54 protein-coding genes (2 of these 54 running past the window's edge) are annotated in these 57,342 nt (G+C 64.1%); 15 read left to right on the top strand and 39 right to left on the bottom strand.

Going from position 1 to position 57,342, the window contains the following annotated elements; translation table 11 throughout:
- Positions 1-851, bottom strand: the 5' portion of a protein-coding gene (locus L1277_RS09710; RefSeq protein ID WP_253376178.1) for an MFS transporter. Its footprint begins 358 nt before the window's first position; only the first 851 of its 1,209 coding nucleotides appear in the window; the start codon lies at positions 849-851; the stop codon falls past the left edge of the window.
- A gap of 76 nt (positions 852-927) precedes the next feature.
- Here L1277_RS09710 and L1277_RS09705 point away from each other — a divergent pair, with 76 nt between their 5' ends.
- Complete coding sequence (locus L1277_RS09705; RefSeq protein WP_253376177.1) at positions 928-1,605, top strand: maleylpyruvate isomerase family mycothiol-dependent enzyme; 678 nt, start codon at positions 928-930, stop codon at positions 1,603-1,605.
- A gap of 35 nt (positions 1,606-1,640) precedes the next feature.
- Here the strand turns inward: L1277_RS09705 and L1277_RS09700 are convergent, their stop codons facing one another.
- Genes L1277_RS09700 through truB form a run of 4 tightly spaced genes read right to left on the bottom strand, consistent with a single transcriptional unit; the run spans position 1,641 to position 4,408 of the window.
- Positions 1,641-2,570: a bifunctional riboflavin kinase/FAD synthetase gene (locus tag L1277_RS09700; protein WP_374110200.1), complete on the bottom strand. Its 930-nt coding sequence runs from the start codon at positions 2,568-2,570 to the stop codon at positions 1,641-1,643.
- A complete protein-coding gene (locus tag L1277_RS09695) occupies positions 2,567-3,049 on the bottom strand; it encodes a hypothetical protein (RefSeq protein ID WP_253376175.1) in 483 nt (160 codons plus the stop codon). Before L1277_RS09695 ends, L1277_RS09700 begins: the two co-directional genes overlap by 4 nt.
- A 43-nt stretch (positions 3,050-3,092) precedes the next feature.
- A complete protein-coding gene (locus L1277_RS09690) occupies positions 3,093-3,461 on the bottom strand; it encodes a hypothetical protein (protein ID WP_253376174.1) in 369 nt (122 codons plus the stop codon).
- A complete protein-coding gene (gene truB / locus L1277_RS09685; protein ID WP_253376173.1) occupies positions 3,458-4,408 on the bottom strand; it encodes a tRNA pseudouridine(55) synthase TruB in 951 nt (316 codons plus the stop codon). Before truB ends, L1277_RS09690 begins: the two co-directional genes overlap by 4 nt.
- A 31-nt stretch (positions 4,409-4,439) precedes the next feature.
- On the opposite strand from truB, the gene L1277_RS09680 reads away from it, so the two are divergent.
- Positions 4,440-5,465 carry a ketopantoate reductase family protein gene (locus L1277_RS09680; protein WP_253376172.1) on the top strand — a complete coding sequence of 342 codons (1,026 nt, stop codon included), beginning with the start codon at positions 4,440-4,442 and terminating at the stop codon, positions 5,463-5,465.
- Positions 5,466-5,484: 19 nt separating this feature from the next.
- Here the strand turns inward: L1277_RS09680 and L1277_RS09675 are convergent, their stop codons facing one another.
- Positions 5,485-6,159, bottom strand: a complete 675-nt coding sequence (locus L1277_RS09675) for a uridine kinase (RefSeq protein ID WP_253376171.1) — start codon at positions 6,157-6,159, stop codon at positions 5,485-5,487.
- 43 nt (positions 6,160-6,202) lie between these two features.
- Between L1277_RS09675 and L1277_RS09670 the strand changes: the two genes are divergently transcribed.
- Positions 6,203-7,075 carry an A/G-specific adenine glycosylase gene (locus L1277_RS09670; protein WP_253376170.1) on the top strand — a complete coding sequence of 291 codons (873 nt, stop codon included), beginning with the start codon at positions 6,203-6,205 and terminating at the stop codon, positions 7,073-7,075.
- A gap of 33 nt (positions 7,076-7,108) precedes the next feature.
- On the opposite strand, the gene rbfA is transcribed toward L1277_RS09670, so the two are convergent.
- From rbfA to nusA, 4 genes are all read right to left on the bottom strand, one after another.
- Entirely contained in the window at positions 7,109-7,549 is a 441-nt protein-coding gene (rbfA, locus tag L1277_RS09665) for a 30S ribosome-binding factor RbfA (protein ID WP_253376169.1), read from the bottom strand.
- A 102-nt stretch (positions 7,550-7,651) separates the two neighbouring features.
- A complete protein-coding gene (gene infB / locus L1277_RS09660) occupies positions 7,652-10,402 on the bottom strand; it encodes a translation initiation factor IF-2 (protein ID WP_253376168.1) in 2,751 nt (916 codons plus the stop codon).
- An 83-nt stretch (positions 10,403-10,485) separates the two neighbouring features.
- Positions 10,486-10,746 (bottom strand): YlxR family protein, encoded by a 261-nt coding sequence (locus L1277_RS09655; RefSeq protein ID WP_253376167.1) that lies wholly within the window; start codon positions 10,744-10,746, stop codon positions 10,486-10,488.
- A 41-nt stretch (positions 10,747-10,787) separates the two neighbouring features.
- Positions 10,788-11,774, bottom strand: a complete 987-nt coding sequence (nusA, locus tag L1277_RS09650; protein ID WP_253376166.1) for a transcription termination factor NusA — start codon at positions 11,772-11,774, stop codon at positions 10,788-10,790.
- A 184-nt stretch (positions 11,775-11,958) separates the two neighbouring features.
- Between nusA and L1277_RS09645 the strand changes: the two genes are divergently transcribed.
- Positions 11,959-13,434 carry a sodium:alanine symporter family protein gene (locus L1277_RS09645; protein ID WP_253376165.1) on the top strand — a complete coding sequence of 492 codons (1,476 nt, stop codon included), beginning with the start codon at positions 11,959-11,961 and terminating at the stop codon, positions 13,432-13,434.
- A gap of 89 nt (positions 13,435-13,523) precedes the next feature.
- Here the strand turns inward: L1277_RS09645 and L1277_RS09640 are convergent, their stop codons facing one another.
- The 4 genes from L1277_RS09640 to L1277_RS09625 all read right to left on the bottom strand — a co-directional run bounded on the left by L1277_RS09640 (position 13,524) and on the right by L1277_RS09625 (position 17,980).
- Positions 13,524-15,290, bottom strand: coding sequence for a proline--tRNA ligase (locus tag L1277_RS09640; RefSeq protein WP_253376164.1), 1,767 nt, complete (start codon positions 15,288-15,290; stop codon positions 13,524-13,526).
- Positions 15,291-15,333: 43 nt separating this feature from the next.
- Positions 15,334-16,488, bottom strand: coding sequence for a flavodoxin-dependent (E)-4-hydroxy-3-methylbut-2-enyl-diphosphate synthase (ispG, locus tag L1277_RS09635; RefSeq protein ID WP_253376163.1), 1,155 nt, complete (start codon positions 16,486-16,488; stop codon positions 15,334-15,336).
- A gap of 67 nt (positions 16,489-16,555) precedes the next feature.
- On the bottom strand, positions 16,556-17,197 hold the full coding sequence (locus L1277_RS09630; protein ID WP_253376162.1) for a CoA transferase subunit B: 642 nt from the start codon (positions 17,195-17,197) through the stop codon (positions 16,556-16,558).
- Positions 17,198-17,200: 3 nt separating this feature from the next.
- Positions 17,201-17,980: a CoA transferase subunit A gene (locus L1277_RS09625; RefSeq protein ID WP_253376161.1), complete on the bottom strand. Its 780-nt coding sequence runs from the start codon at positions 17,978-17,980 to the stop codon at positions 17,201-17,203.
- Between the two features lie 213 nt (positions 17,981-18,193).
- Here L1277_RS09625 and L1277_RS09620 point away from each other — a divergent pair, with 213 nt between their 5' ends.
- Positions 18,194-19,378, top strand: a complete 1,185-nt coding sequence (locus L1277_RS09620; RefSeq protein ID WP_253376160.1) for an acetyl-CoA C-acetyltransferase — start codon at positions 18,194-18,196, stop codon at positions 19,376-19,378.
- A 233-nt stretch (positions 19,379-19,611) separates the two neighbouring features.
- On the opposite strand, the gene L1277_RS09615 is transcribed toward L1277_RS09620, so the two are convergent.
- The 3 genes from L1277_RS09615 to L1277_RS09605 all read right to left on the bottom strand — a co-directional run bounded on the left by L1277_RS09615 (position 19,612) and on the right by L1277_RS09605 (position 24,580).
- Positions 19,612-21,414 (bottom strand): HNH endonuclease signature motif containing protein, encoded by a 1,803-nt coding sequence (locus L1277_RS09615; RefSeq protein WP_253376159.1) that lies wholly within the window; start codon positions 21,412-21,414, stop codon positions 19,612-19,614.
- Between the two features lie 461 nt (positions 21,415-21,875).
- Positions 21,876-22,445 (bottom strand): hypothetical protein, encoded by a 570-nt coding sequence (locus L1277_RS09610; protein WP_253376158.1) that lies wholly within the window; start codon positions 22,443-22,445, stop codon positions 21,876-21,878.
- An 89-nt stretch (positions 22,446-22,534) separates the two neighbouring features.
- Positions 22,535-24,580 (bottom strand): prolyl oligopeptidase family protein, encoded by a 2,046-nt coding sequence (locus L1277_RS09605; RefSeq protein WP_253376157.1) that lies wholly within the window; start codon positions 24,578-24,580, stop codon positions 22,535-22,537.
- A gap of 75 nt (positions 24,581-24,655) precedes the next feature.
- On the opposite strand from L1277_RS09605, the gene L1277_RS09600 reads away from it, so the two are divergent.
- The 4 genes from L1277_RS09600 to L1277_RS09585 all read left to right on the top strand — a co-directional run bounded on the left by L1277_RS09600 (position 24,656) and on the right by L1277_RS09585 (position 27,358).
- Positions 24,656-26,047, top strand: coding sequence for an aspartate aminotransferase family protein (locus L1277_RS09600; RefSeq protein ID WP_253376156.1), 1,392 nt, complete (start codon positions 24,656-24,658; stop codon positions 26,045-26,047).
- Between the two features lie 36 nt (positions 26,048-26,083).
- Positions 26,084-26,551, top strand: coding sequence for an NUDIX domain-containing protein (locus L1277_RS09595; protein ID WP_253376155.1), 468 nt, complete (start codon positions 26,084-26,086; stop codon positions 26,549-26,551).
- An 81-nt stretch (positions 26,552-26,632) separates the two neighbouring features.
- Positions 26,633-27,076 (top strand): VOC family protein, encoded by a 444-nt coding sequence (locus L1277_RS09590; RefSeq protein WP_253376154.1) that lies wholly within the window; start codon positions 26,633-26,635, stop codon positions 27,074-27,076.
- 9 nt (positions 27,077-27,085) lie between these two features.
- Complete coding sequence (locus L1277_RS09585; protein ID WP_253376153.1) at positions 27,086-27,358, top strand: DUF2277 domain-containing protein; 273 nt, start codon at positions 27,086-27,088, stop codon at positions 27,356-27,358.
- Between the two features lie 62 nt (positions 27,359-27,420).
- Here the strand turns inward: L1277_RS09585 and L1277_RS09580 are convergent, their stop codons facing one another.
- The 4 genes from L1277_RS09580 to L1277_RS09565 all read right to left on the bottom strand — a co-directional run bounded on the left by L1277_RS09580 (position 27,421) and on the right by L1277_RS09565 (position 31,223).
- The gene (locus L1277_RS09580; RefSeq protein ID WP_253376152.1) at positions 27,421-27,729 is read right to left on the bottom strand and encodes an SHOCT domain-containing protein; all 309 of its coding nucleotides are present in this window, start codon (positions 27,727-27,729) and stop codon (positions 27,421-27,423) included.
- Between the two features lie 131 nt (positions 27,730-27,860).
- Entirely contained in the window at positions 27,861-28,529 is a 669-nt protein-coding gene (locus L1277_RS09575; protein WP_253376151.1) for a response regulator transcription factor, read from the bottom strand.
- The gene (locus L1277_RS09570; protein WP_253376150.1) at positions 28,526-29,800 is read right to left on the bottom strand and encodes a sensor histidine kinase; all 1,275 of its coding nucleotides are present in this window, start codon (positions 29,798-29,800) and stop codon (positions 28,526-28,528) included. Before L1277_RS09570 ends, L1277_RS09575 begins: the two co-directional genes overlap by 4 nt.
- Positions 29,801-29,894: 94 nt before the next feature.
- Complete coding sequence (locus tag L1277_RS09565; protein ID WP_253376149.1) at positions 29,895-31,223, bottom strand: site-2 protease family protein; 1,329 nt, start codon at positions 31,221-31,223, stop codon at positions 29,895-29,897.
- Positions 31,224-31,328: 105 nt separating this feature from the next.
- Here L1277_RS09565 and L1277_RS09560 point away from each other — a divergent pair, with 105 nt between their 5' ends.
- Entirely contained in the window at positions 31,329-32,852 is a 1,524-nt protein-coding gene (locus L1277_RS09560; RefSeq protein ID WP_253376148.1) for a Mur ligase family protein, read from the top strand.
- Between the two features lie 59 nt (positions 32,853-32,911).
- Here the strand turns inward: L1277_RS09560 and dxr are convergent, their stop codons facing one another.
- Entirely contained in the window at positions 32,912-33,997 is a 1,086-nt protein-coding gene (gene dxr / locus L1277_RS09555; protein WP_253376147.1) for a 1-deoxy-D-xylulose-5-phosphate reductoisomerase, read from the bottom strand.
- Between the two features lie 47 nt (positions 33,998-34,044).
- Positions 34,045-35,031, bottom strand: a complete 987-nt coding sequence (locus L1277_RS09550; RefSeq protein WP_253376146.1) for an FKBP-type peptidyl-prolyl cis-trans isomerase — start codon at positions 35,029-35,031, stop codon at positions 34,045-34,047.
- Positions 35,032-35,223: 192 nt separating this feature from the next.
- Here L1277_RS09550 and L1277_RS09545 point away from each other — a divergent pair, with 192 nt between their 5' ends.
- Positions 35,224-35,934, top strand: coding sequence for a 1-acyl-sn-glycerol-3-phosphate acyltransferase (locus tag L1277_RS09545; protein ID WP_253376302.1), 711 nt, complete (start codon positions 35,224-35,226; stop codon positions 35,932-35,934).
- Positions 35,935-35,950: 16 nt separating this feature from the next.
- On the opposite strand, the gene L1277_RS09540 is transcribed toward L1277_RS09545, so the two are convergent.
- Positions 35,951-36,421: an OsmC family protein gene (locus L1277_RS09540; RefSeq protein WP_253376145.1), complete on the bottom strand. Its 471-nt coding sequence runs from the start codon at positions 36,419-36,421 to the stop codon at positions 35,951-35,953.
- A 37-nt stretch (positions 36,422-36,458) separates the two neighbouring features.
- Here L1277_RS09540 and L1277_RS09535 point away from each other — a divergent pair, with 37 nt between their 5' ends.
- Positions 36,459-37,472 (top strand): asparaginase, encoded by a 1,014-nt coding sequence (locus L1277_RS09535; RefSeq protein ID WP_253376144.1) that lies wholly within the window; start codon positions 36,459-36,461, stop codon positions 37,470-37,472.
- A 133-nt stretch (positions 37,473-37,605) separates the two neighbouring features.
- Positions 37,606-38,727, top strand: a complete 1,122-nt coding sequence (gene ald / locus L1277_RS09530) for an alanine dehydrogenase (protein ID WP_253376143.1) — start codon at positions 37,606-37,608, stop codon at positions 38,725-38,727.
- Positions 38,728-38,740: 13 nt separating this feature from the next.
- On the opposite strand, the gene L1277_RS09525 is transcribed toward ald, so the two are convergent.
- The 6 genes from L1277_RS09525 to L1277_RS09500 form a co-directional block, all read right to left on the bottom strand.
- Entirely contained in the window at positions 38,741-41,752 is a 3,012-nt protein-coding gene (locus tag L1277_RS09525) for an FtsK/SpoIIIE domain-containing protein (protein WP_253376142.1), read from the bottom strand.
- 90 nt (positions 41,753-41,842) lie between these two features.
- Positions 41,843-42,640, bottom strand: coding sequence for a PP2C family serine/threonine-protein phosphatase (locus L1277_RS09520; RefSeq protein WP_253376141.1), 798 nt, complete (start codon positions 42,638-42,640; stop codon positions 41,843-41,845).
- Between the two features lie 88 nt (positions 42,641-42,728).
- Positions 42,729-43,880 carry a DUF4192 domain-containing protein gene (locus L1277_RS09515; protein WP_253376140.1) on the bottom strand — a complete coding sequence of 384 codons (1,152 nt, stop codon included), beginning with the start codon at positions 43,878-43,880 and terminating at the stop codon, positions 42,729-42,731.
- Between the two features lie 91 nt (positions 43,881-43,971).
- Entirely contained in the window at positions 43,972-45,954 is a 1,983-nt protein-coding gene (locus tag L1277_RS09510) for an ABC transporter ATP-binding protein (protein WP_305884290.1), read from the bottom strand.
- The gene (locus L1277_RS09505; protein ID WP_253376139.1) at positions 45,951-47,684 is read right to left on the bottom strand and encodes an ABC transporter ATP-binding protein; all 1,734 of its coding nucleotides are present in this window, start codon (positions 47,682-47,684) and stop codon (positions 45,951-45,953) included. The genes L1277_RS09510 and L1277_RS09505 overlap by 4 nt, the downstream gene beginning before the upstream one ends.
- An 89-nt stretch (positions 47,685-47,773) precedes the next feature.
- Positions 47,774-48,757, bottom strand: a complete 984-nt coding sequence (locus L1277_RS09500; RefSeq protein ID WP_253376138.1) for an aldo/keto reductase — start codon at positions 48,755-48,757, stop codon at positions 47,774-47,776.
- Positions 48,758-48,868: 111 nt separating this feature from the next.
- On the opposite strand from L1277_RS09500, the gene L1277_RS09495 reads away from it, so the two are divergent.
- Both L1277_RS09495 and L1277_RS09490 read left to right on the top strand, forming a co-directional pair.
- Positions 48,869-49,441 carry a methylated-DNA--[protein]-cysteine S-methyltransferase gene (locus tag L1277_RS09495; protein WP_253376137.1) on the top strand — a complete coding sequence of 191 codons (573 nt, stop codon included), beginning with the start codon at positions 48,869-48,871 and terminating at the stop codon, positions 49,439-49,441.
- 62 nt (positions 49,442-49,503) lie between these two features.
- Complete coding sequence (locus tag L1277_RS09490) at positions 49,504-50,082, top strand: DNA-3-methyladenine glycosylase I (protein WP_253376136.1); 579 nt, start codon at positions 49,504-49,506, stop codon at positions 50,080-50,082.
- Positions 50,083-50,105: 23 nt separating this feature from the next.
- Here the strand turns inward: L1277_RS09490 and L1277_RS09485 are convergent, their stop codons facing one another.
- The 9 genes in view from L1277_RS09485 to atpB are tightly spaced (at most 51 nt apart) and all read right to left on the bottom strand, a layout consistent with a single transcriptional unit that may run on beyond the window.
- Positions 50,106-50,861, bottom strand: coding sequence for a YaaA family protein (locus L1277_RS09485; protein ID WP_253376135.1), 756 nt, complete (start codon positions 50,859-50,861; stop codon positions 50,106-50,108).
- 30 nt (positions 50,862-50,891) lie between these two features.
- Positions 50,892-51,155, bottom strand: coding sequence for a F0F1 ATP synthase subunit epsilon (locus L1277_RS09480; RefSeq protein WP_253376134.1), 264 nt, complete (start codon positions 51,153-51,155; stop codon positions 50,892-50,894).
- Between the two features lie 2 nt (positions 51,156-51,157).
- Positions 51,158-52,621, bottom strand: a complete 1,464-nt coding sequence (gene atpD / locus L1277_RS09475) for a F0F1 ATP synthase subunit beta (protein WP_253376133.1) — start codon at positions 52,619-52,621, stop codon at positions 51,158-51,160.
- A 27-nt stretch (positions 52,622-52,648) separates the two neighbouring features.
- Positions 52,649-53,548 carry a F0F1 ATP synthase subunit gamma gene (locus L1277_RS09470; RefSeq protein WP_253376132.1) on the bottom strand — a complete coding sequence of 300 codons (900 nt, stop codon included), beginning with the start codon at positions 53,546-53,548 and terminating at the stop codon, positions 52,649-52,651.
- Between the two features lie 3 nt (positions 53,549-53,551).
- Positions 53,552-55,189, bottom strand: coding sequence for a F0F1 ATP synthase subunit alpha (gene atpA / locus L1277_RS09465; RefSeq protein ID WP_253376131.1), 1,638 nt, complete (start codon positions 55,187-55,189; stop codon positions 53,552-53,554).
- 51 nt (positions 55,190-55,240) lie between these two features.
- Entirely contained in the window at positions 55,241-56,035 is a 795-nt protein-coding gene (locus L1277_RS09460; RefSeq protein ID WP_253376130.1) for a F0F1 ATP synthase subunit delta, read from the bottom strand.
- Positions 56,035-56,586, bottom strand: a complete 552-nt coding sequence (locus L1277_RS09455; protein ID WP_253376129.1) for a F0F1 ATP synthase subunit B — start codon at positions 56,584-56,586, stop codon at positions 56,035-56,037. The genes L1277_RS09460 and L1277_RS09455 overlap by 1 nt, the downstream gene beginning before the upstream one ends.
- 29 nt (positions 56,587-56,615) lie before the next feature.
- Positions 56,616-56,849, bottom strand: a complete 234-nt coding sequence (gene atpE, locus L1277_RS09450; RefSeq protein ID WP_022888426.1) for an ATP synthase F0 subunit C — start codon at positions 56,847-56,849, stop codon at positions 56,616-56,618.
- Between the two features lie 44 nt (positions 56,850-56,893).
- Positions 56,894-57,342 carry the 3' portion of a F0F1 ATP synthase subunit A gene (atpB, locus tag L1277_RS09445; protein ID WP_253376128.1) on the bottom strand. It continues 340 nt past the right edge of the window, so only the last 449 of its 789 coding nucleotides appear in the window; its start codon lies beyond the right edge, outside the window — the gene reads right to left on this strand; its stop codon occupies positions 56,894-56,896.

The following is a 57,342-nucleotide window of genomic DNA, read 5'->3' as shown; positions in this document are numbered from 1 at the left end:
AGCGCGACGTTCTTCATGCGGGCGGCGAGGATCGGGATGATGAGGCCGGCCGGGAAGCCCATGAATGCGTAGATCGAGAGCCACGCGCCGGCGGTGGCGTCGCTGACCCCGACGATGTCCTGGACGAGGCTGGGTAACCAGGCAAACATGGCGTAGGCGTTGAGCGAGGAGAGCCCGAACACGACGGCAAGCGACCACGCGAGCGGAGAGCGCCAGAGCCGACCGACGACATCGGATTTGGCGGCCTCAAGCGCGGGAGCGGCAGGTGCCCTGCGGTCAGTGGCCAGCAGTGTCAGCCAGGGAACCAGCGCGATGACGCTCACCCCGGCCCACATGGCCAGCGAGACGCGCCAGCTCGCGGCGTCGGCAACCGGCACGGCAACGAGTGGCGGCACGAGCGTCGAGACCGAGAGCATGGTGACGTAGATCGTCGTGATGAGCGCAATGCGATCGGGGAAGTACTTCTTGACGATCGGCGGCAGGAGCACATTGCCGAGGCCGAGCCCCGCGAAGGTCACCGCGCTGCCAAGGACGAGGACGAGGACATCGCCGGCGATGCCGCGGATGAGGTGCCCGAGCAGAATGGCTCCCAGTGCAGCGATGAGCACGACCTCAAGCTTGGTGCGGCGCACGAGCGCAGGCGTGAGGATGCCGAAGATGGCGAAGCACACCGGGGGCATCGAGCCGAGCAAACCCACGACCACGGGATCGAGCGGAAGGTCGGCGGAGATCCGGCCGAGGATCGGCGACAGCGCACCGACGGCGGTACGGAGGTTCGCGGCAACGAGGATGATTCCGACGAAGGCGAGCACCCGGCCCGACATCAGCGGGCGGGGAGCGTTCGGGGTCACCGCTTCAGTTTAGGGGTGCTTCACGGCGGGCCAGCGCCGCTCGACCGGCCGTAGGAACGGCGCGTAGGGTGTACTCATGTTCGCCTCCCGAAAGCGTCAGTCCGAGCCGTCCCCGACGCGCGGACAGCAGATCGCAGACGCACTGAACCTTGTGGGCGACGGTCTCGACACCCTGTCCGCCGTCCAGTGGGCAAGCCCGAGCCTCTGCGAAGGCTGGAGTGTGAAGGACACCATTGCCCATCTGGTCTGGCGCATCGGCACTCCATCGGTGCGGCTGGCCAGCGACGTGGTTCGAGCGTCGATCGCCGGTCGGCACGCCAACCCGATGGGGTCGTTCGACGACATTGCCCGCGGCATTGCCGACTCCGGCGGGACCGACGAGCTGCGTCGCGAGTTACGTGCCATCGCGGCTGAGAAGGCCGATGGGCGCGGCCGCACGAGCACAGGCGAGCTCGTCGAAGCGATCGTGCACGGCTACGACGCCCTGCACCCGCTCGGCGTCCGGCTGCCATTCGATCCCGAGACCACCCACGCGGTCGCCCTCGCGAGCACACTCACCGCGTCGCGCGAGGTGCGGGCGCTGCTGCGTCACCGCACGCTGGTCGCCGTCGACGCCGGATGGCGCATCGGGCACGGGTCGGAAATCGTCGCAGACGCGGCGAGTGTCATTCTTTACCTGCACGGCCGGAAAGCCATGCAGCCGCCGAGCCGGGAACGGTTACTCGCTCCGGCACCGACCCCCGGCCTCGCCTGACGCGGCACCAGAGAACACTCGCCACAAGCTGCCGGTCAGCTGAGCAGCTGGCGAACCCGCTCGACGTCGTCCGCCATCTGCACGATGAGCGGCTCGATGCCCGTGAACGCGACCATGCCACGAATGCGTTCCACGAACTGCACTTCCACAATCTGGTCGTAGAGGTCAATCTCCCTGTCGAGCACGAACGCTTCGACTTGCTTCTGCGGCACACCGTCGAAGGTGGGGTTATTACCCACCGAGATCGCGGACGGCAGCCGCTCAGACCCGACACGAAGCCAGCCCGCGTACACACCGTCGGCGGGAATCAGGCCGTCCGAGTCCGGGGAGAGGTTCGCTGTGGGGTAGCCGAGTTCACGCCCCCGCTTCGCACCGTGCACCACGAGTCCGCGCACGGCGGGGTCGTGCCCGAGCAGCTGGGCCGCATCCGACACCCGCCCCTGGGCGAGCAGTTCCCGAATCCAGGTCGATGAGACGCGTCGACCGTCCACCGGTGCGACATCCGGAATCGTCTCGACGTCGAAACCGAACCGTCCACCGAGCTCGCGCAGCAGGGCAACATCGCCCGCTCCGCGATGACCGAACCGAAAGTCGTTTCCGACAAGCACGAGCTTCGCGCGGAGTGCACCGGTGAGCACAGTGGTGACAAAATTCTCTGGCGAGAGTTGCGCCAGCTCGCGATCGAACGGCAGCAGCAGGGCGGCGTCAATGCCGGTCTCGGCAAGCAGATCGAGCTTTTGCTCGTTTCCCACCAGCACCTGCGGGCATTTTTCGGGAGCGAGAAGGGCGAGCGGATGCCTGTCAAACGTCACAACAACGGAATTCAGCCCGCGGTCTTCCGCGGCCTGGCGAAGTCGGGCGATGACGGCACGGTGGCCGGCATGCACTCCGTCGAATTTGCCGATGGTCACGGCCGTTTCGCCGAAACCCTCCGGAACGTCAGTCACCCGGCGGAAGGTGATCACCGGGCGTCGCCCGTCGCTCCGGCCGCGACGCCGCGGTTCGGCCGGTGGCGTGCAAGCCACCACATGCCGAGTGGTGGGAGCACGAGCGGGATGAAGAGGTATCCGGCGCCGTAGTACGACCACACCGTTGCGGCCGGGAACAGCTCAGGGTCAACGATGCTCAGGGTGCCGATCGTGAGCACACCGAGGAACTCGAAAGCGATAGTGATCCAGGCGATCCGGTACCAGCCCGATCCGCTCCTGATGAGGGCGACAGTTGCGACGATGTAGACGACGGCGGCCAGCGCAGACAGCGTGTACGCGACGGGCGCCTCGTCGAACCGCTCAGCGATCTGCACAAACGAACGGCCCGTCGCTCCGAGAGCCAGGATTCCGTAGACGACGACGAGGACGCGTCCGATACCGGAAATACCGCGCTTCGGTGAAGCGCTCGAGGGGGAAACAGGCTTGGCCTGCAGGCGCTCGTTGGGTGATGTCATTTGAAAACCAGTGTATTCGCGTTTTTGAGGTGGTTTCGCCCGGTTACTGCGGCAGCGTCGTCCAGATTTGCTGCATGCGGTAGACCATCACGGCGATCGCCAGCGCCGCAACGCCGAGGATGACCGTGCTCCACTTGCTGCGGTCCACCAGCGCCCAGAATCCGGCCGCGATCGGCAGCAGCAGCGCCGAGATCAGATAGGTGTAGAACTCCAGGACACTGCCAACGGCGGTGTTGCCCGTGAACGGAGCAACGATTGCCACGACGAGTTGGATGACGAGGAGCAGCTCGACGACCGCAACGGCCCCGAGCGTGAGATCGCTGGGTTTTCGCCCGGAGAACCCGACGATCAGGCACAGCAACCCGGCGAGAACGGCGACGGCCACCTGAATCCAGGTGAACGGTTCGATCATGAGTCTTGCCCGTCTGCCGGGAAGTTGACCGCACTCTTTGCGATGTCTCCGGCGATCTTCACGAGGCCAACGAGACGACCGTCGGGCGCGACACCGGCCACGAGGCCGTCGTCGCCGAGCGCCCCAGACACGGAGAGATCGCCGGCGGGCACTTTTTTCCCGTGGCCCAGGTCAATTGCCTGCTGCTCGGTTAACGAGAGAGTGGGAAAGAGAGCAGACGCCGCGTCGGCGGGACCGATCAGCTCGGTGGCAACGTCGAGAGCGTCGAGCGTTGACGCCGCGTCGACGGAAAAGGGTCCGATCCTCGTGCGGCGAAGTCTCGTCAGGTGTCCACCAATGCCGAGCGCCGCGCCCAGATCTCGGGCCAGCGCCCGGATGTAGGTTCCGGAGGAGCACTCGACGCGCACGTCCAGGTCGAGGAATCCGTCGACTTGTCGTCGCTCGAGCACGTCGAAGCGTGCGACCGTGACGGGGCGTGACTTCAGTTCGACGGTCTCCCCCGCCCGGACCAGCGCGTACGCCCGTTTGCCGTCGACCTTGATGGCGCTCACGCTCGACGGCACCTGAGAGATATCTCCGGTGAGGTTCGCCACGGCGGCGACGAGAGCGGCCTCGGAGACGTTCCGAACGGCATCCGCCTCTGCCTGAATCAGTGCTTCGCCCTCAGCATCGTCCGTCGACGTTGTCAGGCCGAGCCGAATGGTGGCGAGGTACTCCTTGTCCTGGCCGACCACGTAGGTCAACAGCCGGGTGGAGGAGTTGACGCCGAGAATGAGGAGCCCGGTCGCCATCGGGTCGAGAGTGCCCGCGTGGCCGACCCTGCGGGTGCCGGCGAGCTTGCGGGTGCGCGCGACGACGTCGTGGCTGGTGAGTGAGTGTGGCTTGTCGACGAGGAGGATGCCGGAGTGCACAGATGATCCTTTCGTGCCGAACTGGCGACGAACCATTCTCCCACACGCCGCGCCCTAGGCTGGGAGCATGCGCGTTGCCGTCATTGGAGCTGGAGCCCTCGGTTCGACCTTCGCCGCACTGCTCGACCGCGCAGGCCACGACGTCGTGCTCGTGGCGCGAGGCGCCCAGCTGGCGGCCGTTCGAGAGCATGGACTCCGCCTCAGTGGCGGGTTCGGCGACTGGCACACCACCCGGCTGGTCGCGGTGGATCGCCTGGATCAGGGCGTCACCGGAGCCGTCGATGTGGTGCTCTTCGCCGTCAAGGCGCAAGACACGTCCGCAGCGCTGGATGAGCACGGGAGCTCGATCGCGGGTGCCCGGGTCCTGGTGATCCAGAACGGCCTCGACGGAGTGGATGCGGTGTCCGGGGCACTTCCAGACTCCTCATGCATCGGGGCGCTGTCGATTGTGGCCGCGTCGTACCTCGAGCCCGGCTCGGTCACGGTCACGACGCCAGCAACGACGTACATCGGGCGTGGGACCGGTGCGCCGGACGCCGATGTGCGCCGCCTCGAAGCGGAACTCGGAACCGTGCTTCGGCTCGCGGCGATCGGCAACTTCGTGGGTGCGCAGTGGACGAAGCTGCTCGTCAACCAGCTCAACGCCCTGCCGGCCATCACCGGGCTCAGCGTCCAAACCGTCATCGCAGATCGAGCGTTACGCCGGATTATGACGAGGAGCATGCGTGAAACCGTGCGTGCGGGAATGGCCGCAGGCATCCGTTTTGGATCATTGCAGGGCCTGGGCAACCGTCGATTGCGGTTCTTCGCGGCGTTGCCGGTGGGACTCGGGCAGGCGTTGCCGCTGCTGTTCGCCGCGAGAATGGGCGCTGTGCCGAACCCGGGCTCGACCTTGCAGTCCATCCGGCGGGGCCAGCGCACCGAGATCGACTTTCTCAACGGGGCTGTCGTGCGTCAGGCGCGAGCGGTCGGGCGGAGAGCACCGGTGAACGAAATACTGACCGAGCTCGTGCACCGGGTTGAGGAGTCGGGCAATTTTCTGACGCCGGACGACGTGGTGCGTGAGGTTCGCGCCGGGACCGGATCCCGCTGAGTCTCAGCGGGCTGGAGCGTCAGCAGCTGTCGAGGAACACCCGCATCGGGTGGGCGACATCTTCGTTGTTAATCACAGCCGACGCTCGCGTGCGCGGGCGTGAGTCGCGCTGGTAGAGCTGTTGACCGCCGACATACCGGGCGTTGGACGGCGCGGTCGGGTCCGGGTCCACGCCGATCGACGAACTCAGCCGGGCGTATGCCTCGGCGAACGGTACGTCCAGCCAAATCGAGTAGTGCCAGAGTCCGCGCAGCTCGGGGCGGTGCAGGAACACGCCGTCGACGATGAGCGTGGCGTCCTTGGGCCCGGTGACCCAACGCAGCTCTTCACCGGTGTCGCGCTTCTCGTCGAAGCCGACGAGCTGGAACCCGGTGCTCCCGGCCATCCGGTACGGCTCGATGAGTGCGCGGCGAAACAACGAGTAGTCGAACGAGTCGGAGTAGTACCCCTCTGCGGAGTCCTTCCCCCGCTGATACCGCTCGTGGCGTGGCCGGTGGAAGTCGTCGATGGAGGCCCGAAAAACCGTGCGGTCCTCCTCGCGGAACACCTCGGCCAGGTCGTCAGCGAATTCAGCCGTTCCCGAGCCGCTGATCCCGTCGACCGCGACAATGGTGCGGCCGACACCGTAGTTGTGGGTGATCTCGCTTCGCAGGTCGCGCATCACTTCGACCCGAGGCGTCGTGACTAGTCTCATGTGTCGAGAATACCCGCGAGTGAGCGCATACGCTGGGGGTGGTATGTCTTCTGCACAGCTTTCTCCCCGCATCCTCGACTGGTTCGCCGCGAACCGGCGCGACCTGCCGTGGCGTGAACCGGGCTTCCCGGCGTGGGGCACCCTGGTCTCCGAATTCATGTTGCAACAGACCCCGGTCGCCCGGGTGATTCCTCGGCTCGCCGAGTGGCTCGAGCGCTGGCCGACGCCTGCTGACCTTGCGAGTGTTCCGCCCGGTGAGGCTGTTCGCGCTTGGGCGAACCTGGGCTACCCGCGCCGCGCGCTTTGGCTGCATGCGGCCGCCGTAGAGATCACCGAGCGGCACGGCGGAGTGGTTCCGCACGACGTCGACGCCCTTCTCGCCCTCACCGGCGTCGGTGACTACACCGCTCGGGCCGTCGCCGCATTCGCTTATGGCCATCGGCATCCGGTGGTCGACACCAACACCCGCCGGGTCATCGCGCGCGCCGTCGAGGGCAACGCCGAACCGGCTCCCCCGTCGAACGTGAGCGACCTGGCCCGGATGGAGCGCCTGCTGCCCGATGACCTCGACGAAGCGCACCGCTTCAACGCCGGCATGATGGAACTCGGCGCGATCGTTTGCACCGCACGCTCACCGCGCTGCGACGCCTGCCCTCTCGCCGATACCTGCGCGTGGCGCCAGGCCGGCTACCCCGAGTATCTCGGCAAACGCAAGGCCGTTCAGAAGAAGTATGAGGGCAGCGACCGACATGTCCGCGGACTCATCATGGCTGAGCTGCGTGCCGCGCACGTGCCGGTGACGTCCGCCGAAATTGAAACATTATGGGCGGATGCCACGCAGCGGGACCGCGCGTTGGCCGGCCTTGTTACCGACGGCCTGGCCGTTCACCGAGAAACGGGCTACCTGCTGCCCTGAGGCAACAGATAACCCGTTTCCAGACCGCGAAGACTAGTCTTCGTCGTCCGAGATGACGCGTGGTTTGACGTAGGGGTCTTCGTCTCCGGCGTACTGGGCGTTCGACTTGAGCGCCTCAACGGCGGAGTCGCGTTCGCGGGCCTGGGCGAGGAGCTCGTCGAGGTGCTTGGCGCTCTCAGGTAATGCGTCGTGGATGAATTCGAGGCTCGGCGTCAGCCGTGCCGTGATGTTTTTGCCAACCTCGCTGCGGAACATTCCCTTGGCCGCCTCAAGTGCGGCCGCCGAGTCTGCGCGTTCCTCATCGGAACCGTAGACGGTGTAGAACACGCTTGCGTGCTGCAGGTCTCCGGTGACGCGGACGTCGGTGATGGTGACAAAACCGAGCCGGGGGTCCCGCAGTCCGCGCTCAAGGCGCTTGGCGATGATCTCCTGGATTCGGTCGGCCAATTTACGTGCTCGTGGGTTTTCGCCCATGATCTTCTCCTTCAGCCAGCAGCCTGGTGGCTCCTGACAAATTCAGAACCGGGAGCCGGAAACGGCAGCCTCAAAGTGAGACTGCCGTTTCCGACGAGGAGCCTAACCGCGCGGCTTCTCTTTCATCTCGGTCGTCTCGATCTCGTCACCGATCTGGATGTCGTTGAACTTACCAAGACCAATACCGGCCTCGAAGTCCGTCCGCACCTCGGTGACGTCGTCCTTGAATCGACGCAGCGACTCGATGGCGAGGTTGTCGCCAACCACAACGCCGTCGCGGATGACGCGGGCACGAGCGTTTCGGGTAATCGTTCCTGAACGGACGATGACACCGGCGATGTTGCCGAACTTGGAGGAGCGGAACACCTCGCGGATCTCGGCCACACCGGACTGGACCTCTTCGTACTCGGGCTTGAGCATGCCGGTGAGGCTTGCTTCCACATCGTCGATGGCGTTGTAGATAACCGAGTAGAAACGGATGTCGACACCCTCGCGAGCGGCACGTTCCCGTGCCTTCGGGTCGGGGCGAACGTTGAATCCGATGATGATCGCGTTGTCGATGGTCGCCAGGTTGACGTCCGACTCCGTGATCGCACCGACACCGCGGTGGATGATGCGCAGCTGGACGCTCTCGTCGATCTCGATCTTGAGCAGCGACTCTTCGAGTGCCTCAACGGCACCGGAAACGTCACCCTTGATGATGAGGTTGAGCGATTCGACCTTGCCCTCTTCGAGTGCACGGGTGAAGTCCTCAAGGCTGATGCGCTTGCGGGACTTGGCCAGCTGGGCGTTGCGCTCTGCTGCTTCACGCTTCTCAGCGATCTGGCGCGCCGTGCGGTCGTCGTCCGTGACCAGGAAGGTGTCACCGGCGCGAGGCACCGACGACAGACCCTGAACCTGAACCGGTCGTGACGGCGTTGCGAACTCGACGGCATCGCCGTTCTCGTCGGCCATCGCACGAACACGTCCGTATGCGGTACCGGCAACGATGGGGTCTCCCACCTTGAGCGTTCCCGACTGGATGAGCACTGTCGCAACAGCACCGCGTCCCTTGTCGAGCTTCGCCTCGATGGCAACACCGCGTGCGTCCTTGTTCGGGTTGGCACGCATGTCGAGTCCGGCGTCAGCGGTCAGCAACACAGCATCAAGGAGTTCCTTGATACCGATGTTGTTGCGAGCCGACACGTCAACGAACATGACGTCTCCACCGTATTCTTCGGCAACCAGTCCGTATTCGGTGAGCTGCTGGCGCACCTTCTGCGGGTTGGCCTCTTCCTTATCGATCTTGTTCACTGCAACCACGATCGGCACGTTCGCTGCCTGGGCGTGGTTGAGAGCCTCAATCGTCTGGGGCATGATGCCGTCGTCTGCCGCGACCACGAGGATCGCGATATCGGTGACCTGCGCACCACGGGCACGCATGGCGGTGAACGCCTCGTGACCCGGGGTGTCAATGAAGGTAATCGGTCGTTCGATGCCTTCGTGCTCGGCAACCACCTGGTACGCACCGATGTGCTGGGTGATGCCACCGGCTTCGCCTGCGACAACGTTGGCGTTGCGGATTGCGTCGAGCAGTCGGGTCTTACCGTGGTCGACGTGACCCATGACGGTGACGACAGGAGGACGAGCCTCGAGGTCTTCGTCTGACTCTTCCGCGAGCTCCTGGTCGAGGTCGATCGAGAAGCCTTCGAGAAGCTCGCGATCCTCTTCTTCCGGAGACACGATCAGAATGCGGTAACCGAGCTCTTCACCGAGGATGCCGAACGTCGCCTCATCGAGAGACTCGGTCGCGGTTGCCATTTCACCGAGGTGGAACAGAACCGTGACGAGGTTTCCGGGGCTGGCGTCAATCTTGTCAGCGAAGTCAGCGATGGACGCTCCACGACGCAGTCGGACAACCGTTGTGCCGTCGCCGCGGGGAACGCTTACGCCGCCAAGCGACGGAGCTTCCCTGAGCTCGAATTCCTGCCTCTTGGCGCGCTTCGACTTGCGGGACTTGCTCTTTCCGCCTCCGCGACCGAATGCACCAGCGGTTCCACCGCCGGGGCCACGACCACGACCGCCACCACCTGCGGGGCGGTTAGGACCGAAGTTCGATCCGGGAGCACCACCCGGGCGCTGGAATCCACCTGCCGCGGGAGCACCGGGGCGCTGGAAACCGCCACCGGCGGGACGAGCGCCACCCGGACGCTGGAAGCCACCTGGACGACCGGCGCCTGCCGGGCGCGGGGCACCGGGGCGGGGCGAACCCGGACGCGGAGCCTGCGGACGTGGGATGTTGCTCGGGGTCGGGCGCTGGCCCATGCCCTGCGCGCTGGCGAACGGGTTGTTGCCCGGTCGGGGTGTTGCCGGGCGCGAGCCCATGCCCTGCGCGCTTGCGAACGGGTTGTTGCCTGGGCGAGGTGCACCTGGGCGGGGTCCCCCAGGAGCTGCGGGCTTCTCGGCCGAGGCCGGAGTAGAGGCAGCAGGCTTCTCCGCGGCCGGAGCCGGGGTCGATGCGGCGGGCTTCTCCGCGGCCGGAGCCGGGGTCGGTGCTGCTGAGGGTGCGGGCGCCGGGGCAGCTGCTGCCGGCTTTTCAGCGGCAGGAGCCGGTGCCGGTGCGGGAGCCGGTGCGGGCGTAGGGCGCGAACCCGGCTTTGCAGCGGTCTTTGCGGCGGGCACCTTTGCGGCGTCAGCGGACGGCTTGGCACCGTCTGCTTCGAGAGCAGCACGGAGCTTCCGTGCTACCGGGGGTTCAATCGTTGATGAAGGCGACTTGACGAATTCGCCCAGTTCCTTCAGTTTCGCAAGGGCGACCTTGCTGTCGACACCGAGTTCGGAAGCGATCTCGTGTACGCGTGGTTTTCCAGCCACTATTCTCCTGTCTGGGTCCACCCAGACAGGGCGGACCGTTATTGGCGGACGGGTCTCATTTCGAGCCGCTCATTAGTTGTCCATTAGCCGTTCAGCCTGTTCTCTCGTACAGAATTTTCAAGTGCTGCCGTGTCGAGGGGTCTCGGCTCACGGAGTGCGCGCCCGAAGGCCCGCCGCTTCACCGCGAGTTGGTAACACTGGATTTGCGGATGCAGCCACGCACCTCGGCCAGGCAGTGACGCGGTGGTGTCCACCACGAGCTGTGAGTCCTGGGCCACGATCCTCACGAGGGAGGATCTCTCGGCACGCGCGCGGCAACCGACGCACGTTCTAACAGGTTCCATCGTAGCACTCCCCCAAATTTGTCAGGCCCTGGGAGCGGATGTCAGTCCTCGAGGATCGAATCCGGCTGGATGTCGATCTTCGCACCGGTCAGTTTCGCGGCAAGCCGGGCGTTCTGTCCTTCTTTGCCGATGGCGAGCGAGAGCTGGTAGTCGGGTACGAGGGCGCGAACCGCTTTGGTGGCCTCGTCGATCATGAACGTGCTCGACACCTTGGCCGGTGACAGCGCGTTGGCCACGAAGGTCGCGAGGTTCGGCGAGTAGTCGACGATGTCGATCTTCTCTGAGCCGAGCTCCTCGGTCACCGCGCGAACCCGACGTCCGAGTTCACCGATGCAGGCACCCTTGGCGTTGACGCTGGGGTCAGTGGCACGAACCGCGATCTTGGTGCGGTGGCCCGCCTCCCGGGCGAGTGAGACGATCTCCACGACGCCCGACGCGATTTCCGGCACCTCAAGAGCGAAGAGCTTCCGAACCAGCGACGGGTGCGTGCGCGACACCGTGATCTGTGGGCCCTTCATTCCACGGGCGACGCTCGTCACGTAGACGCGAATGCGAGCACCGTGCTTGTACTCCTCGCCGGGCACCTGCTCCTCGGGCGGCATGATTGCTTCGATCGTTCCGAGGTCGATGTGCACCATGCGGGGGTTAGGTCCCTGCTGCACGACGCCGGCGACGATGTCGCCTTCGCGCCCCTTGAACTCTCCGAGGATGGCATCGTCGGCCAGGTCGCGGAGTCGCTGGTTGATGACCTGCTTGGCAGCGAACGCTGCGATGCGGCCGAAGTCTTCCGGCGTGGACTCTGCCTCACCGATAATGTTGCCTTCGTCGTCCGTCTCCGGGACGAGGACGGCGACGTGACCGGTCTTGCGATCCAGTGAGACGCGAACCTCAGGTTCGGCTTCGCCCGGAACCGCCTGGCTCTTCACGTAAGCGGTGCGAATGGCCTGTTCGATGATGCCGATGAGCTCGTCGAGGGGGATTTCTTTCTCCCGCTCCATCATCTTCAGCACGTTGAGATCGATGTCCACCGGGGTACTCCTCTATTCAGCTGCCACCGCCACTTCTACACTGGCGGATCGATCTTCTAACTTACCCGACGCTCAGGCTTTCCGACACCACGGGCCGCGTCAACACCGTGACGGTTCGTCGTGAACCTGCCCCGACGCATCCGCTCGACAGTGTCACCTGTTCAGGGGGTTTAGGTTTGAACGCATGGATACGATCAACGATTTTGTACTCAGCGCCGGCGACGGCCTCTGGACCTGGATCCTGTTGCCTGTCGTCGGGATTCTCGGGGTGTACTTCACTGTCCGAACCGGAGTGGTGCAGTTTCGCTTGATTCCTGAGATGTTCCGCACCCTGTCGGACAAGACGCCCCTCGACACCGACGGTAAGGCGCAGTCCGTTTCGGCCTTCCAGGCGTTCACCATTTCTGCGGCATCGCGCGTGGGTGTTGGCAACATCGCCGGCGTCGGTACCGCGATCGCCATCGGTGGGCCTGGAGCGGTGTTCTGGATGTGGACGATGGCGTTCATCGGCGGCGCGTCGAGCTTTGTCGAGTCAACGCTCGGCCAGCTGTACAAAACCAAGGACAAAGACGGCTTCCGTGGTGGACCCGCGTATTACATGCAGCGCGGACTCGGCGCGCGGTGGATGGGAATCATCTTCGCCGTGATCCTCATTCTCTGCTTCCCACTCGCGTTCAGCTCGCTGCAGGCCAACACGATCAGTGCGACCGTCGCCAGCACCGTCGGCGTTGACCTGGACTGGCTGCCCTGGATCGTCGGGCTGGCACTGTCCGCGCTCACCGGACTGGTCGTCTTCGGTGGGGTTCGCCGCATCGCATCAGTCACGCAGGCCGTTGTTCCCGTGATGGCACTGCTCTACCTCGTTGTCGGAATCCTGATCGTTGCAATGAACGTGACCGAAGTACCCCGGGTGTTCGGCGAGATCTATGCCGGCGCGTTTGGTTTCCAGCAGGTCGCCGGAGGTGCCATCGGCACGATCATTCTCCAGGGTGTGAAGCGCGGAATGTTCTCCAACGAGGCAGGACTCGGATCGGCGCCGAACGCCGGCGCGTCAGCGGCCGTCACGCACCCGGTCAAGCAGGGACTCGTGCAGACCCTCGGCGTGTACTTCGACACCTTCCTGATCTGCTCCATCACGGCTTTCATCATCCTCGTATCCACTCCCGACCTGGCGAACGCCGAACGCGGTATCGGGCTGACCTTCGACGCGGTGACCGGTCAACTCGGTGCGTGGTCGGGTGTGCTGCTCAGCGTGATCGTCTTCCTGCTGGCGTTCAGCTCGATTCTCGGCAACTACTACTACGGCGAATCGAACATCGAGTTCATCACCACCAAACGCGTCTGGTTGACGACCTACCGTGTCTTCGCCGTTGCAGCCGTTCTCGCCGGTTCTGTGCTGACCGCTGACCTGGTCTGGAACACGGCTGACGGTCTGATGGGCATTATGGCGCTCGTGAACCTCACCGCGATCGCATTGCTCGGCACAGTGGCGTTCAAGCTGCTCAAGGACTACTCCGAGCAGCGCCGCGATGGGTTCGACCCGGTCTTTACCCGCGACCGGCTGCCCGAGCTGAAGAACGTCGAGTGCTGGCAAGACGCACTGAGCGTCACCGGCCCGATGCCCGTGATCAAGGGCAAGCAGGCAACCAAGACCCGCTAACTCCTGGCAACAAAAATCCCGGTCGGACAATCCGACCGGGATTTTTTGTGTGCACGCACCTGAGGGCGCGGTTTGTCAAGGCGGTGCGCTTAGCCCCGGAGCGCCTTCGCCGCGTCCGCGAGGGCAACGGGTGTGCGCTCGTTGCTGCGGCGGTCCCAGAGTTCAACGACGCCGTCGGCAACTCCGCGGCCGACAATGACGATCTTCGGGATACCGATGAGCTCAGCATCCCCAAACTTGACGCCGGGTGACACCTTGGGGCGGTCATCGAAGAGCACGTCGAAGCCCGCAGCCTCAAGGTCAGCGACCACCGTCTCAGCGGCCTCAAAGACCGCCGCGTCCCGGCCCGTCGCGACAACGTGTACGTCGAACGGGGCGACCGTCTCCGGCCAGATCAGACCGTTGGCGTCGTTGTTCAACTCCGCGATGATCGCGAGGATCCGCGTCACGCCGATGCCGTATGAACCCATGGTGACCGTGACGAGCTTGCCGTTCTCGTCGAGCACCTTGAGGCCAAGCGACTCCGCATACTTGCGTCCGAGCTGGAAGACGTGGCCGATTTCCATGCCGCGGGCGAGTTCAACCGGGCCCGAGCCGTCGGGGGCGGGGTCGCCGGCGCGCACATCGGCGACCTCGGCGATGCCGTCTGCGTCGAAGTCACGACCGGCGACAAGACCGAAGACGTGCCTGCCATCCTCGTTGGCGCCGGTGATCCAGCTGGTTCCAGCGACAACGCGAGGATCACGAAGATAACGGATGCCTGTGGCCGATTTTTCGCCCAAAACGGCGCCGTTCGCGCCCCACGGGCCGATGTATCCCTTGACCAGTCCGGGGTGCTTGGCGAAGTCCGCTTCGGTCGCCGCCTCGATCTCGGCGGGCGCGAAGGCAACCTCGGCACGCTTCAAGTCAACGTCACGATCACCGGGCAGGCCGACGATGACGAGTTCACGGGTTCCGTCGAGGTGTGACAGCGCGAGCACGACGTTCTTGAGCGTGTCCGCCGCCGTCCAAGGCTCGCCGTTCGCCCTCGGGTGCTCGGCGTTGGCCAGGTCAACGAGGGTCTGAATCGTCGGCGTGTTCGGGGTGTCGAACACTTCGGCGGCCGGCTGGCCCTCGATCTCTCGTGCCGGTGGAACAAGTGTCGTCCACGCTTCGACGTTGGCCGCATAGCCGCCCTCGGACCGAACGAAGGTATCCTCCCCGACCGGGGTGGGGTGCAGGAACTCTTCGCTCCGAGACCCGCCCATGGCACCGGCGTCGGCCTTCACGATGGCGTACTCGAGCCCGAGGCGAGTGAAGATGCGCTCATAGGCGTCGCGCTGCTTCATGTAGCTCGCGTCGAGACCGGCATCCGTGTAGTCGAACGAGTAGGCGTCCTTCATGGTGAACTCACGCCCACGCAGCAGCCCGGCGCGGGGTCGTGCCTCGTCGCGGTACTTGTCCTGGATCTGGTAAATCGCGAGCGGCAGGTCCTTGTACGACGAGTAGAGGTCCTTGACCAGAAGGGTGAACACTTCTTCGTGGGTCGGGGCCAGGAGCATGTCGCTGCCCTTGCGGTCCTGCAGGCGGAACAGGCCGTCGCCGTATTCGTCCCAGCGGCCGGTGACCTCGTACGGTTCCCGCGGCAAGAGCGCCGGGAAGTGAACTTCGTGCGCTCCGGCGCGGGTCATTTCCTCGCGGATGATCGTTTCGATCTTAGCTTTGACCTTGAGCCCGAGCGGCAGCCATGCAAAGATACCGGGCGCCTGGCGCCGGATGTATCCGGCCCGGACGAGAAGGCGGTGACTGATCACCTCGGCATCTGACGGGTCTTCGCGGAGGGTCTTGAGGAAATAGTTAGTTAGCCGAGTTACCACCCGTCCATGCTAGTCCCGCCCGACACTCCGGCCGGAACTGGCGCTAGCTGACGCTGACGACCGGTGCGCCGACGCTCGTGTCGTCAGCGGGCATTTCGGCCGCGATGCGGTTGGCCTCTTCGATGAGCGTTGCGACGATCTCCGACTCCGGGACGGTCTTGATGACCTGTCCCTTCACGAAGATCTGACCCTTGCCGTTTCCGGAGGCGACGCCGAGGTCGGCTTCACGGGCTTCACCCGGTCCGTTGACGACGCAGCCCATCACGGCAACGCGCAGCGGCACGGTCATGCCTTCGAGACCGTCGGTGACGTCGTTGGCGAGCTTGTACACGTCGACCTGGGCGCGACCACAGCTCGGGCAGGACACAATTTCAAGCTTGCGTTCGCGCAGGTTGAGCGACTGCAGGATCTGCAGGCCGACCTTCACCTCTTCGGCGGGCGGGGCGCTCAGGGAAACACGGATCGTGTCGCCGATGCCTTCGGAGAGCAGGATGCCGAACGCCGTCGCGCTCTTGATCGTGCCCTGGAATGCCGGGCCGGCCTCGGTGACACCGAGGTGCAGCGGCCAATCACCGCGCTCGGCGAGCAGCCGGTACGCCTTCACCATAACGATGGGGTCGTTGTGCTTGACCGAAATCTTGAAGTCGTGGAAGTCGTGCTCTTCGAACAGGCTGGCTTCCCAGACAGCACTCTCCACGAGCGCCTCCGGGGTTGCCTTGCCGTACTTCTGCAGCAGGCGAGGGTCGAGCGAACCGGCGTTGACGCCGATTCGAATCGAGACGTCCGCGGCCTTGGCGCGGCGAGCGATTTCACCGATTTGGTCGTCGAACTTACGAATGTTGCCCGGGTTGACCCGGACACCGGCGCAACCGGCGTCGATGGCGGCGTAAACGTAGTTCGGCTGGAAGTGAATGTCAGCGATGACCGGGATCTGGCTCTTTTTCGCGATGATCGGGAGCGCTTCAGCGTCGTCACGGCTGGGCACGGCGACTCGAACGATGTCACAGCCGGATGCCGTCAGTTCGGCGATCTGTTGAAGCGTCGCGTTGATGTTTGTGGTTGGCGTCGTTGTCATGGACTGGACGCTGACCTGTGCATCACCACCGACGAGGACTTTTCCGACCTTGATCTGGCGTGACTTGCGTCGCGGAGCGAGGATCTCGGGGACCTTGGGCATTCCCAAATTAACTGCTGGCACCCAGCCATCCTACGCCGGGCCTGCTGAACGTCAGCCGATGGAATATGGTCCGAAAGATGGATCCTGCTCAGCCATCGAGGGAAACGGTCAACGGGGGTTCCGTCGCCGCGATCACCTCGTCCACCGATACTCCCGGTGCCGTTTCGACGAGGACGAGCCCGTTCTCGGTCACGTCGATCACCGCCAGGTCGGTGATGATCCGGTTCACGACTCGTCGTCCAGTGAGCGGAAGGGAGCACTCGTGAACGATCTTCGCGCTGCCGTCACGGGCGACGTGTTCCATCAGGACGATGACCCGACCGGCGCCGTGAACGAGGTCCATCGCACCGCCCGGCCCCTTGACGACCTTGCCGGGGATCATCCAGTTCGCGAGGTCTCCGCTCGCCGACACCTGCATGGCCCCGAGGATGGCTGCGTCAATCTTCCCGCCGCGGATCATGGCGAAGCTCAGTGCTGAATCGAAGAACGCCGTTCCGGGAAGTGTGGTGACCGTTTCCTTTCCGGCGTTGATGAGGTCGGGGTCGACGGCATCCTCCGTGGGATATGGACCGACGCCGAGGATTCCGTTCTCCGATTGGAGCGTGACGGTGATCGAGTCGGGCACATAGTTCGGCACGAGGGTGGGTAGGCCAATGCCGAGGTTGACGTATGCCCCGTCTTCCAGTTCACGCGCCGCGCGGGCGGCCATCTCGTTTCGAGTGAGAGCCATGGGTCAGGCACCTTCCGTGTGGCGAACCGTGCGTCGTTCAATACGTTTTTCGATGTCGGTTCCCACCTCGAGGATCCGGTGGACGAAGACCCCGGGCAGGTGAACGGCATCCGGGTCGATCTCGCCCGGCTCGACGAGTTCCTCCACCTGTGCGATGCAGACCCTGCCGGCCATCGCGGCGAGCGGCGAGAAGTTCCGGGCGGACTTGTCAAAGACAAGATTGCCGTGTCGATCGCCTTTCTTCGCGTGAACGAGCGCGAAGTCGGTGGTAATGGCCTCTTCGAGGACAAACGGCTTGTACTCGCCTCGAACGGAGAACGTCTGCACGGGTTTCGGCTCTGAGGCAATGGCAACTCCCCCGCTGCCGTCATAACGACGGGGCAACCCACCCTCGGCAACCTGGGTCCCGACACCGGTCTGGGTGTAGAAGGCGGCGATCCCTGACCCACCGGCCCGGAGCTTTTCCGCGAGCGTCCCCTGGGGAGTGAGCTCGACCTCCAGTTCGCCGGAGAGGAACTGACGCTCGAACTCCTTGTTCTCGCCAACGTACGACGACGTCATTTTTCGGATCCGGCGGTTGCCCAGCAGGATGCCGAGGCCCCAGTCATCAACACCGCAGTTGTTGCTCACGATCGAAAGATTCTCACTGCCGAGTTCGAGCAGTGCGGTGATGAGAATCATCGGGTTCCCGCACAAGCCGAAACCGCCGACGGCGAGCGATGATCCGCTCCGGATATCGGCCACCGCCTCAGCTGCGGTTGACACTGTTTTGTCCATCGTCATTCGTGCACCTCCGTTGCTGCCCGTGCCGCGCCGTTGCGGCAGTCGTGTTGGCTGGGCGGTTCAGCCCGTCTGCCAACGGGTACCAACCTATCGGCTTCACCACGGTTCTCGGGTAGCTTCTGGAGAGCGGGCGAGCCGCGAAATCGTGGCAAGCTGGACAGGCATCATTTTCCCGCGCAGTGCCGCGGCCAGCGACGAAGGAGTCGGAATCACATGAGCCAGAACGACGTAGTCATCCTTGCGGGTGCTCGCACTCCACAGGGCCGCTTGCTGGGCCAGCTTGCCGGATTCAGTGCTGTTGAGCTGGGCACGATCGCCCTTAAAGCCGCGCTGGAGCGGTCGGGAGTCGATGTCGGCGATGTCGATTCGGTGATTTTCGGGCAGGTGCTTCAAGCCGGGGCGGGGCAGAATCCAGCACGCCAAACGGCGCGCGCAGCCGGGATCGGCTGGGATGTCCCCGCTGTCACGGTCAACAAGGTGTGCCTGTCTGGAATTCAGGCGGTGACCGACGCGGCCCGTCTTATTCGTTTGGGCGAAGCATCCGTCGTCGTTGCTGGCGGTCAGGAGTCGATGACCAACGCGCCGCACGTCTTGCCGGCGTCGCGCAGGGGATACAAGTACGGCGAGGTCACGCTGATCGACACAGCAGCTTTTGACGGGCTGACCGATGCCTTCGACGGCGACTCAATGGGTGTATCGACCGAGCGGCACAACGGGCGGCTCGGAATCGACCGCGGCCAGCAGGACCAGGTGGCTGTGGACTCGCACACGCGTGCGGCACAGGCGCAGACGAACGGGATCTTCGACGACGAGATCACGCCGGTCGAGGTGCCCTCCCGGCGCGGTGAGCCGACCATTCTGACCTCGGATGAGGGTGTGCGGGGTGAGTCGACGCTCGAGTCGCTGGGTGCGTTGCGTCCAGCCTTCAACAAGGACGGGACGATCACAGCCGGCAACTCCTCTCCGCTCAGTGACGGGGCGTGTGCCCTTGTGCTGGCGAGTCGGGCCTATGCCGAAGAGCACGGTTTGAGCTGGCTCGCGGTTGTTGGCGCGTCAGGCTCGGTTGCCGGGCCTGATAACTCGTTGCATTCCCAGCCGTCTCGAGCGATAGCGGATGCCGTCGGCAAAGCCGGTTGGGCCGCTTCAGATCTCGATGTGGTTGAGATCAATGAAGCCTTCGCCGCGGTCAGTGTGCAGTCAATGCGCGATCTCGGGCTGGATGCTGCAAAGGTCAATATTCACGGTGGAGCCATTGCATTGGGGCACCCCATCGGTGCGTCAGGCGCTCGACTGGTTCTTCATGCGGCGATGGAGTTGTCGCGTCGCGGATCAGGAAAAGCCGCTGCGGCGCTCTGTGGCGGTGGCGGCCAGGGAGACGCCCTCTTGCTTTCGCTCTAACCAAGCGTGACGCTCCCGACGCGGCTCTGCGCGCCCAGGACTTTCACAGATGGGTTCCGTGACGTGATCAGTCTTCGCACGTCGATGAGGAACATGGCGACGATGAACCGAGGGACTTCCGATATCCCTATGCCGAGATACTTCTGATTGGCTCGATGCCGCTCAGCCACATCGACACACTGCTTCCGGTGGAATTCTACGTTCGGTGACCCGCCAGTGAACTCCGGTTCGATCTAGAAGGGCGGGGCGTCAGAGGTGATTCGGCCTCCGTTTCCATCGTCGAACGTGTCGTCGCTGTTGTGTTTGTTTTGTGTGAGTCGATCGGTCAGGCGCGAATAGGCGTCGTGTCCTCGTTTCTTCTCCTGCTCGGCGTCGGTCATTGTTTCACCGTTCGACGGTGAGTTCGCCGTTTCGCCGTTGCCCGGTTTGGCCGTGGCCACTGGTGGGATGGGTCCTCGGGCGGGGTTTTCGGGGTGGGTGAGGTATTCGCGGCCTTGGGGTGAGGTCCATTTCAGGGTGCCGTTGCCGAGTTGCTGAACCTGCCATTGGGTTTCGTGTTTCATTTTGTGGTGTTTCGGGCACAGGCTGGCGAGGTTGTCGATATCGGTGCATCCGCCGGTGCTGAATGGGTCGGTGTGGTCGATATCGCAGGTCACCGCTCTGCGGTTGCAGCCCGGGAATCGGCAGTAGCCGTCTCGGTAGCGGAGGAATCGTCGCATCGCTGCGGATGGGGTGTATTTTGTGCTGCCGAGCGAGAGCACGACCCCGGTTTCGGGGTGGGTGAGCATCCGGTGGAACTCCGGTGCCTGGGCGGCGAGGTCGCGAGCGGTTTGCGGGTCGATCGGCCCGTAACCGTCAAGATTCCCCGGCTCATCACTTCGGCCCAACAATGTGAGCACGGGAACGGTGACCAGCACGGTCGGCACGATCTTCCGGAACGGCCGGACCGGGTCAACACCCGGACCGGCACACGACACCCGATACACCGTCGCCCCCGATGTCGCTAACACCACACCGCCAACAGCCTCACTGGCACTGTCGGTGTCGGTGTTGGTGTCGGTGTCGGTGTTGGTGTCGGTGGGTGGTTCGGTGCTGTAGCGGTAGGTGCCCAGGCCGGTGCCGAAGATGCGGGTGCCGGTCGGGTCGGGGGTGGAGAACTCACCGGTGAATGATTCGAGCAACCCGTCAACGACGATGTCAGCATCCAACTGGGCCAGCGTCCGGGGTTCGGCCGGGGATTGCAACCGCATCGACTGTGCCCGGATCGCGTCGAAGATCGTCTCCGCTAACGGGGCGGTGGTGAACAGGCTCACCCAGGCCATCCCGTCGGGAGCGGGAATGATCTCCACCCGACGATCACGCACTGACTTCACACACCGCTGAACCGCGGACTCCGGAACCAGTCGCTCACGCATGATCCGGGTTTTCTGCCGGAACTGCGCCACCGTCATCGTTGTCGCGAACGACAACACCCGCCGTTCCAACTCCGCAGCCGCCTCATCAGCCAGAGTCGCGATTTGGTCGACGAGTTGTTGGGCATGCCGGTAACTGATTTCCCCTGCCCGTAACGCGTTCATCGTCAACGGCAACCGGTGCACCAACACCCGACTCTCCTCCACCAGGATGCCGGCGGTGCGTTCCGGGATTCGTAACGCACACGCTAACTCCGAAATGAAGCATCGCAACGCCATCTCCCGACACTGCAACACATCCTTCGACCCCGCAATCACCCCTTCCTCGTTCACCAGCGCAAGAGTGCAGGCCCGGTCAACGAACTCCGCCTTCCACGCCGCCTGCGTCGCCTCCAGCCTCTCCACCTCAGCAACCGCATCGAGCATCCTGCTGCAGGTGTTCGCGGTTCGAGCGAACGGTGTCGGCGGTGCAGGCGGGTCATCCCGAAACGGCACATGCACAAACACTGCACCCGGCGGTACCGGAATGAACGGGTCAGCGGGGATTTCGTCCGACTCCACACACGGAGTGACAAGCTCTTCCCGGGTTGGCAGTACGTCCCGCGGGTCCAGCAACCGGGACATATCACGGACAGTCTTCACCACTGCCGGATCAAGCTCATTTACCCGCTGTGGCTCCCGCCACCGCCGAATGCTCGAGTAAATCTTTTCCGGAAGCGCAGGATGCTCCCCCGACGGCCACAACCCCGGCCCCACCGGAAACCACGGCGGATCCACCCGCACCTCGGGCTCGGCCCGCGAGTCAGGCTCCTTTCGCCCCTGCGCGCCACGTCGCAGGCCCGGCTGCGGTTGCTCGTCAGTGGCAGCCACGCCCTCCAGAGCTGCAGGCTGCGGGGGTCGGTGCACCACACCGCTGTCGGGAGGATCGTTGATTTGTTCGCCGGGAGTACCGACTACATCGTCGTTTTCCATACTCCAAGTGAACACCCCACCACCGACATCCGTTCGAGTCGGAGTCAAGCTGCGGAGAAGTTCCTTCGATCGCTTGTTCGAGCAAGACTTTGGTCACAGAGAGGGGGGCGTGATCAGGCAGAGAGGAAAACCGTGACCGGACCCGCCTCCATCGGACCTCCACACTGTTCGGTGCCGCCAACTCTCTTCCACTCGAGATCGGTGACCACTTCGCCGACGCTGCTCCCGTCCAAACGCAACACAGAGATTGTGACCTCATCGGGCGAGCCGAACGGCATCTCGACCACCCAGTCGGCACCGCCAGCGTGACGCACAATGTACGGCGTCATCAGCTCCGGTGAGGTCGAGGGTGACCCCGAGGTCGAGGGTGGAAGTGAGGGCACCGGCGAGCGCGAGGGGGAGGCCGGCGACCCGGGAAGCTCGCTCACGTCATCCGGCTGGACACTGACCAGCGGCTCATCCTCCGAGAGAACCGCAAGCTCATCGTCCGTGGCCGAACACACATCATCGCCATCGCAGAGACGCACGCTGCCGACATCCGACACATCGCCGACAAGCTCAATCTTCACCGTGTTGATATAGCCGATCGCTGTGCACACCGTGCCGAACCCACCAAATCCGCATCCAGTCACAAGAATGCAGAGCAGCACACCGACGGCCAGCCCGCCACGCTTCAACCTCATCCGGTGATCGATCACCCTGTGACAGTGACAGGCGACGCCGGGCTTCCGCACCCTTCAGCGGCTGATCGTTGCCAATCGGTGATCTGGCTCTATGCCAGCCGCTCCGCCAGAAAACGGTATGCCAATGCCGACATATGCGCCGATTGTAGATTGGTGGCCGCTCCCCCATGTCCACCCTCGATGTTCTCGAAGTAGGTCACATCCTTGCCCGCATCGATCATGCGCGCCGCCATTTTGCGCGCGTGACCCGGATGCACACGATCGTCACGCGTCGACGTTGTGAACAGCACCGGCGGGTACTCCCGTGCCGGATCGAACAGGTGATACGGCGAGAACGTCTGCAAAAACGCCCAATCAGCGGGATCATCCGGGTCGCCATACTCTGCAATCCAGGACGCACCCGCCAGCAGGTGCGAGTACCGCTTCATATCCAGTAGCGGAACCTGGATGACCACCGCCCCGAAGAGCTCCGGATACTGCACGAGCATATTCCCGGTCAGCAAACCGCCGTTCGAACCACCCTGGATTCCTAAATGCGAAGCGGATGCCACGCCGCGCGCGGCGAGGTCGCGAGCGACCGCCGCGAAATCCTCGAACGCCCGGTGCCGGTTCTCCCGAAGCGCCGCCTGGTGCCAGAGCGGCCCGTACTCGCCACCACCCCGGATGTTCGCGACAACGTAGACACCACCCTGCTCAAGCCAGCCCCGGCCGAGCGAGCCGGAGTAGCCGGGAGTGAGCGAGACCTCGAATCCGCCATAGCCGTAGAGCAGCGTCGGTGTCGTGCCGTCGAAAACCAGGTCCTCTGGCCGCACCACAAAGTACGGCACGCGGGTACCGTCGTCTGACGTCGCAAAGTGCTGGTCGATCCTGAGCCCGGTTGTGTCGAAGAATTCCGGCTGGCTTTTGAGCTTCTCGGGCGGCGTCGTTCGGTCACCGACGGTCACTAATGCCAGGGTGGTCGGCGTCAGGTAGTCGGTGGTCACGAGCCAGACGTCATCACTCTCATCGGAATCGACGGCAGCGATCTGGACCGTACCGAATTCGGGCGCACCGACAAATTCACTGCGCTGCCACGTGGCATCCGTTCGCGTCATCACATGCACGCGACTGGTGACGTCGTCGAGAACAGTGAGGACGAGGTAATTGCGGGTCCAGGTTGCGCCGGCCAGCGACGTGGTTGCGGTCGGTTCGAAGACCACCTCAACCCGGCGATCCCCCGCAACGAAGGCATCGAACGGTGCTGAGAGCAGTGACCCGGACCGATAGACGGCGCCGTCGAGCTCCCAGTCATCGCGGAGTTCGACCACCAGCCACTCGCGGGAGAATCCAATCTCGGCCGAGGCAGGCACGTCGATCTTCGTCAGGGTGCCATCGACGTCGACGTACATGTCTGAGGTGTAGAACGTCGTTCCTCGATACACAAAGTCACGGATGTAACCGGGCGTGTGGCTGCGGAATGCCCCGACAGACACGTCGGTCAGGTCACCCTCAAAGACGATCTCGGCGGAATCGAGCGGGGTTCCGCGCCGCCACCTCTTCGCGATGCGAGGGTACCCCGACGTCGTGACGGCGTTCTCGCCCAGGTCAGAGGAAAGGTAGACGGTGTCGTCGTCGATCCAGCCGAGGCTGCCCTTGCCTTCCGGACGAAAGAAGCCGCCGTCGTCTGGGTCGACAAAGCTGAGGGTGACCAGGTCGAACTCGCGCGTCACGTCTGCGTCGGAGCCGCCGTGTGACAGGTCGATAAGCGCTCTGCGGTAGCCCGGCCGTAGCACCGAGGCGCCGTGCCACACCCAGTCCTCACCCTCGGCGGCATTGAGCGCGTCAAGGTCGAGCACCGTCTCCCACTGTGGCTCCTCGGTGCGGTACTCGGTGAGCGTCGTCCGCCGCCAGAGCCCGCGCTCGTGCCGAGCGTCACGCCACAAGTTGTAGTAGAACTCGCCGATCTTCTGCACCATCGGAATTTTGGCGTCTGAGTCCAGAACCGACAGCACGCGAGCTTCGGTGTGAGCGAACTGGGGCGTTGCGGCGAGGGTCGATTCGGTTCCGGCGTTGCGAGCGCGCACCCAGTCGAGTGCGGCGCTGGCGTCGATTTCTTCCAGCCAGGAATACGGATCGTGATGCTCGACGGACGTCATGGCTCTCAGCCTAAACGGCACCAGCTGCGCCGAAGGGCTGTTGCTCGCCCCGGCCGCGGGTCTACCCTCGACAGCGTGGCAGCGAACCCTGAGGCCTATCGCGAACCGCTCGAGAAAGCACACCAGCACGCGAGCGAGTGGCTCGCCTCTGTGCCCACCCGGCCGGTTCGACCCCAACAGGGCGCGGACGACGTTGCCCGCCACTTCTCAACACCGCTGCCCGAGCAGCCGACCGACCCCACAGACGTCGTCGAGGAACTTGTCACCTTCGCCGAACCGGGGCTCATGGCCATGCCATCCGGACGCTTCTTCGGCTGGGTCATCGGCGGCACCCTGCCGGCCGCGCTGGCGTCGGACTGGCTCGTCAGCGCCTGGGACCAGAACAGCGCACTCCGTTACGCGTCGCCGTCGACCGCGGCCATCGAACAGGCCGCCGGTGAGTGGCTGCTCGACCTGCTCGGCCTCCCGTCGCACTCGGACGTCGGATTCACCACCGGCGCGACCATGGCCAATTTTGTCGGGGTGGCCGCCGGCCGAAAAGCCGTCCTCAATGCCGCCGGCTGGAACCTCGACGTCGACGGCCTCAGCGGCTCTCCCCGCATCACCGTGCTCGTCGGCGAGGAGCGTCACGCCTCCCTCGACCTTGCCCTGCGCTACCTCGGCCTCGGCACTCCAACGACGGTGCCGGTCGATGATCAGGGTCGTCTGATTGACACGGCGATGACGGATGCCCTCGGCTCGGTCGATGGCCCCCTCATCGTCTGCCTCCAGGCGGGTAACCTCCACTCGGGTGCGTTCGACCCGATGCGAGAGACGATCCGGCAGGCGCACGAACACGGTGCGTGGGTTCACGTTGACGGCGCGTTCGGACTGTGGGCCGCCGCGAGCCCGCGTTATCGGAATCACCTTGACGGGATCGAGACCGCCGATTCGTGGGCGACAGACGCCCACAAAACCCTCAACGTGCCGTACGACTGCGGAATCGCGATCGTGGCCAGACCCGAGGTGTCACGGTCCACTTTTGGCGTGCACACCGACTACCTTCCGGCTGACACAACGGGCCCGGGAGATCCGTGGGAGAAGGTTCCCGAGCTCTCCCGGCGCGCGCGTGGCGTGCCGGTGTGGGCAGCCCTCCGGTCACTCGGCCGCTCAGGAACCGTTGAGCTTGTCGAGCGGCTGGCCGACACGGCGTCCAGGCTCGCGACCGGACTCGCCGCGATTCCGGGTGTCGAGGTTCTCAACGACGTCGTCTTCACCCAGGTGTGCCTGGCCTTCGGCTCCGATGAGCTGACGCGCGCCGTCACCCAGCAGCTCATCTCGGATGGAACGGTCTGGATGTCGGGGTCGCACTGGCAGGGTCGCGACATTCTGCGCATCTCCGTGAGCAACTGGTCAACGGATGCCGATGACATCCGTACCTCGATTGAGGCCGTTCGTCATGCTCTTGAGGTCGCCCGCTCGGCCTGACTGGCTCGCCATCCGGGATGTTCTAGAGTGTCCCCCATGCCCACACCAGACTTCGTCCTTGCCCTGCGCGAAAAGATCGGAAACGACCCGCTGTGGCTCTCCGGTGTGACGGCGGTCGTCTTTCGCGGCGAAGACGTTCTCTTGGTGCGCCGCGCCGACACCAGTGAGTGGACACCGGTCACCGGCATCATCGACCCGGGAGAACAGCCCGCAACAGCCGCGTGGCGCGAAGTTCTTGAGGAAGCGGATGTTCGGGCAACCGTTGAGCGCCTGGTCCGGGTCGGCGTGACCGATCCGGTGGTTTACCCGAACGGTGACCAGAGCCAGTACCTCGACCTTGTCTTCCGGCTGCGGTACGACTCCGGCACCCCGGCGCCCGCCGACGGCGAGAATACCGAAGCCGCGTGGTTCCCGGTGAGCGAGCTCCCGCCCATGTCGGCCGACATGCGCGAACGGATCCACGCCGCGGTGGAGAACCAGCCCGAGGCCCAGTTCTCCTCCTGACCCGCGCTCGCCTTTTCGCGACGACGGGGCGATAATCGTCGCAGCAGCTTCGATGAGGAACTGTCGACGAGGAGGTCACACATGTCCGTGGTCTTGAACCCCTACCTTCATTTTGAGTCCACCGCACGCGAGGCGATGACGTTTTACGCGTCGGTGTTCGGCGGAACGCTCACCCTGAACACGTTTGCTGATTTCGGCGGCAGCGGCGATCCGGACGACGACGAGAAGATCATGCACGGCCAGATTGACGCACCGAACGGGCTCGTGCTCATGGGCAGCGATATCCCGGCTGGCATGGAGTCATCCGGCTCGAACGGCTCGATCTCGCTCAGCGGTGACGATGAAACGGCGTTGACCGGATTTTTCGAGGGTCTGGCGACGGGCGGCACGATTTCTGAGCCGCTCACCAGGGCACCGTGGGGCGACAGCTTCGGCATGCTCGTTGACCGTTTCGGCGTCGAGTGGCTTGTCAACATCTCTGGCGCGGCTGCAGCGGCCGAGAGCAATTCCCCTGATTCGATGTGAGGTCGTGCCATGTGCAGAAACATCCACCAACTCCACAACTTTGAGCCGGAAGCCACCGACGACGAGGTGCACGCCGCGGCGTTACAGTTCGTGCGCAAAGTCAGTGGCTCAACCAGGCCGTCGAAGGCAAACGCTGAGGCGTTCGATCGGGCCGTTGTGGAAATTGCCCATGTCACGAGGCATCTGCTCGAAGACCTCGTGACCACGGCACCGCCGAAAGACCGTGAGGTGGAGGCGGCCAAGGCGAAGGAGAGGTCGGCGAAGCGGTTCGCCACCGCCTGACCGCTCCCTCGCTGGGCGCCGTCGAGTTGCGCCGCTGATGGGGTGCCTCGTGGCCTGGGCGGCTAGTTCTGGCCCGGCCCCGGATTGTGCGTCCTGATCACCTCAAGTCGCGCCCGGTATTCGGTCTCCTCGATGTCTCCGTTGGCGAACCGTTCGGCCAGGGTTGCTTCGGCGCTGCGACCGGCCTGGTGCGCCATCGCCCACGGCGGCGACGATCGACGCCAGCGGCGGCCGAGGACAGCGAACAGCACACCGAGAACGACGATCCAGAACAGCGGGATCACCAGGAAGAGCCAGGGAAAGCCGGGGCCAGCGCCGGGGCCCCAGCCGGGGTGCATCTGCAGGGCAGTGCTGGTCAGTGTTGTAAGCATGAGGGAGTCTCTTTTCGTCGAGCGGTTCCGGCGGAACCGGGTACCCCCACTCTCCCCGCCTGCCTCAGTCGGCGAATCTGCCGCGGGAACGAATCCCTCGTACTCCTGGCGAACGACTCGAGCCGTCGCCGTTACGCCGAGAGGCCGGGAGTGACGAGTCCGCTCTCGTAGGCGAGCACCACGAGCTGCACCCGGTCGCGGGCACCGAGCTTGGTGAGGATGCGCGACACATGCGTCTTCGCGGTCAGCGGGCTGAGGAACAGCCGCGCGCCGATCTCCTCGTTCGACAGCCCGGCAGCAACGAGCACCATCACCTCACGCTCCCGCTCGGTCAGATCGCGCAGGCCGTCGACCGACCGCGGCGCGACGAGGCCACCCGAGATCCGTTCGAGCAGTCGCCGGGTCACGGTCGGTGAGAGCAGGGCGTCACCCGCAGCGGCCACCCGCACCGAGCGGATGAGCTCGACCGGCTCGGTGTCCTTCACGAGAAACCCGCTCGCTCCCGCTGCGATCGCCTGGGCCACGTATTCGTCGAGTTCGAAGGTCGTGACCACGACAATGTGCGTTCCGCCGAGCTCGGGTGCCGCGGTGATCTGCTCGGTTGCCCACAGCCCATCGCCATCCGGCATTCGAATGTCCATTAAGACGACGTCGGGACGTTCCGCGCGAACGAGAGCGACAGCATCCGTTCCCGTCGCTGCTTCACCGACAACATCGATATCGGGCTCCGCCTCGAGCAGCGCCCGAAACCCGGCCCGAATGAGCTGCTGGTCGTCTGCCAGCACCACGCGGAGCGTCACGGCTGCTCCCTGGGCACCTGCACGGTGACCACGAAGCCCCCGGTGGGTCCGTCGCTGGCGTCGAATGTGCCGCCGAGCAGGGTGACCCGTTCGGCCATGCCGAGCAGGCCGCTTCCGCGAATGTCCTCGCGCGCGTGCGCTGACAGGCCCGTTCCGTCGTCAGAGATACGTAAGCGGATGCTGTCGCCTGCGTCTTCGAGGACAACAGCCGCCGTCTGGGCGCCGGAGTGGCGAAGAACGTTGGTGAGACTCTCCTGCGCGACGCGGTAGAGCGCGAGCTGCACGCGCGCCGGCGGCAGCTCAGTGACCGCGTCCTCGAACGTCACCTCAATGCCGTGCGCCCGGAACGACTCGACGAGCGGGGCCAGCGCGGCGAGGTCAGGTTCGGGTACGCGACTCGCGGCGTCGGTGGTGTCCGAGCGGAGGAAGGCGAGCACCCCGCGCACCTCATCGAGCGCCGTCTTGCTCGAGGTCTTGATGTTGGCGAGCGATTCCCTGGTCTTCTCGGGATGAGTATCCATGAGGTGCAGGCCCATGCCCGCCTGGACGTAAATCTGTGACAACGAGTGGGCGAGCACGTCGTGCAGCTCCCGCGCGATGCGCATGCGTTCGGCCTGCTCGACGGTCGTGCGGTGCTCGAGCGAGCGACGCCGTGCCTCCTGCAGGTGCTGGCGGCGGGACCGGGCGCCCTCGGCGATCGCGATGAGCAAGGCGAGTCCGGCGGTGGCCAGGGCGACGCGCACGGGATGCCAGTCGAGTCCGAGCATCGACCCGACAAAGACGGCGACCAGCCAACCCGAGACCACGGAGGCGTACACCCAGATTCGGGTGCCGCGGAAGATGCCGGAGAGGATGGCGAAACCGAGCGCGATCGTGGGTGGCCCGACAAATGGTGTCGTCAGGAGGTCGGCAACGGCGATCGCCGCGACCGCGGCAACGACGGGCCCGGGAAAGCGCCGAGCGCCGATGAGGGCCAGCGGCCCGGCAACGGCGAGCGCCGCGGCGAGGATGGCTTCGAGCGGCGAGTACGGGCCGGTGCGCAGGAGAATGACGAGGGTCGGCGGCACCTGGACGAGGAACGAGAGAATCACTGGCAACCAGAGCCGAACGGCGGGCGGCAGGCCGCGGAATCCGGTCGGCGGCCCGTAGCCCTCTCCGGGCCCGGAGCCCTGGGCCCACTCGGCACCCTGCGAGAAGCCGGGACCGCGCCCGCTCACCGGGCCAACCCACGATGCGCCGACACTCCCGAGATCCGAACGTGCTGTGTCCATCCTCCGAGCGTATCGCTCGTGACCGGGTGCGTCGTCGGCCGACGGGTACGCCCCGACTACTCCGCGCGGAGTATGCGGCGAGTATTCGTAAGCGTTAGCCGAGGAGGTTCACCGGTTTGACGATGTCTGCGAAGATCAGCAACGCACTCATTCCGCCGAGAAGAATCACCACGACAAAGGTGAGCGGCATGAGTTTGGCCGCGTCGACCGGCCCCGGATCCTTGCGCGCAAACAGCTTGGCGAAGCTCCGGCGGAGTGCCTCCCACAGTGCGGCAGCCACGTGGCCGCCGTCGAGGGGAAGCAGCGGTACAAGGTTGAACACGAACAGGGCGACGTTGAGCGAGCCGAGAAGCCCGATCATGGTCTGCACCTTGGCGGAGATGGGGACCTCGTCGAGGCTCACCACTTCACCGGCGATCCGGCCGACTCCGACAACACTGATCGGTCCATTCGGGTCACGCTCCCCCGGTCCGAAGGCGGCCTGGGCGATGCCGACGAGTCGGTCGGGCAGGTTGAGGATCATGTGCCCGACCTGCACGACATTGTCACCGACGGCGGGGAGGACGGCCGTCAGCGGCTGGGGCACCAGTTCGGATTGTGAACCGATACCGACAAAGCCGACCTGTTCTGTCTGGGGCGTGCCAGAGGCATCCGTGATCGGTTCATTCTTGTCATCGAGAATGTACCGCTCGGTGAGCAGCGGGGTCAGGGTGACCGAGAGCGTCTTCCCGTCACGGGTAAGGACAACGTCGAGGTCGCTGCCCGGCGAGGTGCGGATGATCTCGGTGGCGTCGTCCCAACTGTCGACCTTCTGTCCGGCGACCGACTCGAGCGTGTCTCCCGGCTTGAGACCGGCCGCCGCACCGGGGGCGAGGGGGTCGTCGGCGGCACAGCTCGTCTTCTCGGTTCCGGCGGGCAGCACACACTCGCTCACCGTCGCGATGGTGGTCGAGGCTTGGGGCGAGCCGAAGCCGACGAGCACGATGGCGAACATGACCACGGCAAGCAGGAGGTTCATGGTGGGACCGCCGAGCATGATGATGATGCGTTTGAACACCGGTAGCCGGTAGAAGGTACGGTCTTCCTCACCGTCGCCGACCGTTTCAGCACTCGCGCTGCGCGCGTCCTGCACGAGGGTCTGGAAGAATCCGGTCGACGCCGTGCGCGCCTTGCCGTCCTTGGCGGGTGGATACATGCCGATCATCGAGATGTAACCACCGAGCGGAATCGCTTTGATGCCGTATTCGGTGTCGCCCTTCGTCCTCGAGAAGACGGTCTTGCCGAAGCCAATCATGTACTGGGTCACCTTGACGCCGAACAATTTCGCTGGCACCAGGTGACCGACCTCGTGCAGGCCGATCGACACGGCGATTCCCACCAACATGATGAGAATGCCGAGAATATAGAGAAGGACAGATTCCACGCTCGAACATTACAGCTCCGCTCTGTGCGCGTGCTGGCGGCGCCCTGTGAATCGCCAGCGGCCAGCCGTTCGGTGGGCGGTCAATTCGCTGTGAGAACATGGATCGTGCGTCCCATCAGCCCCACCCCGAAACTTCTTGTCGACCTGGCCGAGCACTTCAGGCTCGCCCTGCACGACAACGCCCCCGACGTGAAAATCACCGGGATCACCATGAATTCGCGCGATGTTGAACCGGGCGACCTGTACCTCGCGCTTCCCGGCGCGCGATTTCACGGTGCGAGTTTTGCGGCGGACGCTGTCGCTCGTGGCGCTGTCGCGATTGTGACGGATGCCGGTGGCGCCGTTAACGCAACGGCCGCCGGTGTGCCTGTGCTGCTGACACCCACCTCACCCCGATCGATCGCCGGGCACCTTGCCGCCTGGATCTACGGCACGGCACTGGACTGCCCGCTGACCTTCGGTGTCACCGGAACCAACGGCAAGACGTCGACCGTGCACTTTCTCGACGCGCTGCTCACCCAGCTCGGCAAGACGACGGGCCTTAGCTCGACCGCTGAACGGCGCATCGGCAGCGAGGTCGTCGTCAGCTCACTGACGACACCCGAAGCACCCGAGTTGCACGCGCTCCTCGCCCGTATGCACGAGGTTGGAGTGGACGCCGCACTTCTCGAGGTCAGCGCCCACGCCCTGACCAGGCACCGGGTCGACGGTGTGATCTTCGACGTCTCGGCGTTCACCAACCTCAGTCACGACCACCTCGACGATTACGCCGACATGGACGAGTACTTCGAGGCGAAGCTCGCTCTGTTCACTCCGGAGCGGTCACGCAAAGCCGTCGTGAGTCTCGACACCCCAGCCGGCGCCGCCGTGGTGGAACGCGCCGGAATCGACGTCGTGACGATCTCGTCAACGCCGGGCGTGGCATCCGATTGGTTCGTCACGGTGACGGACGAACAGCCTGACTCCACCGGCTTCACCCTGACCTCCGAGCGACACGGTTCGATCTCGACCCGGGTGCCCGTCATTGGGCGACACATGGCCGCGAACGGTGGACTCGCCATCGCGATGCTCGTTGAAGCAGGAATCGAGTTCGACGAGATCGGGGCCGTTCTCGATCGGGATGGCCGTATTCGGGCGTCCCTGCCCGGGCGGGCGGTGCGCGTGCCGGTGCCGGACGGACCCAACGTCTACGTCGACAGCGGTCACAGCCCTGACGCCTTCGCGAAGACGCTCGAGTCGGTGCGCTCGCTCACCCGTGGCCGGGTGATCATGGTGGCCGGGGCGAACGGTGACCGCGATGCGCTCAAGCGACCCGAGATGGGACGGGAGGCTGCGCTCGGCAGCGACGTGCTCATCATCACCGATCACCAGCCGCGGTCCGAAGACCCTGCGGTGATTCGGGAAGCGGTGCTGGCCGGTGCGCGCGCAGCGAGGCCGGACGGGGACATTCGCGAGATCGCGGCTCCCGAGGCCGCCATTCGCGCGGCGGTGGCCGAGGCGACCGCGACAGACAGCATCCTCTGGGCGGGCCTCGCCGAAAAGGAGTACCGCGAAGTAGCCGGTGCCAAGATTCCGTTCTCGGTGCTTGGTGAGACCCGCGCCGCGCTCACTGAGGCTGGCTGGCTCTGATCCAGCCGCCCCTGTCCTGACCCGACTCGTCGCTGGTTGGCCGGCGGCGATCCGGCGGTTCAGCTGAGGTCGGCGATCACCCGATCGGCGGTTTCCCGAGCCCAGTTTTCAGCGAGCGCGAGCGACTCGAGCGTCAGTTCGTTCTCCGGCCGGTGGGCATCCACCACGCGAGCGATGATGTCGACGATATCGAGGAAGCCGATTGCCCCGGCGTGGAAGGCGGCGACGGCCTGTTCGTTGGACGCGTTGAACACGGCCGGATAGGTGCCACCGGCACGACCGACCGTCTTCGCCAGGGTGACCGCCGGGAAGGCATCCGAGTCGAGTGGTTCGAAGGTCCAGTTCGATGCGGTGGTCCAATCGAGCGGACGGCCGACCCCCGACACCCGGTGTGGCCAGTCCAGGCCGAGCGAAATGGGCAGGCGCATGTCGGGCGGCGAGGCCTGAGCAATCGTCGACCCGTCGATGTACTCCACCATCGAGTGCACGATCGACTGCGGGTGCACCACAACAGCGATGTGCTCGTATGGGACGTCGAAGAGCAGGTGCGCCTCGATCACCTCAAGACCCTTGTTGACGAGGGTCGACGAGTTGGTGGTCACGACGAGCCCCATGTCCCAGGTGGGGTGGGCGAGCGCCTCGGCGGGCGTCACATTCTGTAGCGATGCCCGGCTCCGTCCCCGGAACGGACCACCAGACGCGGTCAGCACGAGTCGACGCACCTCCGCGCTGGTGCCCGATCGAAGTGCCTGCGCGATGGCGGAGTGCTCGGAGTCGACCGGAACGATCTGGCCCGGCTTCGCGAGCCGCTTGACCAGGTCACCACCGACGATGAGTGATTCCTTGTTGGCGAGCGCCAGGGTCCGACCCGTCTCGAGGGCGGCGAGGGTGGGGCCGAGGCCGACCGAGCCGGTGATGCCGTTGAGCACAACGTCGGCGTCGACCGATCGCACGAGCTGCTCGGCGTCGGTCGCACCGAACGCGATCTCGTCGACCGAGAACTCCTCGGCCTGCGCTTCGACGAGCTCTCGGTTGCTGTGCGCCGTGAGACCGACAACCTCGAACTTCGTCGGGTTCGCCCGAATGACATCAAGAGCCTGGGTACCGATCGATCCTGTCGATCCGAGAATGAGAACGCGTCGCATCCCCACAGCCTAGCCAGCGGCATCCGTTCGCTTCGATGCAGGCGCCGCTACCTCGTGGTTGCGAGGATGTCGACAACGAAGACCAGGGTGTCGGTTCCTTCGATGCTTGCGCTCGGCTGACCGGCTTCACCATAACCCTCGGATGGGGGAAGAACGGCGAGTACCTGCGAACCCACTGTCGCTCCCACGAGAGCTGCGGAGAAACCGGGAACAACGGCGGTGGTCGCGAAGCTGGCCGGTCCGTCTCCCCAGCTCTCGTCGAAGACCTCGCCGGTGCGCCAGTTGACGCCCTGGTAGTGCACGGTCACGGTGTCCCCCTCAAGGACGCTCTCGCCGTCGCCCAGTTTGAGGGTGGCAAGCTGGAGGTCTGCGGGAGGATTCGTCTTGGGGATGGCGACGGTCGGCTGGCCGCTTTTCGCGAGGGTGACGGTCGGCAGCCCATCGACCGGGGGCTGGTCCGCCCCCGTGGCCTTGTCGGGGGTGATGGAAAGCACGTCAGCGACGAGCAGCAGCGAATCGGTCGCCGCGACGCTGCCATCCGAAGCGCCCACGTCGCCGAATCCGTCGTCAGGGCTGATCACGGAGACGATGCGGGAGCCGGCAGGGACGCACTCGATCGTGCGGACGATACCGGGCAAAATGCCGGTGGCGTCGCTCAGGACGATCTGCTGGGTGCCGAGGTTGTCGTAGCGAGTCTGGGCGAGGGTGTCTCCGCTGGTCGCGTTGTACAGGGTCAGCTCGACGGCGACGCGGTCGCCCGGTGCCGTTTCACCGCCATCACCCGCGATCAGCACCTCACGCTCCGTGTTCTTCACGCTCAGCGGCGCCTGAAAGTCGACGGTCGGTGTCGCTCCGAAGTCACCGGAAACGTCGATCGACGTGACGGCGTCGCCCGAGGGAGTGTCCTGGCAGCTTTCGGCCGAGGCGTCTGACGTCGGCGAGGTGTCGCCACCGGTGCATCCCGTCAGGAGAAGAGCGGATGCCGCTGCTGCAGCGAGGAAGAGGGGAAGCCTGGTGCGCACGAAAAACGTCACTTTCTCAACGGGGTGTGTGGGACCAGTCTGCCCCAGCCGATTATGAGTTTGCTGCGAGTGTGCCTCTGGGTGGCGGACGAACGCCACGCCGCTGCCCAGCATGCGCGAGGGAGAATACGACAACAGGTACGCTCCTTGCTTGTGTCAGACGATCAGAGCGTGCTCCCCGACCCGGAACCCGCTGCGCCTGGCATGGTCTACCTGCTCGGCCGCGCGGTCCTCATGCCGATCGTTCGTCTCGTCTATCGGCCCAAGATCATTGGTCGGAAGAACGTCCCGACGTCTGGACGAGTGATCCTTGCGAGCAACCACCTGTCGTTCATCGACAGCATCGCTATCCCGGTGGTTGCGCCGCGTCGCGTGCAGTTCCTCGCCAAGTCGTCCTATTTCGACGGCACGGGCGTCAAGGGTTGGGCGTCCCGCACGTTCTTCACATCGATCGGTGCCGTCGGAGTGCGCCGTGGTGCCGGGCAAGCCGCGCAGGAAGCACTCGACGCCGGAAAACGGATCCTCGAGACCGAGAGTGCTTTCGCGATCTACCCCGAGGGCACGCGGTCCCTGGATGGCCGACTCTATAAGGGCAGGACGGGAGTCGCCTGGCTGGCACTGTCGACGGGAGCTCCGGTTGTTCCGGTCGGACTCATCGGAACGGACAAGCTCATGCCGGTGGGAAGCAAAATTCCGCGCCTGCGTAAGGTGACCGTCATCTTCGGTGAACCCATCGATGTGACCGTTCACGGCCCGGCAACGAGCGGCAAGGCCCGCCGGCTGGCGACCGATGACATCATGAGCGCGATTCACACCCTGACCGGACAGGAACTCGCGAACGCCTACAACGAAGCTCCTCCTGCAGACACCCTGGAAAAGATCAAACGGGCCGTTCTTCGACCGGAGCGCCTGTAACCGACGCGCACGACGCTCAGGCGACGATGATCTCCGGTTCGTGCAGCACCGGAAAATTCACGCTGCGCGCGATGAAACAGAGTTCGTTCGCCTTCTTATGTGCGCGCATCGCGGCATCCGTCATTGAAGGATCAGCGACCGTCACTCGCGGCCGAAGCATCACCTGGGTGAACGCGCCTCCGCCCTGCCCATCTTCGAGCATCGTGCCGGTGGCAGCATCGGAATAGTCGGTGACCACGACGCCCTCGGTGACGGCAACGTAGAGGTAGGAGAGCAAATGGCACTGTGCCAGCGCGGCCAGGAGCAGCTCTTCAGGGTTCCAGCGGGAGAGGTCACCGCGGAACGGCTTGTCGGCAGAACCTTCAATCGGATGCTTGCCGTCGGCCGTTACGGTGAGCTCGCGGCTGTATTCGCGGTAGCCGCTCGTACCGGTGCCGAGGTTGCCCTGCCAGGCAACGCCAATCGAATAGCTGTGTTCGCTCTGCATGGCCTCAGTCTGTCATCATCCCGGCTAATCTTGACCGGTGACCAGTACAACGAACTCTGCAGGAACCTTTTCAACGACGAGCGCCGTGGAGCTGGCCGTCGTCGAGCGAAGCGGTTTCGTGGAGTCGCGGCATTCCGGCTCGGCCATTGTGATCGACCAGCACGCCGATGTGCTGCGTTCACTGGGCGATCCGTCCGCACCGGTCTTCCTGCGGTCGACCATGAAGCCGTTTCAAGCCATTGCGGTCATGAACGCGGGCGTTGGGCTGCGGGGTGCGGCCGCCGTGCTCGCGACCGCGAGCCACTCAGGCACCCAGCGCCATGTCTCGGTCGTGCGCAGCATCCTGGCGCAGGCCGGGCTGACGGAAACCGCACTGCAGTGCCCGGCGGACTGGCCGGGCGACGGAGCCGCGCGGGATGAGCTGCTCAAGGACAATGGCGACAAGTCACCGATCTACATGAACTGCTCGGGCAAACACGCCGCGATGCTGCTGGCCTGCGTCACCAACAACTGGCCAATTGAGAGCTACCTCGACCCGGAACACCCGCTGCAGCACGCGATCCTCGACGTTGTCGAGCGGTTCACCGGTGAACGCCCCGCTGCGTCTGGCGTTGATGGCTGCGGTGCGCCCGTACACGCCCTCTCCCTGGCCGGTCTGGCCCGCGGGATTAGCCGTATTCGCACGTCGAGCCCCACATCTCCGTTCGCCATCTACCGCAACGCCGGCATCCTGTGCCAGGCGGTCCTCGAGGATGGCTGGGCGCTCGATGGCCCCGGCCGCGCGAACACCATTGTGATCGACCGTCTCGGGGTCTTCGCCAAGCTGGGCGCCGAGGGGGTCATGGTCATGGCCGCACCCGATGGAACGGCGATTGCATTGAAGATGCTCGACGGCAGCCTGCGCGCCGCAACCGTCGTCGGACTCTCACTGCTCGTCGACGCCGGCGCGCTCGGCAGAGACACAGTGGACGAGGTTCTGCCGGAGTTGTCCCTTGACGTGTTCGGTGGCTCGGCTGTCGTCGGCAGCATCCGTGTTTCTCCGTCGCTCTAACCCCTCGCTTCCTCGCTAGGCTGGGATCGCGGCCGGACCTGGCCGCACACCGACAGTGACGTCGGACCTCATTTGAGTGCGACGTCTGTGAATGCCGAACCCCACCTGGGTCGGCCGTTGACGAAGGAGCGCCATGAGAATCGCCGTCCCCCGAGAGCTCAAGAACAACGAATATCGTGTTGCGATCACCCCTGCAGGAGTTCACGAACTCGTTTTGGCTGGCCACGAGGTGTTCATAGAGACCGGCGCCGGCATCGGCTCCTCCATCCCGGACACTGCCTTCGAGTCAGCGGGAGCCACGATTCTTCCGGATGCCTCTCAGACATGGGAGCGCGCCGAACTGCTGCTCAAGGTGAAGGAGCCGATCGCGAGCGAGTATGGCTACTTCCGAAAGGGACTGGTGCTCTTCACCTACCTGCACCTCGCGGCTGAAGCCGAGCTGACCCGTGCGTTGGTGTCTTCCGGGATCACAGCCATCGCTTACGAAACGGTGCAACTGCCCAACCGCTCACTGCCCCTTCTGGCACCGATGAGCGAGGTCGCCGGACGCCTCTCGACGATCGTCGGCGCGAACACGATGCTCAAGCCCAACGGCGGACCGGGTCTCTTGGTGCCGGGTGTCCCCGGAACATCGCCGGCCCGCGTAACCGTCCTCGGTGGCGGCGTTGCCGGGACGAATGCTGCGGCGGTCGCCGTTGGCCTCGGAGCGGATGTGACGATTCTCGACACGAACATTGCGCGCCTGCGCGAATTGGATGCGCACTACGCCGGCCGGGTCAAAACGATCGCCAGTAACGCCTTCGAGATCGAACATTCGCTGATCAACGCGGACCTTGTCATTGGCTCCGTCCTCATCCCGGGTGCGCAAACACCCAAGCTGGTGAGCAACGCGCTCGTTGCCAAAATGAAGCCGGGAAGCGTGCTCGTCGACATTTCTGTCGACCAGGGCGGCTGCTTCGAGGACTCGCACCCCACGACGCACGCCGATCCCACGTTCACCGTTCACGGGTCGGTGTTCTACTGCGTCGGAAACATGCCGGGAGCAGTCCCGCACACCTCCACCTATGCGCTCACGAACGCGACCCTCCCCTATGCCCGCGCTCTCGCCACCGTGGGCTGGCGTGACGCGTTGCGAGCGGATCGTGCCCTCGCGCAGGGCCTCAATGTGCATGAGGGAGCGATATACAACGCTCCGGTAGCCACGGCACATGCACTGGAGTCAGAAGACCTCGGCTCACTGCTGGACGCGGCATAGCGTTCGCCGTTGTTCAGGGCAGCCGTGCTCGCGCCGGCTGCCCACCGGGCGGCACATGCCAGCCGTGCCCGGGTGCGGAGACAAGCGGAGGGAGTTCGCGACGCTTGGTGAGCGTTCGGAACTCTGACACCGTGCAGTTCTCGAGTACGAAATCTGCACTCTGGCGCAGGGCGGCAAACAAAGCCCACTGGCTCTGCCAGTCGTCGGCATCTCCGACCAGGACGACGACCCCGGGATCGCCCAGCGCCAGGTCGTCGACCGATATCCGCAGGCCTGAACCTATCGACGCGATACGCAGGGGTTCGCGTTCGGAGTGCTCCCGATTCTCGGCCAGCAATGACTCCATTCGTTGCTGTGGCAACGCGCTTGCCACCATCGTGACGGGGTGAGCTCTGAAGTCATAGAGCGGCGCCGTACGGTGAAGGCCGTGCCGCCCAGGCGCTGAACGGGGATGACGGTCTCGGGCATCGTCCTCGGAACCGCCTGCGCTCACGGGTTCCGCAACGGCGACCTGAACGGTTGTGCCGCGCCAGATTCCGCTTCCGGGTGCCCGTCCGGCGACCCACGTATCACCGTCGCCACCGCTCATGAGGTGCTCCTGCCTATTCGCCACGCGCAAGAGCAACAGCGCTCCAACGAACCCGGACAACACACCCAGCGTTCCAGCGAGCCGCTGCACAGTAATCATCAGCCATAGTGACCGCCGAGGGCCGTCGCGGAGAAGTTCGACCACCGCGTCGCGAAGCCGGGTCGCGTAGTCGTCGTCGAGTCGGGCCAGGACCGAGTCGAGGTCATCGATCAGCAAGATCGTACCCGGCACTATCCCGGCTACGGAACGGAGCCGGGCGGCAAGACCAATCACGGTGTCCCACGTCTCTTCGTCGTCAGAGCCGACGCGAAGGAAGTTCCAGGACCGGGAAGCGGATTCTGCAGACAGGACCTCTGCAGTCACCGTATCGAGGAGGGTGGTCTTGCCCGATCGCGTCGTCCCGACAACGAGCACGCTTCCGTCCTGTTCCGGCGACCACACGGCCGTTTCCTGGCGCTGGGCATCAGGCAGGTCGGCACGCCCGAACCGAATGCCACCTGCCGGTTCGAGATCGAGGAGCGGAACCCAGGACGGAAGCGGGTCAAGCCACGGGCGCCGAGGAGCGGCCGACGAGGGACGCAGTGCCGCGATGTCCGCTATCTCCTGCGGCGTCACAGTTCCAACCTGTATCGGGCCCACTGATCCGCCCGCCGCGAGGATCAGGCGGCCCGGCTGTCCCGGCGAGAGTTTCGCCGCAGCGTCGGTACCCACCACCGCGAGGCTGTCGCCTCGCTCATGAACGCGCAATGACATGCGGAGCCCGCAATTCGCCAGGAGCGAGTCCTTCATCACTCCGACCGGTCGTTGCGTGCAAAGAATGAGGTGCATGCCCAAGGACCGGCCTCGAGCAGCGATGTCGATGAACAGCGCGGACAGTTCGCTGAAGCCGTCGAGCATCGCGGCGAACTCGTCGACAACGATAACCAATCGTGGAAATGCGCCCCCGGTCTCGCTAATATCCCGGCATCCGAGGTTGTTGAGCATCTTTTCTCGATAGACGACTTCTGCCGTGAGGCTTGCCAGGGCACGAGCGGCTGCGACCGCATCGAGGTCCGTCAGCACGCCGACGACGTGAGGAAGACACTGAAGAGGGGCGAATGCGCTGCCGCCTTTGAAGTCGACCAGGAGGAAGGTCACATCCCCGGGCGTATGGCTCTGGGCCATACTCGCGACCCAGGTCGTAAGCAGTTCGCTCTTTCCGCTGCCCGTCGTTCCGCCCACGATGGCGTGTGGCCCCTGCTCCACAATGTCGACGAGGACCGGCCCATCCGGACCGATCCCGAGTGCGGCTGCCAGCGTCGAACCGGCGTGAGCGCTACTCCCCCGCTGGCCGACGTCGTGACTGCGCAACTCGCCGAAACCGACCGAGGTTGGCAGCTTCGTCAGGGGACGCGCGACACCCAACCGCTCCGCCGCCTCGGCAAGCCCAGCCGCGAAGGCCGCTGCCTCGACAGCTGTCACGTGTTCAACAGCCACCACATGGGACTCCGCGGCACCAGCTTTCACACCCGCCACGGAGTCGGGCGCTACCCGATGGAGAGTTCCCTTACCCGGAGTGCTCACCTCAAGAACGGCCCGGCATGCTGTTGGAATCTGTTCGAGTGAATCGGCGAGCACAAGAAGGACATCGAAGCCCGTCGTCGGTTGACCCCCTGAGACCGTGTAACCGTCGGCCCTCATCCCGGACGGGGTTGTGGCAGCACGATCTCGGATGCGGATTGTTGTCGGCTGACTTCCGGGTGCAGTGTGCGGAAGCGCGGATGCCCATTCCCAGCCCGCCCCCTCGATTCGGATGGATGCGGTGTCCGGTGGTATTGCTTGGCACAACTGAAGTGCGATTGCCCGAGCGCAGGAGCGCGTGAGAACCGGTGTGCCGACAATCCCGATGCCTCGTGTGGCGTCGACGACGATGGGAACACCCGAAACGTGACGTGCACGGGCTCTGAGCGCGCGAGTTTCCTCCGACCCGACGGCACCATCAAGCCGAAGCGTGCTTCGTAGGGTTCCGGTTCCCAGCACAACCTGCCGGGAACCCGCATCGGAACTGCGCCAACGTCCGAAGAGGATGCTCGTTCCCGTGTCAGTGGGGTTAAGAAAGCCCCGTGCTCCCGGGTGGCTGTCTCTTCTCAGGACACGTTCCTCCTCGAGCCGCTCGTCAATGACGCCACAGAGCCGATCGAGCTCTCGCTCGTACGAGGCAAGGTCCTTTGTCAACTTCCTGCCCGAGGACCACCGTGAGTCCACCACGCTGGCAATGGCGATGAGCGGCCCGAGTGCGGCAAAGATGAGCGCAAACGGCGAGTGAGTCACCAACCAGATAAGGCCCGACCCGACAACCGGAGCCAGGGCCGCCATCATCGGGAACGGTGACGGCGCAGACCGGACCGGGCGTGACGGGACTGTGATGGCGTCATCGTTCGGAGCTGGAACACTCATACATTCAGAACAGCAGAGCTCACCCGACGGAGCGTTGACGACATCAGACTGCGGAGCGAGCGCCATCTTGGCGCCCGTGTGGAGGACAGCTTATGCGCCGGCCGCGAGAATTTCATCGAGCACGATTGCGCTGATGTTATCGCGGCCACCGTTCTCTAGGGCCGCATCCACGAGTGACCGCACAGCCTCTTCTGGTGTTGCCGATTGAAGCAGGAAGTGCCGGAGACCAAAATCAGTGAGTTCCTTGGTCAACCCATCCGAGCACACCAGCCAGCGTGCCTTGTCCTGCGCGGGAACGTCGGTGTAATCAGGCAACGGCTCGTCCGAGAAACCGACGGCACGAGTGATGACATTGCCGTGCGGATGCGTCTCCGCTTCATCCGGCGTGATCGCACCGATGGAAATGAGCTCTTGAACGACGGAATGATCGAGGGTGACCTGAACAAGTTCGTCTCCGAGCAACCGGTACACCCGAGAATCTCCGATGTTGAAGACGGTCCACGACGGTGTGTCTTTGTCGGAACCAGCCAGCCCGAAGACGATACCTGTGACGGTAGTGCCTGTGCCGAGGTCGGATTGCCCGACCTGCTCGAGCATATCGTCGACGGCAGCGCGAAGTGCGTTTTCAACCGCTTCGCGATCAACAGCATCACCTGATGCCACGCTTTCGGCGAGACGGGCGATCACCGCGGCACTGGCAACCTCGCCAGCCTCATGGCCGCCCATGCCGTCTGCGACGGCAAAAATCGGGTAGTCGACGATGAGCGCGTCCTGGTTCACCTGGCGCTTCCGTCCGGTGTCAGTCACGCTTGCCCAGGACAGCGTCAGCGACTGCCCGTTGGGTACGTCAACGACGTACGAATCAGTGCGCACGTCGATGCCAGTCACGCAGTCGTCCTCTCACGGTGCCAGAGCGGGTCGCCCCTCTCGTCGATAATACCGGCGGAAAGCATGCGTTTGGTGCCTTCGGCACCCTTCACGCGTCAATTGCGTTTTCCGAGGAGGGGTCTGGTGGCACCTCGAACGCCCAATCGGGCAGGTGCCCTGCGCTCAACATGGCCTCGAGCAAATCGGCGAGACCGAAGTTGGGATCGATGCTCAGAGCCTGCTGAACCCACTTCCCGGCAATCGATCCCGCCCCCAGCGCCCAGTACAGCCACCCAATCATGGTGAGCACCGGTGGGGTTGCGGACCGCGGCAACCGCGCAGCGGAGTATCGGAGAAGGGTAAGCGCCCGTCGGATGCGCTGTGGGTCTGGTCGGGGCATGTCCCAGCCGCCCAGCGCGCCGACACCCGGCATGGCACTAATGTCCTCGCCGTCGGTAAACATCCTCTGGGTGAGCGCGCACTCATCCCCCGTCGACGGACCCCAGCCCCAGGTGATGAGAAAGACATCTCGCACGGCTGGACTTTGCACAAGAAATCCCAACAGCGCCGCGTCCTTGATGGCGTCATCTTCCTCCGCTGCCGCCATTTGGATCAGATCGTCGGCGAACCCAACAACATCGCCATCGAAGCTGTACTCCCAGTACAGGACGGGGGCGAGCTCGGCGCTGTTGCGAAGGACACCGAGCTCACGGAATCGTCGCGCTACCCGTTCTCGCGTGACAAGGTCCGATGGAGCAAGTGTGGATTCCGCTTCGAGGTCCGTGATCGCCGGGCGTTCCGGCGCACCGTCCTTGGTCTGCCGTGCCGCAGCATCAGCGATCGAGCTGAGCGGGTTTCCTGCTCGTGGGCAGTCGCCGATGTAGCTCCCCCAGCCGTCTGCAGCGACGCAGAGGGCATCACGCACGAGGAAACCGCCGTGTCGAGCGCGGGTCGTCAGGTTCGTCATCAGCGCTCGACGCGGCAATCCCCCGAACCGTTCGAAGGTGTCATCTGTGTAGACGACGGGCACGAGGGCGTCCACGCCGGGGATCTTGCACATCATCCCGAGCACGGTCGTGGCGAATGCTTTACGCACGCCAGCCGCAGCGTCCTCCGGCGGGAGATCAACCCGCAGGGCTCCACAGGATCGGGTCCCCCGGAAGGCGACAAGCACCACACTGTTGCGGGGTTCGCAACCGCTGAGCACGGGAACAAGGGCGAGGAAATCAGAGGCGTCCAACGCCTGGATGAGAGTGGTCATACCGGCAGTCTCTTTGTGCCGGGCGCGGGTCTCCCCGTCGCCGGGCGTTCTGTGGAGAACCGGGGCGCAACCACTCCCTGTGGACAACCGGTCAGACCTCGTCGGTCACGATCTCCTGCGCGAATTGCGAGTTGTAGAGCGCGTAGTACGCGCCCTGGGCGGCGAGCAGTTCGGAGTGCGTCCCCTGCTCCACAATGGCCCCGGATTCCATCACCAAGATCAGATCGGCGTCACGGATCGTCGAGAGTCGGTGCGCGATGACGAAACTTGTGCGGTCCTGTCGCAGCGTTGACATCGCCTTCTGCACGAGCAGTTCGGTGCGTGTGTCAACAGAACTCGTTGCCTCATCAAGAATGAGCACGCTGGGTTTGGCAAGGAACGCCCGGGCGATTGTGAGAAGTTGTTTTTCTCCTGCTGACACGTTCGAGGCCTCGTCATCCAGCACGGTGTCATAGCCGTCGGCCAGCGAGTGCACGAACCGGTCGACATAGGTTGCGCGCGCCGCATCGAGTATTTCCTCCTCGCTGGCGTCCGGTCGCCCGTAAGCGATGTTGTCGCGAATCGTGCCGCCAAACAGCCAGGTGTCCTGAAGGACCATGCCGGTTCGAGCCCGAAGGTCACGCCGCGTCATCTCCGCAATATTCACACCGTCAAGTGTGATCCGGCCGCCATCGAGCTCATAGAACCGCATGATGAGGTTCACCAGCGTGGTCTTGCCTGCGCCGGTTGGGCCGACAATCGCGATGGTCTGACCCGGTTCAGCAACAAGGCTGAGATTCGAAATGAGCGGCTTCTCGGGCGAATAGCTGAATGAGACGTTCTCAAACACCAGCCGTCCGCGCCCCGGAGGAGGCGACACCGGCTGGGCCGGGTCGGCGGACTGTTCCTCGGCGTCGAACAGTTCGAAGACGCGTTCAGCGGATGCTACGCCAGACTGAAGCAGATTCGCCATCGATCCCAGCTGGGTGAGCGGCTGCGTGAACTGTCGGGAGTATTGAATGAACGCCTGCACGCTGCCGAGGCTCAACGCTCCCGTGGCAACCTGGAGCCCACCGACCACAGCGATGCCGACATAGACGAGGTTTCCGACAAACATCATGGACGGCATGATGATGCCCGAGATGAATTGGGCACCGAAGCTCGCCTCGTAGAGTTCGTCGTTCTTGGCACGGAACTTCGCGCCTACCTCGCGGGATCGCCCAAAGACCTTGACGATCGCGTGGCCCGAATACATTTCCTCAATCTGCGCGTTGAGCTGACCGGTGTGGGCCCACTGTGCGACGAACTTCTTCTGCGACCGCTTGGCGATCACGCCGGTGATGACGACAGTCGCCGGAATCGTGACGAGTGCGATTCCCGCGAGCAGCGGCGAAATCGAGAACATGGCGATGAGTACCCCGATGACGCTCAGCAGCGAAACCAGCACCTGGCTGAGTGTCTGCTGCAGCGTCTGGGCGATGTTGTCGATGTCGTTCGTGACCCGGCTGAGCAGTTCACCGCGCTGCGTGGTGTCAAAGTACTTGAGTGGCAGTCGGTTGATCTTGGATTCGACGTCTTCACGGAGTCGATACATCGTTCGCTGCACCACCACGTTGAGCACGAGCGCCTGAATCCAGCCGAAGAGGAACGCAAAGATATAGATGGCCAGCACGACGAGGAGCACCCGGGAGAGCGCGGCAAAATCGATGCCGCTTCCCGGTGTGAGATTCATGCCGGCGAGCATGTCGGCACGGTCTGTGTCCCCTGACGCCCGGAGTCCGTCAACCACCTGGGCCTGGCTGAACCCCGCCGGCAGGGCCTTCGAGATGATCCCTTCGAACAGGATGTTGGTGGCGTCGCCCAGGATCTTCGGACCAATGACCGTGAGTGTGACGCTGATCACCGCGAGGAGTGTGACGACGACGAGCTTCGCACGCTCCGGCCGCAGCCGACCGAGCAGCCGCTTGGCGCTCGGGCCGAAATTCATGCTCTTCTCGACCGGCATTCCCGCCCCGGCGAACGGCCCACCGCCGCGAGGCGGTCGAGGGGGAACCCGGGTGGGCGGGGCGTCGTCGACGTCGTGGTCGTCGCTCATGCCGCCTCCTCCACGGTCAACTGGGATTCAACGATCTCCCGGTAGGTCTCACTCGTTTCCAGCAGCTCGGCGTGGGTGCCCCGGCTGACGATCGCTCCGTCCTCGAGCACGAGGATCTGGTCGGCGTCTCGAATGGTGGTGACGCGCTGCGCGACAACCACCTGGGTCGCTCCGCTGACGTCGCGGTCGAGCGCCTGCCGCAGCCGAGCGTCTGTGGCCAGGTCGAGGGCTGAGAACGAGTCGTCGAACACGTACACCTCCGGCCGTTTCACCAGGGCCCGGGCGATAGCGAGCCGCTGCCGTTGACCGCCTGACACATTCGTTCCGCCCTGCGAGATGGCTGCGTCGAGTTTGTCGGGCAATGCCTCCACAAAGTCCCGTGCCTGTGCAGTGTCGAGGGCTCTCCACAGCTCATCGTCGGTTGCGTCCGGATTTCCATAGCGAAGATTGGATGCCACGGTGCCGGAGAAGAGATAGGGACGCTGTGGCACGATCCCGATTTTCGACCACAGCACATCCTGGTCGATCTCGTCCACCGGCACACCGTCCACGAGAACCCGACCCGCTGTCGCGTCGAACAGCCGCGGGAGCAAGTTGACCAGTGTGGTCTTTCCCGAGCCGGTCGAACCGATGATCGCCGTCTTGGTGCCCGGGAGCACGGTAAAGCTCAACTCGCGCAGCACCGGCTGCTCGGCTCCTGGATAGGAGAACTCAACCCGCTCGAAATCGATTCGGCCAGCAACGTCCAGCGTCGTCACCGGGCTCTCCGGCTGCCGCACGGTCGAGTCGGTGCGGAGCACCTCGCCGATCCGATCGGCGCTCACCGCCGCTCGCGGAATCATGACGGCCATAAATGTGGCCATCATCACGGCCATGAGTATCTGCATCAGGTACTGCAAGAATGCCATCACGGTTCCGACCTGCATCGAGCCGTCTTCGATGCGGAACGCGCCGAACCACAACACAGCGATACTGGACACGTTAAGGATGAGCATCACGATCGGGAACATGAGTGCCATCAAACGACCGACGCGAAGCCCGACATCCGTCAATTCATCGTTAGCTTGTTCAAAACGCTGGGTTTCCTCGGTTTCGCGCACGAACGCCCGAACCACCCGGATTCCGGTGAGCTGTTCCCGCATCACCTGGTTGACGCGGTCGATGCGGCGTTGCATCGATTGGAACAGCGGCACCATCCGCACGATGATGAGCCCGACGCAGATCAGGAGCACGGGAATCGACACCGCCATCAGCCAGGACAACTCGAGGTCGAGGCCCAACGCCATGATCACGCCGCCGACGGCGAGGATCGGCGCGGACACCATGAGTGTGCAGGTCATCAGCACGAGCATCTGCACCTGCTGCACATCATTCGTGCTGCGGGTGATGAGCGACGGCGCGCCAAACTTCGAGACCTCGCGCTCCGAGTACTCGGCCACCCGGCTGAACACCGATTCGCGAATGTCACGACCGAGTCGCATGGCGGCCTTTGCCCCGAAATACACGGCTGCGATCGCGCACAGCACCTGCACGAGCGTGATGCCGAGCATCATGCCGCCGACCCGCAGGATGTACTCGGTGTCACCCGTCGCCACTCCGTTGTCGATGATGTCGGCGTTCAGCGTTGGCAGGTACAGCGACGCTATCGATTGAGAGAGTTGGAAAATAACCACACCGACCAGCAGCGGCCAATGCGGCTTTAGGAAACGACCGACCAGTTGTGCGAGCATCACGATCCTTGTCCACGGCACCGGGGTTGCGTCAGCGGCGATGCCACGCGAGCGAGCCTAGACCCCGCGCGCGCGGATTGGGGGTGGCGTCAGTCGTTTTCTGCTTCGCGAGGAGCGAACAGCGCGCCGATTGTCGCCACTTCATCGGGAGACGGATGCCACGACGTGGCCGCAGTCGCGTTCTGAACGATTTGCTCGGGGCGGGTCGCTCCGGCAATCACGCTGGTGAGGTTCGGCTGGGCCAGCAGCCAGGCAAACGTCGCTTCAAGCATCGTGATGCCGCGCTCATCACAGAACCGCTGGTACTCCTCAATTGCGTCCCAGGGTGCGCTGTCGAGCAGGTAACTGCGCTGGCGCATGATGCGACTGTCGGCCGGTCCGCCGCGGCGACTGAACTTGCCGGTGAACAGCCCGTTGTAGAGCGGGAAGAACGGCAGGAAGCCGATGGAGTACTTGCTGAGGACGGGAAAGAGTTCACGCTCAGCGTCGCGCACGATGAGGCTGAACTCGTTCTGGGAGGAGATGAAGTTGGGGTGGGAGGCGAGCTCAGCGGTGAGTTCCGCCTCGACGACCTGCCACGCCGCGAGGTTGGAGTGTCCGATGTAGCGCACCTTGCCCTCGGTGATGAGGTCATCGAGTACCGACAGGGTTTCCTCGATCGGGGTGATCGGGTCGGGGGTGTGCAGCTGATAGAGGTCAATCCAATCGGTCTGCAGCCGGCGCAGAGACGCCTCAACGGCAAGCCGAACGTAACGGCGCGACCCCTTCGCACCCCAGCCGGGAAGCCCAACGTCGGCGCCGGAGTGGCCGAATTTGGTGGCGAGCACGACGTTGTCGCGCTGCCCGCGCAGGGCGTTGCCCATGAGCGTCTCGCTGAGGCCCGGCTCCTTGCCATACATGTCGGCCGTGTCAAAGAGCGTGACGCCAGCATCGATCGCCGCCGAGATCACCGCCTGAGTGCCCTCCTGGGTCTCACTGGCGGTGCCGAGCCGCCCGAAGTTGTTGCAGCCGAGTCCGATGGTGGAGACCCGCAGGCCACTGTTTCCCAGGGTGCGGTATTCGATGTTCGCCATGAGTTCAGGGTATCGGGCGGCTTCCCCCCACAGCGAGTGGTTGCGCTTCGAATGTCCACCGGCCTTGAGCAGGGGCGCTGCCTCGGTTTCCCACGGCCTACCGTCGGGGTCATGACTCCACGACGCGCAGCTTCCCGCCCCCTGACTTCGCTCTTCGATCGCCCCGTCGGGCTCATCCGCTCGTCCTGTCCACTCGGTCGGCTTGAGCTGACCAGCGACGGTACGGCCGTGACGTCGCTCTCCCTCGAGCGAAACGGCGAACTACCGCACGACGGCTATGTCGAGTCCCCTCTGGACGTCCTGCTCACCGCCCTTGAACAGGTCAGCGAATACTTCGCGGGCAGTCGGAGAAACTTCGACGTGCGCCTGTCACCGGTCGGCACGCCGTTCCAGCTGGCCGTGTGGACCGGGCTCGGCGGCATTGGCTTTGGTGCGGCGAAGACGTATGGCCAATTGGGCCACGACATCGGCGCGGGGCTCGCAGGACGGGCCATCGGCAGCGCGGTCCGCGCCAACCGACTACCGCTGCTCATCCCGTGTCATCGCGTTCTTGCCGCAGGCGGCAGAATCACCGGGTACACCCAGGGCAGCGGCGTATCCACGAAGCAGTGGCTGCTTGATCACGAGGGGATTGACTACCGACCGCTTGTGTCGGCGCCGGTATGGCAGTCGGCAGCGGTCTGAGCGCTTCCGACGCTTCAGCGCCGGCATCGCCGGGTGCTGCCGCGGACGATATCGTGGACCCCGTGGCAACCTCAACCTCACTCGTTTCCGGACCCGATGGCAAAGAGCGATGCGCGTGGGCAGGAAACGACGCCGAGTATGTGCGTTACCACGACGAGGAGTGGGGCACCCCGCTGCGGGGCGACAGGGCTGTCTTCGAAAAGATCAGCCTCGAGGGTTTTCAGGCCGGGCTGAGCTGGATCACGATCCTCAAGCGCCGCCCGGCATTTCGGGAAGCATTCAGCAACTTCGACATCGACACAGTCGCTTCCTTCACCGACAGCGACATCGAGGATCTCGTGCAGAACGCCGCAATCATTCGGCACCGCGGCAAAATCACGGCGGTCATCTCGAATGCCCGAGCCACGCTCGAACTCGGGGAGAGCCTCTCCGACCTGGTCTGGAGTTTCCGGCAGACACCACTCCCCCGCCGGCCGACGACACTTGCCGAGATCCCGGCCATCACTGCGGAATCGACGGCACTCAGTGTTGCACTTCGGAAGGGGGGATTCCGCTTTGTCGGGCCAACGACCATGTACGCACTCATGCAGTCAGCAGGTATTGTCGACGATCACGTCGAGGGGTGTTGGCGGGCCGGCTGACGGCATCCGCGTGACAAACGGATTTAGACCAGGAGGGCGAGTTCCTGCGCGCCGGATAACGGCGTCAGGCGCTCCAGCCGGAAGCCTGCGGTCGGTGCCCACCGGCACAGTTCGTCCACGTCGTCAAAGACCGTTCGCGCTTCGAGCAGCGCGCGAGTGAGTTCGCCCTTGGCCTTCTTGTTGAAGTGATTGAGGGCGCGCCGAGAGCCGTCGGGCCCGTCGGTGAGTACGCGGAGGTAGAACGAGTCGGATCGAACCGGTGCGGGGCCGAGCGCCACGTACGCTTCTGAACGCATGTCAAGTATGAGCCCAGCGTGCTGGGCGAGGATTTCTTCGACCACTGACTTCCAGTGACGCTTCATCGGGCGACCAGGGATGCGGGAGTCGTGAGAGAGACGATACGCAGGAATGGGGTCAAGCGCCCCGACCGGACCGAACAGGGCGGCGTGGACGACGACATGGTGTGCCGCGAACTCGCGGGAGTCGTTTGTGAGGCTGCCAGCGTCGAGAGCGTCATACAAAACGCCGGTGTAGCGATCGAGGGCAGGCATGGTGGGTGACTCCCACAGCCGGCGGTTGATCTCGACCTCCGCATGCTGCTTGGGGCCGAGTTTCAGTGCGGCTATCGTGGCCTCGCGATCAGCGGCCAGCTCGACGACATCGTTCGTGAGCTGCTCACGTGCGTCGGATAGCTCAGGAAATCGCAGGCTCCCAAGAGACAACGAACGCCCCGTGCCTCCCACTCTCTTCGTCTCAGACGGAGGGAGCAGGATAAGCACGGGGCGTTCGCTTGAGCCTTGCGGCGGGTACTACTTGACCAGGCTGGCGTTGCCAGCCACGATCGTCACTGTGTTGTTCTCGACCGAGAGAAACCCGTCGGCGGCCGTCGCGGTGACTTTCTCACCGTTGTCGGCCGTGACGCGCACTTCACCCTCAGCGAGAATAGCCAGCATCGGCTCGTGCCCGGGGAGAATACCGATTTCTCCCTCGACAGTCCGAGCGATGACCATGGATGCGGTCCCTGACCATACTTCCTGGTCTGCCCCGACAACACTGACCTTGAGCGATGCCATGATTAGCCGTTCTCCTTCTGGATGCGAGCCCAGGCCTCTTCGACGTCGTTGATGCCACCGACGTTGAAGAACGCCTGCTCAGCAACGTGGTCGAACTCGCCGTCAGCGATCGCCGAGAAGGACTCGATGGTCTCCTTGAGCGGAACGGTCGAACCCTCAACACCGGTGAACTTCTTCGCCATGTAGGTGTTCTGCGAGAGGAACTGCTGGATGCGACGTGCACGGGCAACCGTGATCTTGTCTTCTTCACTCAGCTCGTCAACACCAAGGATCGCGATGATCTCCTGGAGTTCCTTGTTCTTCTGCAGGATCGCCTTGACGCGAACAGCAGTGTTGTAGTGGTCATCACCGATGTAGCGCGGGTCGAGGATACGGCTCGTCGAGGTCAACGGGTCGATCGCGGGGTACAGACCCTTTGATGCGATCTCACGTGACAGCTCGGTGGTCGCGTCGAGGTGCGCGAACGTCGTCGCCGGAGCCGGGTCGGTGTAGTCGTCAGCAGGAACGTAAATCGCCTGCAGCGACGTGATCGAGTGGCCACGGGTCGACGTGATGCGCTCCTGGAGGATACCCATCTCGTCGGCGAGGTTCGGCTGGTAACCCACTGCGGACGGCATGCGTCCGAGAAGAGTCGACACCTCTGAACCGGCCTGCGTGAAGCGGAAGATGTTGTCGATGAACAACAGCACGTCCTGCTTCTGCACGTCGCGGAAGTACTCAGCCATGGTGAGTGCCGAGAGCGCGACGCGAAGACGCGTTCCTGGCGGCTCGTCCATCTGGCCAAACACAAGCGCGGTCTTGTCGAAGACGCCCGCTTCTTCCATTTCCATGATGAGGTCGTTACCTTCACGGGTACGCTCACCGACACCGGCGAAGACCGACACACCACCGTGGTCCTGCGCAACACGCTGGATCATTTCCTGGATGAGGACGGTCTTACCGACACCTGCACCACCGAACAGACCGATCTTTCCACCCTGCACATACGGGGTGAGGAGGTCGATCGACTTGATGCCGGTCTCGAACAGCTCGGTCTTCGACTCGAGCTGGTCGAATGCCGGTGGCTTGCGGTGGATCGGCCAGCGTTCGGTGATCTCAATCTGCTCACCAGGAGCGGCGTTGAGGACGTCACCGATGACGTTGAAGACCTTGCCCTTGGTGATGTCGCCAACGGGAACCGTGATCGGCTCGCCGGTGTCGGTCACTTCCTGGCCGCGGACCAGTCCGTCGGTCGGGTTCAGTGCAATAGCGCGGATCAGGTCGTCGCCGAGGTGCTGAGCAACCTCAAGCGTGAGGACCTGGGTCTCGCCAGCCATGTTCACGGTGGTCTTCAGTGCGTTGTAGATTCCCGGGATCCCGTCGTGGGGGAACTCGATGTCAACAACCGGACCGGTGACGCGCGCGACGCGACCGATGGCGCCGGCCTTCACCTCGCCCGTGTCCTGAGCGGTGGCAATGTCTGTCATGCTCTTCTTCTCTCTTCGTATCGAAAGTTACTTGGCGGACGACAGTGCGTCTGCGCCGCCGACAATCTCGGAAATCTGCTGGGTGATCTCGGCCTGGCGGGCGTTGTTACGCAACCGTGTGTAGTCCGTGATCAGCTTGTCTGCGTTGTCGCTCGCCGAGCTCATCGCCTTCTGCGTGGCCGCGTGCTTTGCAGCAGCGGACTGAAGCAGCGCGTTGAAGATGCGGCTTTCGATGTACACGGGCAGGAGCGCGTCAAGCACGCTTCCAGCGTCGGGCTCGAACTCGTACAGCGGCAGGACCGTCTTGTCGTCCGGCTCTTCAACGCCTTCAACGACCTCGAGTGGAAGCAGCCGAACAACCTCGGGAACCTGGCTCATCATGCTGACGAGGCGGTTGTAGACGATGTGGATCTCGTCCACGCCGCCTTCAGACGCGTCGAGCACAAAGCGTTCGAGAAGTGCAGCGCTGATCTCCTGCGCGGTCGCGAACGTGGGGTTCTCGCTTTCGCCAACCCACTGTCCTTCCGACGCGCGCTTGCGGAAGGCGAAATACCCAACGGCTTTGCGGCCGATGAGGTAGTAGACAACCTCCTTGCCCTGGCTGCGAAGCAGCTCGGCAAGTTCATTGGCTTCACGCAGAACCTGCGAGTTGAACGCGCCAGCGAGGCCGCGGTCAGACGCAAAGATCACAACTGCTGCACGCTCAACGGTCTCCGGCTCGGTGGTCAGCACGTGGTCGACGTTTGAATACGTCGCCACGGCTGACACCGCGCGCGTGATCGCTCGAGAGTACGGTCCGGATGCTTCAACGCGCGCCTGCGCTTTTGCGATGCGCGAGGCGGCGATGAGCTCCATCGCCTTTGTGATCTTCTTGGTCGTCTGCGCAGAGCGAATCTTCTGCGTATAGACCCGAAGTTGAGCACCCATTACTTATCGACGTCCCTTGACGATCTTTTCCTGGTTGACGTCTTCGGCGGGCAGTTCAACGAACTGCTCGGAGCCCGGGCCGCTGAGGGGTTTGCCCGCACCGGTCTGGAATTCCTTCTTGAAGGCGTCGACCGCTGCGTCGAGCTCATCGACGATGTCGTCGCTGAGAACGTTGGTTTCGCGCAGCTTGGTGAGGACCTGGGTGTTGCGACCCAGGTAGTCGTGAAGCTCACTCTCGAAACGCAGGATGTCTTCGACGGGGACCTCGTCGAGCTTGCCCTTCGTACCTGCCCAGATCGAAACAACCTGGTTCTCGACCGGGAACGGCGAGTACTGCGGCTGACGGAGCAGCTCGGTAAGGCGTGCACCTCGGGCGAGCTGACGACGGCTGGCCGGGTCAAGGTCGGATGCGAACATCGCAAACGCCTCAAGCGAGCGGTACTGAGCCAGTTCGAGCTTCAGAGTTCCGGAAACCTTCTTGATGCTCTTGACCTGGGCGTCACCACCAACACGCGACACCGAGATTCCGACGTCGACGGCGGGACGCTGGTTGGCGTTGAACAGGTCCGACTGGAGGAAGATCTGTCCGTCGGTGATCGAGATCACGTTCGTCGGAATGTACGCGGAAACGTCGTTGGCCTTGGTTTCGATGAGCGGAAGACCGGTCATCGATCCGGCACCCAGCTCGTCGGAAAGCTTGGCACAACGCTCGAGCAGACGGGAGTGCAGGTAGAACACGTCACCCGGGTATGCCTCGCGTCCCGGCGGACGGCGAAGAAGAAGGGAAACCGCACGGTAGGCCTCAGCCTGCTTCGATAGGTCATCGAAAACGATGAGAACGTGCTTGCCGCCGTACATCCAGTGCTGGCCAATGGCCGAACCGGTGTACGGAGCGAGGTACTTGAAGCCGGCGGGGTCAGACGCCGGAGCAGCGACGATGGTCGTGTACTCCATGGCGCCGGCCTCTTCGAGAGACGCCTTGATAGCGGCAATCGTCGAGCCCTTCTGACCAATAGCGACGTAGATGCAGCGAACCTGCTTGTTGACGTCGCCGGACTCCCAGTTGTCCTTCTGGTTGATGATCGTGTCGATGGCGATAGCGCTCTTACCGGTCTGACGGTCACCGATGATGAGCTGACGCTGTCCGCGACCGATCGGGATCATGGCGTCGATAGCCTTGATACCGGTCTGCATCGGCTCGTGCACGCTCTTGCGCTGCATGACGCCGGGCGCCTGCAGTTCGAGGGCACGACGCGTCTCGGCTTTGATCTCGCCGAGTCCGTCGATCGGAGCGCCGAGCGGGTCGACAACGCGACCAAGGAATGCGTCGCCGACCGGAGTCGAGAGCACCTCTCCGGTACGGGTTACTTCCATGCCTTCGACGATGCCGTTGAACTCGCCGAGGACAACAACACCGATTTCGTCCTCATCGAGGTTCTGTGCGAGGCCGAGGGTTCCATCCGCGAAGCGGATGAGCTCGTTGGCCATGACGCCCGGCAGACCCTCGACGTGCGCGATGCCGTCACCAGCGTCGATGACCTTACCGACCTCGGTGGCGCTTGCCTTACCTGGCTCGTAAGCCGTGACGAATTCTTTGAGAGCATCCCGGATCTCGTCGGGGCTGATCGTGAGTTCTGCCATCTTCTTCCCTATCTGTGTGGAGACGCTTGTCCCCTACGTTGTCTACTGGCGCTAGCCAGCAAGCTGAAGTCTGAGTTCGCCGAGGCGCGAGGCGATGCTGCCGTCGATGACATCGTCGCCGACCTGCACGCGCAGGCCTCCGATGACGGCCGGGTCGACAACCTGGTTGAGGCGGAGTGCGCGGCCATACTGTGCCGCGAGTCCCTTTTCGAGTCGCTCGAGCTGAGCGGCGCCGAGCGGTCGTGCGCTTGTGACCGTTGCGACCATGAAGCCGCTCTGGTCAGCAACGACGGATGCCGCGTGGCGAAGAAGTTCCCCGATCCGACGGCCGCGAGGCTGCAGGACAAGGTGCTTGACGATCTCGACGATCTCCGGCGATCCTTTGCCGGTGAGCAGCGTGTCGACAAGCGTAAGTTTTGCGCCCTGGCTACCGAGCTTCGAACCGAGCGCGAGCTCGAGTTCAGCGTCGGAGGACACGGTCTGGCTGAACTCGAACAGCTGAGCTTCGAGCCGGGCATCTGCCCCCGCGGAGAGTGCCGCGGCGCGAAGACCGAGCTCCTCAATCCCGCCGAGCAGGTCAGCTTGGCTGGACCAACGTACGGAGACGACGTCTTTGAGGATGGCGAGGGTCTGACCGCTGACGCTGCGTGCGAAGACGCGTTCAACGATCGTCGCCTTGACGCTGGCTTCAGCGGACGGATCCGCGAGGAGCGAGCGCAGCTGGCCAGAGTCGCCAACGACCCGGCCGGCTGCGAAAAGCTCCGCAACCGTTGCCAGGTCGACGCGTTCGAAGTTGGACAGTGCCTTCTTCGACTGAGCCAGTGCTTCTCTGGTTGCGCTACCCATTAGTTGGTTGCCTTCTCCGACGCTTCGAGGTCCGCGAGGAACCGGTCAACGATGGCCGTTGCCCGAGCGTCGTCCGAGAGAGTCTCACCGATGACGTTGCCGGCGAGGTCGATCGCGAGAGTGCCAACTTCGGTTCGCAGTGAAACAAGAGCGGCCTGGCGCTCTGCTTCGATCTGCGCCTGAGCGCTGGCGGTAACGCGCTGGGCCTCAACGGTTGCCTGGTTGCGTGCTTCGGCGACGATCTTCTTGCCGTCTTCGCGAGCGGACTCGCGGATCGAGCCGGCTTCCTGACGAGCTTCGGCGAGCTGAGCGGTGTACTGCTCGAGCGCTGCCTCTGCCTGACGCTGTGCCTCATCTGCCTTGGCGATGTTGCCCTCAATGGCTGCAGTCCGCTCTTCGAGCATGGTCTGCATCTTCGGAAGAACGAGCTTCCAGAAAAGCACCAAGAGGATGACGAAACACACCAGCGACCAGACAATGTCGTAGGTCTCGGGGAGAAGGGGGTTCCTGGTGGCACCCTCTTCAGCCGCCGCAACGAGTGCGTGAAGCATCTTGCCTCCTTACGAGGGGTGAAAGAGGTTTAGACGAAGATGAAGTAAGTAGCGATACCGATGAAGGCGAGCGCCTCGGTGAAGGCGATACCGATCCACATCAGAACCTGAAGACGACCGGCCAGCTCAGGCTGACGGGCGACGCCCTCAATGGTCTTGCCAACGACAATTCCAACACCAATGGCTGGGCCGATAGCAGCGAGACCGTAACCGACCGTCGCGATGTTTCCGTTGATCTCGGCGAGAACGGTTGTTGCGTCCACGTGTTGTTTCCTTCCGTGATGGAGAGTAGGCGGTCGCCGACTCTTTAGTGCTCTTCAGCTACCGCGAGCTGAATGTAAACCGCGGTAAGCAGGGTGAAGACATAGGCCTGGAGCAGTGCGACCAGGATTTCGAACAAGGTGAAGACGAATCCGAAAGCGAAGGTGACGGCACCTAGGCCGATGAACCATCCACTCAGGGTGACGACGAAGAACTGTGTTGCCGCGAAGAACAGCACCAGCAGAAGGTGGCCGACGATCATGTTCATCAGGAGCCGGAGCGTCAGCGTCACGGGGCGGATGATGAAGGTCGAGATCAGCTCAATCGGGGTGACGATGATGTACACCGGCCACGGAACGCCCGCGGGGAACAGCGAGTTCTTGAAGAACTTCGCGGGGCTCTTCTTGATACCTGCGTAGATGAAGGTGACGTAGGAGATCAGCGCAAGAACAAGTGGAACACCGATAACCGAGGTGCCGGCGATGTTCAGCCCCG

Origin of the sequence: Okibacterium sp. HSC-33S16 (assembly GCF_024171565.1) — a bacterium.
Lineage (GTDB): Bacteria > Actinomycetota > Actinomycetes > Actinomycetales > Microbacteriaceae > Mycetocola_A.
Note: the sequence above shows the minus strand (reverse complement) of the source record. Positions and strands in the feature narration are given on the sequence as shown.

Bases quoted from the DNA above. Each gene is read 5' to 3' on its own strand.
- L1277_RS09545 (WP_253376302.1), top strand. From the start codon at position 35,224: ATGGTCTACCTGCTCGGCCGCGCGGTCCTCATGCCGATCGTTCGTCTC.
- L1277_RS09630 (WP_253376162.1), bottom strand. From the start codon at position 17,197: ATGGCTCTCACTCGAAACGAGATGGCCGCCCGCGCGGCGCGTGAACTG.
- truB (WP_253376173.1), bottom strand. From the start codon at position 4,408: ATGGTTCGTCGCCAGTTCGGCACGAAAGGATCATCTGTGCACTCCGGC.
- L1277_RS09670 (WP_253376170.1), top strand. From the start codon at position 6,203: ATGTCTTCTGCACAGCTTTCTCCCCGCATCCTCGACTGGTTCGCCGCG.
- L1277_RS09585 (WP_253376153.1), top strand. From the start codon at position 27,086: ATGTGCAGAAACATCCACCAACTCCACAACTTTGAGCCGGAAGCCACC.
- L1277_RS09525 (WP_253376142.1), bottom strand. From the start codon at position 41,752: ATGAGTGTTCCAGCTCCGAACGATGACGCCATCACAGTCCCGTCACGC.
- L1277_RS09645 (WP_253376165.1), top strand. From the start codon at position 11,959: ATGGATACGATCAACGATTTTGTACTCAGCGCCGGCGACGGCCTCTGG.
- L1277_RS09570 (WP_253376150.1), bottom strand. From the start codon at position 29,800: ATGGACACAGCACGTTCGGATCTCGGGAGTGTCGGCGCATCGTGGGTT.
- L1277_RS09705 (WP_253376177.1), top strand. From the start codon at position 928: ATGTTCGCCTCCCGAAAGCGTCAGTCCGAGCCGTCCCCGACGCGCGGA.
- L1277_RS09605 (WP_253376157.1), bottom strand. From the start codon at position 24,580: ATGACGTCCGTCGAGCATCACGATCCGTATTCCTGGCTGGAAGAAATC.
- atpA (WP_253376131.1), bottom strand. From the start codon at position 55,189: ATGGCAGAACTCACGATCAGCCCCGACGAGATCCGGGATGCTCTCAAA.
- L1277_RS09455 (WP_253376129.1), bottom strand. From the start codon at position 56,586: ATGCTTCACGCACTCGTTGCGGCGGCTGAAGAGGGTGCCACCAGGAAC.
- L1277_RS09540 (WP_253376145.1), bottom strand. From the start codon at position 36,421: ATGCAGAGCGAACACAGCTATTCGATTGGCGTTGCCTGGCAGGGCAAC.
- L1277_RS09470 (WP_253376132.1), bottom strand. From the start codon at position 53,548: ATGGGTGCTCAACTTCGGGTCTATACGCAGAAGATTCGCTCTGCGCAG.
- L1277_RS09615 (WP_253376159.1), bottom strand. From the start codon at position 21,414: ATGTCCCGGTTGCTGGACCCGCGGGACGTACTGCCAACCCGGGAAGAG.
- L1277_RS09695 (WP_253376175.1), bottom strand. From the start codon at position 3,049: ATGACATCACCCAACGAGCGCCTGCAGGCCAAGCCTGTTTCCCCCTCG.
- L1277_RS09515 (WP_253376140.1), bottom strand. From the start codon at position 43,880: ATGACCACTCTCATCCAGGCGTTGGACGCCTCTGATTTCCTCGCCCTT.
- L1277_RS09655 (WP_253376167.1), bottom strand. From the start codon at position 10,746: ATGGAACCTGTTAGAACGTGCGTCGGTTGCCGCGCGCGTGCCGAGAGA.
- L1277_RS09625 (WP_253376161.1), bottom strand. From the start codon at position 17,980: ATGACGATGGACAAAACAGTGTCAACCGCAGCTGAGGCGGTGGCCGAT.
- atpD (WP_253376133.1), bottom strand. From the start codon at position 52,621: ATGACAGACATTGCCACCGCTCAGGACACGGGCGAGGTGAAGGCCGGC.
- L1277_RS09505 (WP_253376139.1), bottom strand. From the start codon at position 47,684: ATGCTCGCACAACTGGTCGGTCGTTTCCTAAAGCCGCATTGGCCGCTG.
- L1277_RS09510 (WP_305884290.1), bottom strand. From the start codon at position 45,954: ATGAGCGACGACCACGACGTCGACGACGCCCCGCCCACCCGGGTTCCC.
- L1277_RS09620 (WP_253376160.1), top strand. From the start codon at position 18,194: ATGAGCCAGAACGACGTAGTCATCCTTGCGGGTGCTCGCACTCCACAG.
- L1277_RS09690 (WP_253376174.1), bottom strand. From the start codon at position 3,461: ATGATCGAACCGTTCACCTGGATTCAGGTGGCCGTCGCCGTTCTCGCC.
- L1277_RS09500 (WP_253376138.1), bottom strand. From the start codon at position 48,757: ATGGCGAACATCGAATACCGCACCCTGGGAAACAGTGGCCTGCGGGTC.
- L1277_RS09675 (WP_253376171.1), bottom strand. From the start codon at position 6,159: ATGAGACTAGTCACGACGCCTCGGGTCGAAGTGATGCGCGACCTGCGA.
- L1277_RS09495 (WP_253376137.1), top strand. From the start codon at position 48,869: ATGACTCCACGACGCGCAGCTTCCCGCCCCCTGACTTCGCTCTTCGAT.
- ald (WP_253376143.1), top strand. From the start codon at position 37,606: ATGAGAATCGCCGTCCCCCGAGAGCTCAAGAACAACGAATATCGTGTT.
- L1277_RS09595 (WP_253376155.1), top strand. From the start codon at position 26,084: ATGCCCACACCAGACTTCGTCCTTGCCCTGCGCGAAAAGATCGGAAAC.
- dxr (WP_253376147.1), bottom strand. From the start codon at position 33,997: ATGCGACGCGTTCTCATTCTCGGATCGACAGGATCGATCGGTACCCAG.
- L1277_RS09580 (WP_253376152.1), bottom strand. From the start codon at position 27,729: ATGCTTACAACACTGACCAGCACTGCCCTGCAGATGCACCCCGGCTGG.
- L1277_RS09610 (WP_253376158.1), bottom strand. From the start codon at position 22,445: ATGAGGTTGAAGCGTGGCGGGCTGGCCGTCGGTGTGCTGCTCTGCATT.
- L1277_RS09680 (WP_253376172.1), top strand. From the start codon at position 4,440: ATGCGCGTTGCCGTCATTGGAGCTGGAGCCCTCGGTTCGACCTTCGCC.
- L1277_RS09590 (WP_253376154.1), top strand. From the start codon at position 26,633: ATGTCCGTGGTCTTGAACCCCTACCTTCATTTTGAGTCCACCGCACGC.
- L1277_RS09460 (WP_253376130.1), bottom strand. From the start codon at position 56,035: ATGGGTAGCGCAACCAGAGAAGCACTGGCTCAGTCGAAGAAGGCACTG.
- rbfA (WP_253376169.1), bottom strand. From the start codon at position 7,549: ATGGGCGAAAACCCACGAGCACGTAAATTGGCCGACCGAATCCAGGAG.
- L1277_RS09480 (WP_253376134.1), bottom strand. From the start codon at position 51,155: ATGGCATCGCTCAAGGTCAGTGTTGTCGGGGCAGACCAGGAAGTATGG.